A 57,671-nucleotide genomic window follows, 5' to 3' on the forward strand; every position below is an offset into this window, starting at 1 on the left:
TGATTGGTTTGTGTCCATGGCCTAAAGGCCATGCTACAGGCGGGCGGATTCCAATCTCTGTTGCATAGCGGGGGGATGTGTTTTACTCTGCTTTGCTTTAAACACTACCTCATTGACAATGGTTACTTCGGCTGTTTAGTTGGGTTAGCCTTTTGAGTTTAGCTACGGAGAATTACTGCGATGCACTTTGTGCACTATTGGAAAAATATATTACGGGATACCGCTAAGTTGTGGTTGGATGAAAATGCGTTTAGTTATGCCGGTGCTTTGGCTTTTTACACGTTATTTTCTTTAGCGCCAATCGTTATTATTGCGGTCACCGTTATCGGGGTAGTGTTAGGCGAAGATGCTGCTCAAGGCCAAATTGTGGCTCAATTTGCAGACATTATGGGCAAAGAGGCAGCTGAAGTGGTCGAACGTACCGTAAGCCAATCTCGAATTGAAGCATCTGGAATTTTACCAACTTTGCTTGGCGTTGGTGCGTTAATGCTCGGTGCAACTACCGTATTTGGACAAATGCAGTATTCGTTAAATTCGATTTGGGGGGTGACAGCAAGTCCTGATCGTAATGGTTTATTTTTACTCGCTAAAAAGCGTTTGTTCTCATTAATGGTAGTGCTGTCAATCGGTTTTGTTTTACTTACATCCCTTCTTTTAGGCGTTGCATTACGAGCTGTGCTTAATTTTACCGCTGAGTTTTTACCCTTCGTAGAACTGTTACTTGGTAGTGCTGAATTTATAGTTTCTTTAGGGATGATTGCATTGCTATTTGCCACCATTTTTAAAGTGTTACCGGACGTTAAGCTCAGTTGGAAAGACGTGATGGTTGGTGCCATGGTCACAGCCGTCTTGTTCTCTTTAGGACGGTATGGAATCGCTGCATACCTTGCATACACTGCTACGGCATCTGCGTATGGTGCTGCTGGTTCCGTGGTAATCATTTTACTGTGGGTTTATTACTCATCATTAATATTGTTGTACGGTGCCGCATTTACACGTGTTCATTTATTAGCAAGGGGCAAGGAAATTGTGCCACGTAATACAGCTGTGCGGGTAGATAAACGTATTTTGTCCTAAAAAATATATTCAGGTAATAGATCATTCATTAGCTTGCACTTAATTCGAGCAAAGATCCCATCACATTGACTTATTTTAACTAGCTTTACGGTTTATTTGATGGTGATATTATGGTTTACTTAATCGATTTAGATAATTGTTTATAGAATTATAATGTTAGATAAAATACTTGTTAGTTTCCGTTTGCTTATGGAACCTAACTGGGAACTTAAAAGGGGCTTAAAAGCAATAGCAAATAAATTTGGCCTGAACTTTGCTGGTTTTTATAGCTAAGTTAAACCTTGTGATAGTGATTATTATCTAATTAATTACTTGGTTTACAATCCACTTTTGAGATCACAGTGGTAATTTATCGATCATACAAGCAACGTACAGTAATTAACTATTTTCAAGATGCCCATTTTTTTAGCATCTATTATCCACAGTGGTAGGAACGATTATGCAAGACATTCATCTTAGGGCGAACCTAGATAAATATTATCAACAAATTAAAGCGGTCATAATAGACAAGCAACACCCAATATCTGGACTACTGCCAGCAAGTACCGCAATAACAAACCATGGCAATTATCAAGATGCCTGGGTGCGAGACAACGTTTATAGTATTTTAGCCGTTTGGGGTCTTGCTTTAGCCTATCGTCAGCTAGATGATGATGGTGGCCGAGGGTTTGAACTTCAGCAGCGCACAGTCAAATTAATGCGCGGTTTATTGCGTTCAATGATGAGTCAGTCATCGAAAGTTGAAGCTTTTAAGAAAAGTCGCAGTCCAAAAGATTCTTTACACGCAAAATACGATACTGCCACCGGTGATAACGTTGTTGCTGACCATGAGTGGGGGCATTTGCAAATTGATGCCACATCTGTCTTTTTATTAACCCTCACGCAAATGATAGCGTCGGGCTTAGAGCTCATTTGGAGCGATGAAGAAGTCGACTTTGTCCAAAACCTAGTCTTTTATATTGAACGAGCCTATCGGACTCCAGATTTTGGTATATGGGAGCGAGGAGCGAAATCCAATAGTGGGCATGTTGAGTTAAATGCCAGCTCGTTAGGAATGGCCAAAGCGGCGTTAGAAGCGCTGTCAGGTTTCAACCTGTACGGTGCTAAAGGTTCACAAAGCTCGGTCATTCACGTAGTGCCAGATAATATTGCCCAAGCCAACATTACCTTGAGTGAAATGTTACCCCGTGAGTCAATTACCAAAGAAATTGACGCCGCTTTGCTGAGCGTAGTTGGTTTTCCAGCTTTTGCAGCACCAAGTCAAACCCTCGGTGATAAAGTTCGAAGCAAAATTATTAATAAGCTTGAGGGCCGTTATGGCTTAAAACGTTTTTTACGTGATGGGCATCAAACGGTTTTAGAAGATGAAGAGCGTTTACATTACGAAGAGCAGGAATTAAAGCAGTTTGAAAATATAGAATCAGAATGGCCTTTGTTTTATGCGTATTTGTATTTAGACGCCATATTCCGCGACGATCGCGAACAAGTGGAACACTATCGAAATCGTTTAGACTCAGTAATGGTGGAGCAAGATGGTCATTTATTACTTCCTGAATTGTACTATGTTCCTTTAGAGTCAATTGAAAAAGAGCGCGAAAACCCACATTCACAAGACCGCTTACCAAATGAGAATGTCCCCCTCGTGTGGGCTCAGAGTCTGTTTTTGTTGGGAGCGATGTTAGAAGATGGTTTATTGCGTCCTGGAGATTTGGATCCTATCGGACGTCGTCATGTTAAACCCAGTAAAAAGCCAGTTGTCCAACTGGTGTTTTTAGCAGAAGACGAAGCGCTACAATCTGAATTAGCAGGTAGCGGTTTAATAACCGAAACAATCAGTGATATTTCTCCTGTTAAGGTGTGTCGACCTGAAGATATCGCCAATATGTATTCACAGGTGGGGGCAAATTCTTCATTGGGATTAACGGGGCGATCTTTTAGGATCCCTAAAAGTTTAACCACCAGTCGGGTTTATGCTTTAGGAAAATCACGATTTGTGTGTTTAACACCGTCGTTTATCCAGCAAGCTTTCTTTTTAAGTTATGACATCGACTTTTTAGTGCGACGATTTAAAAGTGAATTGAGTTATTTACATCGAAATTGGACAGAAAGTGGCAGACCGACGGTCACTGTTATGCTAACTCATCAAATGTTAGATGCCGATAGAACCTCGTTTTTTGAATTAATTAAAAATATAGACTCTGGTTATGTCAATGATATTCCAGTGAAGTTGGGTAAAATGGCGCAGCTCATCCCAACAGCGGCTATCGAGCGATTTGTAGATTTGAATGGTTATGAATTGCCGGAAGAAATTTCTGTTAGTACAACGCCATTTAGAACCACGTTAATCTCTAGTAATGCCAATGCGCCTCTAACCCAAGGCGAAGAACTAGAAATATCTTTTATCACCGACACTCAATTGTTAGCAGACCGATTAGCGGCCTCAGATAACTTGTTTGAACAAGTGGAGTTGCTATCGGTATTGGTTAAACTTCAGGGGGTAAATTCTACAATTACCTACAGTGACAGTTGTTACCGATTAACTGATGCCTTAGAAGAGGTATACAGTGAAGCAGGGCGTTTACGCTTATGGTCTGTGCTACGACATGCTGCTGGTTTATTAGAAAAAGTGGATGGCGATTTGGGTTTAGTCGTTAGCGCCATTTTGGTAGCTCAAAAGAATATTCAAGTGGGGCGTTCATATACTGATGAATCCCTAATATCTAGGCCACTAACTGATGAAGAGTTAATGAAAAAAATTCATCATTACTGCCGTGATGATGTGCGTGATCAGATTTTAACTCAAGAGGTTTTACTTTGTCTTGGGCTATTAATAAAAGCTCGACCTGAGTTATTCAGAGAATTGATGACCATTCGAGTCAGTTATCTAATTATTTTGCTTACCAGCCAAATAGCGCGGTCTGAAAATCTAGCGACTGATGAAGCCTATGAAAAGCTCATGGCAATGGCACCTTCGGTGATTCAAGAACGTTTGGAAGCGGTGCTAAAAGATTACCAATCTCTTTCTGATTTGCCTATGAAAATGGAAAAATTGCATGCCAAAGGTATCTCGGAAAAACTAAATTGGCAGCAAGATTTAGGCTTAGAGCAACTTTCTCCTCCTAAAGATGGCTGGCTGGTTTGGCGACAACATCAAGGAATTATTGACCGTCGTTCGGCATCATTTAATAAGCAAATTTGGCGCATACTGCATCACACCACAGGATTAGTGATTGGTAATAAGATGGATCGCAGAAACCGCATTGATAGTGGTGTAGTGCTCAGCGATATGACTCCAGGTGAGACTGCATTTGCGTTAATGACAGAACATATGTTGAATAATATTCATGCCGCTGAATATCGTCAATTAACTATCGAATCTTTAAATGCAATGGCCAGCTTTTTTGAACAAAACCCAAGTTTGAAAATTGATGAACCCATTATTGTTGATGCTGCAATCGGTCATGCCGTTAATTTAGCGTATCTTGATAAATTTCCGGAACGAGCAAACCGTTATTCCGACTATAAAAGTCAGGCGTGGGAGTATTTTTATACCATCTCACCACAACAAACCACGGCATTTATTGTATCTGCATTGAGTATGTTGCTAACCGTTCGCCCAAGTGCCAATACTGACTCAGGCCAAGATGATGATGTTGAAAAAGAACTTATTCATCACGATACGGAGCAAACTAACAGATGATGAATTCCCGATGTTAATTATTAATTAACTCTTGATAAACAATAGATTATTGCAGTTTTTCACGTTAATCTATTCTCTTAAAATAAGTTTTTAACGGAGTTAAGTATGTTTAGTCACATTATGTTAGGCGCAAATAGTATCGAAGAATCGAAAGCGTTTTATGATGCTACTTTCGCTGAGTTAGGTTGTAAACCTGGTGTCATTGACCCTAAAGGTCGCTGTTTTTATATAACTGATACCGGTATTTTTGCAATTACTAAACCAATTAATGGTGAGCCTGCTAGTCATGGTAATGGCAGTACTATTGGTTTTTCAGTAGATAGTCCAGAGCAAGGGGATGCGTGGCATGCTGCTGGTTTGGCAAATGGTGGCACTGACTGCGAAGATCCTCCTGGGATCCGCAAATCTCCTGCAGGTGACATGTATTTAGCTTATTTGAAAGATCCAGCTGGAAATAAACTCTGCGCTTTAAAGCGCATGGGTTAACTGCTAAAGCATTTTAGTTATGTCTGCCGAGTGTGGCAGACATAACTGTTCCACCTGATTAATTTTTTTATAGTAAATATCTCGTTTTAGACTTCATTCAAATCCCTTTTGTATTTCCCCTTTATGCTCCGAATTATTTCTATTTTGGTTAATTAGAATTAACCGTTATATTTGCTCTTCTTCAATTTACCCTTATAGAGCCCAATGGGCATAAACTAAGATCGCTGTTTCAGAGCAGTTTTAATTGTACGAGATCTGAAAGTGCGTGACTGCGAATGAGAGTTTTTGCATCTTCAATATCCGGTGAAAAATACCTATCTTTGTCATAAAAGGGCACTTTTGTACGCAGTAAGTGTTTTACTCGTTCCAGTTGCTTACTGGTGGTTAAAGGTGCTCTAAAGTCCACGCCTTGGCTTGCAGCAAGCCACTCAATGGCTAATATTCCCGCCACATTATCAAAGATGTCTCTTAATCGACGGGCAGCAAAAGTAGCCATGGAAACATGATCTTCTTGATTTGCCGAGGTGGGCAAAGAATCAATGGATGCTGGGTGAGCGTAGGTTTTGTTTTCACTGGCTAAGGCGGCGCAGGTAACCTGTGCAATCATAAAACCTGAGTTAACCCCACCATTTTCAACTAAAAATGGCGGTAAGCCACTAAGATTACTGTCGATAAGTAGCGCCATTCTGCGTTCGGCCAAAGAACCAATTTCACATAACGCAATGGCTAACATGTCAGCGGTCATGGCGACGGTCTCTGCATGAAAATTTCCGCCAGATAAAATATCTCCGCTATCTGCAAAAACCAGTGGGTTGTCTGATACGCCGTTGGCTTCAATTAGCAGGGTTTGGGCGGCAAATCGTATTTGCCCTAAACAGGCACCCATTACCTGAGGCTGACAGCGCAAAGAGTAGGGGTCTTGCACTTTGCTACACCCTTGATGGGAATCCCCTATGTTTGAGGAGGCTAATAGTTGTCTGTAGGCCTTTGCAACATCTATTTGTGCTTGATGGCCACGGATTACATGAATACGTTCATCAAAAGGTACTCTCGAGCCCAACGCGGCTTCCACGCTTAAACTGCCGATGGCAATGGCACTGTTTAATGCGTTTTCGGCATAAAACAAACCTTGCAAGGCAAAGGCCGTAGAGGCTTGAGTTCCGTTTAAAAGTGCTAATCCTTCTTTTGGCGCAAGTGCAATTTTAGAGAGTTTGGCAATTTTTAATGCTTCGGCTGCGGGATACTTTTGTCCTTGATAGAAGGCTTCCCCTTCACCTAATAACACCGCACTCATGTGCGCTAGGGGAGCTAAATCGCCAGAGGCACCAACGGATCCCTTTTCAGGAATCGCAGGATACACTTGCGCATTAAAGAGTGTGATCAGAGCTTCAATAACACGTAATCGAATACCAGAGTAGCCTCTTGCTAATGAGTTTATTTTCAAAAACATCATTAATCGAACAGTATTGTCTGGCATAAAATTACCCGTCCCTGCTGCATGGGATAAGACAATACTACGTTGTAAGGCCTCTAATTCATGTTGTGGGATTTTGGTGTTGGCAAGCAAGCCAAATCCGGTGTTGATACCATAGACGGTTTTACCGGTGGCAATCGTATCTAAGACGGTTTTTTCTGCTCTATTGATTTGTTCAATCGCAGATTCATCTAGTGCTAATTGCACCGGTTGGCGATGAATTTTAGCCAGTTGTTGAAGATTAACCTGGCCAGGTTTTAAGACGATCTTAGTCATGTTCAATGCCTTCTAACATAGGTAAGTCGAGTTGCTTTTGTTTCGCGCATTGGATGGCAATGTTATATCCTGCATCAGCATGACGCATTACGCCGGTGGCCGGATCATTGTGAAGTACCCTTGTTATACGCTCATCAGCTTCTGTTGTGCCATCACAGACAATAACCACCCCCGAATGTTGACTAAACCCCATACCAACCCCACCGCCGTGATGCAGGCTTACCCAAGTTGCGCCACTTGCGGTGTTTAACATTGCATTAAGTAGCGGCCAATCGGATACCGCATCAGAGCCATCTAACATGCTTTCTGTTTCGCGGTTAGGGGAAGCGACCGAGCCTGAGTCTAAATGATCTCGGCCAATAACAATGGGGGCAGATAGTGCGCCTGAACGCACCATTTGATTAAATGCTAATCCTAGCTTTTGTCTTTGTCCCAAACCTACCCAGCATATTCTTGCCGGTAACCCTTGAAACTGAATACGTTGTTTGGCCATATCTAGCCATTGATGTAGGTGGGGATCATCGTTGATCAGCTCTTTTACTTTGGCATCGGTTTTGTAAATATCTTCGGGATCACCAGAGAGTGCTACCCAGCGAAACGGCCCTATCCCTTGGCAAAATAATGGACGAATATAAGCGGGCACAAAACCGGGGAAATCGAAGGCATTTTTGACCCCGGTTTCCAATGCCATTTGCCGAATATTATTACCATAATCTAAGGTTGCAGCCCCTTTAGTTTGTAGTGCGAGCATTGCCTCTACTTGTACCGCCATGGACTTTTTAGCAGCTATCACCACGCGTTTTTCATCTTGTTTTCGCATTTCAGCAGCTTGTTCAAGGGTCCAGTTCTGCGGTAAATAACCATTAAGGGGATCATGGGCACTGGTTTGATCGGTGACCACATCAGGAATCATATTAGAATTAGCAATGTCACTAAATACATCGGCTGCATTGCCTAACAATCCGATTGAAATGGCTTTGCCATCCTGTTTTGCTTGTTGAAGCAGTGTTAGTGCATGGGCAAGATCCGTGGCTTTTTTATCCAAATAGCCGGTTTTTAGTCGAAAATCGATACGGCTTTCATCAACTTCTACCGCGAGCATTGAAAAACCCGCCATGGTTGCTGCCAGGGGTTGAGCGCCTCCCATTCCACCTAGACCACCTGTTAATATCCATTTACCCGCTGCTTGACCATTAAAGTGGGTTTTAGCAATACTCACAAAGGTTTCGTATGTACCTTGCACTATGCCTTGTGAACCAATGTAGATCCAAGAACCAGCGGTCATTTGCCCGTACATCATCAGCCCCTGTCTATCCAACTCATTGAAATGTTCCCAAGTTGCCCAACGAGGTACCAAATTCGAGTTTGCTATTAATACCCGAGGAGCATGTTTGTGGGTGGGGAATACCCCAACGGGTTTGCCACTTTGTACAAGCAGTGTTTCGTCATCGTTTAGGCGTTGCAGTACTTCAATTATTTTGTCAAAACATGGCCAGTTTCGTGCTGCGCGTCCAATACCACCGTAAACCACAAGTTCATGTGGATGTTCAGCAACCTCTGGATCTAGGTTGTTCATTAACATGCGCATGGGCGCTTCCGTTAACCAACTTTTAGCGCTGATTTGACTGCCCGTTGGGGCTTTTACAACTCGTTTTGAATATCTATTGTTCATAGTGAGAGTCTCTTATTTGAATGACGTCTATGTAGACGCAGGGAAATCTAAATGACCACCTAATCGGTAACGATTGCCCGGATGATAAAGGTTGGCAAAACTGACGATGCCTTTGGCTGAAAAAGTACGGCGAGAAATCAGTAAACAGGGCTGTTGTGTATTAACGGATAAGGCCAGGGCAATTTCTTCTGCAGGCAATAAAGCCTCTATGACATGTTCTGCTTCGGTTAAAGGTGCCACCTTATTGAGATAACGATTGGCTGTGATCTTATTAAAATCCTGAGCTATATATTCAGGGGCGTATTTGGGGTTAACTAAACGGTCTTCTAGTTGAATAGGGATATTATTTTCCAAGTGGATTATTTGCGTATGGTAAACGGGATCATCTATAGCTAAGCCTAAAGAATTGGCCTGATGTGCAGTGGCGGGTATTTGGTTTTGGCAAATGACCTTATTGGCGTAACTATGACCACGGGCTAAGACTTCATCATCAATACTGTTAATTTCTAACATGGAACTCATGGGACGCTGATCGCTCACAAAGGTACCTAATCCCTGTGAGCGTAATAAAATCCCTTCGTTGACTAAGTCGGTTAGCGCCCGTCTTGCCGTCATCCGGCTAACATTAAATTGTTCAGCCAGCTTATTTTCCGATGGAACTTTATCCCCATGCTGCATGCTTCCATCTTCAATTCGCGCTAATAAATGGGACTTGATTTTAATAAAATGTGCGGCCATACCGATGTTGTTCAATTGTAAATTTCTTGTATCTTACTTGTATATACAAGTGGCTGCAAGTACACTAACTATTCATTTAATGGCCCTAAAGTGATCTTATGCCGAAGCAATGCGATTACCTGATTTACAATGTTCAAATTGCCACTATGCTAGATGGTTCCGAGCCCTACGGGACCATAGAGAATGGCTGTGTAGCAATCGATAATGGCAGCATTATCTATGTTGGAGAGATGGACAATTGTGAGGTTACTCCATTAACTAAATTCGACGGTGGTGGAAACTGGTTATTACCTGGCTTTGTGGATTGCCATACCCATTTGGTTTACGCCGGTGATCGTGCCAATGAATTTGAAATGCGCCTCAATGGCCAGAGTTATCAACAAATTGCAGAGCAAGGCGGTGGCATAAAAAGTACCGTTAATGCCACACGAAAAGCCAGCCCCGAAGCTTTGCTAGCGTCGGCAATCGCCAGAGCCACAGCATTAATCCATGAAGGGGTAAGTACCTTAGAAGTGAAATCTGGATACGGCTTAGATTTAGATACCGAAATAAAAATGCTGCAAGTGGCGAATACCTTAGGTACTGAATTACCGCTGAATATTCGTACAACTTATTTAGGTGCCCATGCCTTACCGCTTGAATACGCTGGCGATCCCGAGGGTTATATTGACTTCGTTTGTCATCAGGTAATGCCTAAGGTCAGTGAACTAAGCTTAGCGGATAGTGTGGATGTATTTTGTGAAAGCATCGGTTTTTCACCCGCCCAATGTGAACGAGTCTTCAAGACAGCAAAGAACCTTGGCCTCAATGTGAAAGCCCATGTTGAACAACTTAGTGACTTAAAAGGCGCGAAATTAGCCTGTGACTATCACGCTTTGTCAGTTGATCATATTGAATATCTCACTTCTGAAGATGTTGTTTACCTTAAACAATCCAATACGGTGGCGGTATTACTTCCTGGTGCTTTCTATTTTTTAAAAGAAACCCAAAAGCCGCCCATTGAAGCGTTAAGGGCTCAGCAAGTACCCATGGCAGTGGCCACCGACTTGAATCCTGGCAGTTCACCCATTGCCTCCATACTTACCTGTGCCAACATGGCCTGTGTATTATTTGAGTTAACCCCAGAAGAAGCCTTAAAAGGCATAACAGTGCATGCTGCCAAAGCGTTAGGGTTAGATGATAGGGGGATAATCAAAGCTGGTTGTCGAGCAGACTTATGTTTATGGGATATCTCCCATCCAGCCCAACTTGTATATGGGATCAATCAATATAACCCCATCAAAAGATGGTTTGGAGGCCAACTTGTTTAGTCAAAACTCATGGTTTCATTGGATAGGAAGAGTTGACAGCGACGGTGGCAGTAAAAGCCTTCGTTGGCATCAGGTGATTGAACAAACCACAGCGCAAACCGATATCGCGCTATTGGGGTTCAACAGCGATCTTGGTGTGGCAGTGAATAAAGGTAGAGTGGGTTCCAAAGACGGGCCAAACGCCATTCGCAGCAGTCTTTGCAGTTTGGCATGGCATTTAGAGCAATCCATCAAAGATTTAGGCAATGTTGAGGCAAAAACCAACCTTGCAGCAGCGCAACATAAGTATGCCCAGCAAATTAATGGCGCATTGAATTCGTCTGGCTTTGTTATTGGCTTGGGCGGCGGGCATGAAATCGCTCTGGCCAGTTATACTGGCTTACGCAATTATCTTCAGGCGAAAAACAAACGAAAAATTGGCATTATAAATTTTGATGCGCACTTTGATCTGCGTATACCAGCACCAGATCCAAGCTCTGGCACGCCTTTTTACCAAATTGCAGATACTTGCCATCAGCATGCTGAAGCATTTCATTACATTTGTTTAGGAGTGGCTAAAGCGGCCAATACGCAAGTGTTGTTTGACTGCGCCAATAGTCTACAAGTGGAGTATTTATTGGATGAGGACTGTCAGCAACATGCCGATATAGCGCGGGCCAAAGAAATGATAATGCCTATGCTAAACGCGGTGGACGAAGTTTATCTGACTGTTTGTTTGGATGCTTTCCCTGCAGCATTAGCACCAGGTGTAAGTGCGCCCAGTGCTCTGGGGATCCCTGTTACTTTTGTCATTTCAATTATGCGTTGGTTAAGTGCCCAACAGGCTGATTTGAATTTTAACTGGCGCTTGATGGATATTGCAGAACTGAATCCAAAATTTGATATGGATTCTCGAACCGCTAAATTAGCGGCTCGTATCCTATTTGAATCCGTTCATGCAAAAGCCCAAGGTGACGACTTAACAAACGTTTAAAAGCATTGTTTAATTTAAGTTTTGTAAATACCAGTCTGCAACTAACTGGCGCTCTGCATCGGTCATTTTGGTTTTATTTAAAAATGGCATGTCACGTGTTACAAATACCCGTTGATAGATAACACTCAATTTGTTTTCAACATCTTTCCAATCATCCATCACCAATCCCAGGGGAGGTGAAGGGAACATCTCATCGGTGGGGTTGGTTGAATGACAAGATAAACAATGTTTATTTAATACCTCTTTTACTTGCTGCTGAGTCACCAGCGCAGTTTCTTGTTTTGCTTCGTCGGTGTTATTTACTTGGGTGGTCAGCATATTCGGTGCTGACACCCAAATCGCAATTGCCAACATAGCCACAGCACCGCTGATTAAGATTGACGGCTTAACCACACCTAGATGTTTTAAATTAAAAAAGTGTCTAATCCAAGCCGACACCACACAAAGCGCGATTAACACTAACCAGTTATGCTGATGCAAATAGGTCATGGGATAGTGGTTGCTGATCATGATAAACAGGATCGGTAGGGTGAGGTAATTGTTGTGTACTGAACGTAACTTAGCTTTTTCTCCCCAACTAGGATCAACCGCTTGTTTATTCTTCACGGCATCAACCATAGCTCTTTGTGAAGGCATAATTTGTAAAAATACATTGGCAACCATAATGGTCCCAATGAGCGCACCCACATGGATATAAGCCCCGCGGCCGCTAAACCATTGAGTGGCCAACCAAGCAGTAAGGGTTAATAGCAGTAGTAGAAAGACCGCAAAAACCAGCGGATTTTTTGCCAAAGGGCTACGACAAGCCACTTCGTAAATTAGCATGCCACCAAATATTAAACCTAGTCCCATTAATATGGCTTGGGTTTCAGTCAACTCCATCACATTGGGGTCGATTAAAAATGCTGAGGCACCAAAATAATAGACTAGGATGAGTAAACTGAAGCCACTTATCCAGGTGGTGTAGGCTTCCCATTTAAACCAGTGCAAGGTTTCAGGCATTTTCTCAGGGCCATATTGGTATTTGGCCACTTCGTAAAAACCACCACCATGTACGGCCCAAAGGTCGCCTTTAATACCTTTATCCTTTTTCCAATCTGGTGGCGCTTGTAAGTTATTATCCAGCCAAATAAAATAAAAGGAAGCGCCAATCCACGCAACGCCTGCGATAACGTGAAACCATCGTATAAACAGTGATACCCAGTCCATCCAAACCATTTAATTGCTCCTAGTGGGTTGTTTAAATACCGCTTTGCCGGCGATATAAGTGGCTTCAGTTGTGCGTTCATCTGCTAACATACTCAAAGCAAACAAAACATCAGAGGGCAGCTCGACAGTGCCTTCTGAAAGTAACGAATCTGTTCTTATTTCACTCAGTTGGCTAAATTTAGGATCTAACACCACAAAATCAGCGTGGCTACCTGGGTTTAAATTCCCAATACTATGCTCTAAATCTAGGGCAGCGGCGGTGCCTTGGGTCATCATGTAAAGGCCACTTAATGCCGAAAGTTTACAATGATTGAGCTGACAAACTTTATACGCATCCCCTAAGGTTCTTAGCATATTAAACGAAGTTCCAGCACCCACGTCGGTGGCTAACGCCACGTTCACCGATGATTGCCTAGCTTTGTCGAGGTTAAATAAACCACTGCCTAAAAATAAGTTTGAAGACGGACAAAAGGCAATGGTAGCTTCTGTTTGGGCAAGTAAATCCCATTCCGCTTGCTGCAAATGAATACAATGTCCAAATACGCTGCCTTTTCTGACTAAATGATGATGATCGTATACATCTAAATAGTGTTGATGTTGCGGATAAAGCTCTTTGACCCAAGCAATTTCATGGGTATTTTCAGACAAATGGGTTTGAATATATACATCGTCGTATTGTTGCGCTAATTCACCCAAGGCGGCCAACTGACCTTCAGTACTGGTAGGTGCAAATCTTGGGGTTAATGCATACTTAGTGCGATTTTTATTGTGCCATTTGTCAATTAATTCAGCGCTGTCTTGTTGTGCTGAAGTAGGACAGTCTTGCAAGTCTTCAGGACAATTTCGGTCCATACAGACTTTACCAGCAATTAACGCCATTGAATGAGCCGTTGCCGCACTAAAAAGTGCATCTGTGGCTTGTTTATGGACACTAGAATACACCATGGCTGTGGTGGTGCCGTTGCAAAATAACTGAGTTAAAAATAGTTCTGCCATGGCGTGGGCATAATCGTGGTTTTGAAACTTGGTTTCAGTGGGAAACGTGAAGTTTTGCAACCACTGCAGTAACTGTTCACCGTAACTGGCTATCATTTCGGTTTGTGGGAAATGTAAATGGCTATCAATGAAACCGGGTAACAACAACTTACCTTGATAGTCAGTAATAGGTAATGTCGAATATTCCTCAGGTAACGCTGAATAATTCCCAATGGCGGATATTTTATCGTTACGCGTAACCAAATATCCATCTTTAAAATACGTATAACTCTCGTCTGGAGAGTCCGTGGTTACTGGGAAGTGGAGAATACTACTGCGAAATACTTGTAGGTCTGAACTCATATGCGATTAACTGCCTCGGTAACTACTAAAACCGTATGGGGAGATCAGCAAAGGCACGTGATAGTGACCCCCATCTTCAGGCAAGGTAAAATTGACATCCACAAAAGGGTAGAAACTTTCGCCGTGTTTGGCGACTAAATAGGCTTCAACAGAAAAGCGCAGTTGATAGTTTCCGGCAACAAACTGCGTATTGGCCCATTGATTACAACGACCATCATTATCGGTTTGCGCGTGAACAATTGTGCCATCAGGGGTGGTCAGTTGTAATGCTAAGTTGGCCACTGGTTTTCCTGCTGCCGTGTCGAGTACGTGACTAGATAAGCTATTCATAAATTTATTCTCTGTTTAGGCGGTTAGGCCTTTGTCTATTCTTATTAAAGCGATTTTTAATTGTTGTTGTGCGGCTAATGCAATTTCAGTTTTAGTATCGTTATGAATGCGCTCTTTAATTGCTGCCAGCATGGCTTCGGCACTTTGCCCAGTGGCACAAATAATGAAAATAAAATGGTTTTTTTCAAGGTACAGGTGATTGAGACGGTGAAGCTCCTGTAAGACTTTAGGATCTGCGCCTATGGCACTGGCTTGTTCTTGTTCTGCTAAGCCAGATGTATTGGCATATTTAGCTTCTAAGGTTTTAATATCACCAATCATTGGGTGGGCTTTAAATGCTTCTAGATAATCTTCTTCGGTTAACGATGGCCATTTCTCGGTTGCGATTTTTTTTATCTGTTCAAGGGACGTGAAAGGACGGGATTGCGCCATGAACGTTGACCAAGTTGTAGATTCACAACAACTTTTAAACCATTGGTAAGCTTCGGTTTCTGATAATGCATTGAGTTCATCTAAGCTCATAATAATTTCGCAATTTCCTTGGTTTGTAACCATGCCGCTTGGCTATTTTGAGTTACGTTTGATTGGTGTTTATTGAGTAAATTAATAAGTTGTCCAGCAACGGACACCGCAACTTCAATGGGACGCTTTCCTGGAATGTCGGTCATGCCAATTGGGCAAACTAATTTTTCCAGCATGTGTTCGCTTATCCCATGGTTTGCTAAGCGTGTTTGAAAGCGTTTGGCTTTGGTTTGCGAACCGATTAAACCTAAATAATCAACATTCTCAATCTGTATTGCGGTATGAACCAAGTCATAATCCAGTTGATGATCATGGGTCATCACCAATACAAAATTGGCGGCGTATTCAGCAAACGCATCAGTGCAATCATCAGCAATTATGGTAGTTACATTTGCCGGCAACTGCATTTGTGATTTATCCACCTGATCAAACATTTCTTGTCGTGAATCTACCCAGATGATACTCAACGGAAGCTGAGAAATTATTGGTACTAATGCTTGTGCTACATGACCTGCACCAAAAATCATCAATTGATTGACGTGTTGGCAAAATACCTCAAACAAGACATGGGTTGCACCGCCACAACATTGGGCTAATTTAGCGCCTAGGGGGAAGTATTCTACGTGTTGGTTTTGAGTTTTACTGGCCAGTAACTCCCGAGCTTTTTGAATCGATAAATGTTCCAACTGCCCGCCGCCGATAGTGTCAAACATGCGGTCTTCTGTGACCACCATTTTGGTGCCTTGGGGGCGAGGGGTTGACCCCACAGAGCCCATTACCGTAAGCACTACATAGGCTTTGGCGGTATTTTCACAATGCATTACCCCATCAAACCACTGATTTTTTAGCATGATTTTGCATCCTGTGAAATGCTCATACTTTGACACGCTTTGAGAATTTTCTCAGGGGTAGCAGGGGTATCTAAATCGGGATCTAATGCATAGTCAGATAGGCTAGAAATGGCATCTTTAATTGCACACCAAACGGATATGGCTAACATTAACGGCGGTTCACCCACGGCTTTAGAGTTATAAATGGTATTTTCAGTATTGGCATGTGGGTATAGGTCAACATTGAACTCTCTAGGAGTATCACCTATGGCTGGGATCTTATAGGTTGCCGGATTATTACTGATCAATTTACCGCTTTTATCCCACAATAATTCTTCCGTGGTTAACCATCCCATACCTTGGATAAATCCACCTTCAATTTGACCAATATCGATTGCAGGGTTAAGACTGTTACCCACATCGTGGAGAATATCCACACGCTCAACTCGCATTTCACCGGTAAGGGTATCAATTAGCACTTCGCTGCATGATGCACCGTAGGCAAAGTAGAAAAACGGTCGCCCTTTACCGGTTTCACGATCATAGTGAATTTTCGGGGTTTGGTAGAAACCTGTGGTGGAAAGGGAAATACGCTCAAAATAAGCGGTTTGGATTAATTCCCCAAAGGGCAGCGTGAAATCATGCAAACAAACCTGCTGATCGATAAATTTCACCTCATCGACACTCACTGTTTGCGGGGTCTCAGTGGTGTTTTGTTGAGCTGATTGTTTATTGAAAAGGTCAACCATCAACTCAGCTAACCTTTGTTTAATTTCAATACAGGCATTTTGAGCCGCTTTACCATTCATATCGGTACCGCTCGATGCCGCAGTCGGGGAGGTATTAGGCACTTTGTCGGTGCGTGTGGCCGTCACTTCTATTTTATCAATCGGCAAACCAAATTCATTGGCCACAATTTGACCCACTTTGGTATGTAAACCTTGGCCCATTTCGGTGCCACCATGGTTTATTTGAATACTGCCGTCTGTGTATATGTGCAGCAGTGCGCCTGCTTGATTGAGGTGTTTAGCGGTAAACGAGATACCAAATTTTACCGGCGTTAAGGCCAGACCTTTTTTAATAATAGGGCTGGACTGATTAAATTCCTGAATCTGCTTTCTACGTTGCCAGTAATCACTACTTTTTTCCAATTTTTCAATTAAGTCTGGCAAGACGTTTTGTCCAATTGGCATTCCGTAATGGGTATGCTCAACCCCTACGTTCTGATAAAAGTTGCGTTTTCTGGCGGTCAGCGGATCTAGGTTTGTATGCCGAGCAATTTTATCCAGCATATCTTCTGCAACAATCATCCCTTGGGGGCCACCAAAACCTCTAAACGCTGTGTGTGAGACTTTATTGGTTCTACATCTATGTCCCACCACTTCTGTCTCACCTAGGTGATAGCCGTTGTCTACGTGGAACATGGCGCGATCCACTATGGCATCGGATAAATCGGGAGAGTGACCACAATCGCCATTTATTTCAAACTCACTGGATTGAATTAATCCATCTTGATTAAAGTTCACCTTGTATTTATTGGTAAAAGGGTGGCGCTTACCTGTTACTTGCATATCAAGCATTCGCGGTAAGCGGATTTTAACCGGTACCGATTGCCGTGATGCCAAAACGGCTGCAATACACGCCCATTGTGCAGCTTGGGTTTCTTTGCCGCCAAAACCACCGCCCATACGACGCATATCAACGGTTACTTTATTAATTGACACATCCAACACCTCGGCAACCAACTTCTGTACTTCACTTGGATGCTGGCTAGAGGTATAGATCATCATGCGATCTTCTTCTTGTGGCACTGCCACAGACACTTGACCTTCTAAGTACAAATGTTCTTGTCCGCCCACATCTAAACAGGAGGTGATCTGATGAAGATCTTGCGCTTCAAGTTTTGCAGACAATGTTTGTTGCATGGTATGGGCAGGGCGCACAAAGTCTTGCTGTTGGTGAGATTCATCAGTGTTTAAGGTTGCTGGCGATTGCTTATAGGTAATTTCAGCATTTAGTACCGCTTGTCTAGCTAAGCGGGTTGAGGTGGCTAATACAGCAAAAATCGCTTGCCCGTTAAAGCTAACTTTATCTTTGGTGAGTATGGGATCGCCTTTAAAAACTGGGCCTATGTCGGTATGACCGGGAATATCATCTACCGTAATAACATCGACCACACCGAGGCTCGACTTCACCTTTGATAAGTCGATTTTTTGGATAGTTCCACAAGCTACTTTGCTGGTTCCTATGGCCGCATATAAGGTATTCGCCGGCAGGTTTTTATCATCAACATAAATGGCACTGCCGGTAACATGGCGTTTAGCACTATCATGTTTACTTGAACTACCAATCTTTCCGCTGGGGCTATTATCTAATTCCAAATCAATGAGTTTACGCATGAGTTACCACCCGAGTTTCAATTAGCTTGCTTTGCTGGGTGTTTTCCAACCAAAAACGATGCCATAAATTTACCACTAAATCGGTGCGATACTCAGCCGAAGCGCGAACGTCATCCATAGGCTTGAAAGTATTCTGTAATAGTTGTTTTCCTAATTCTAAGGTGTCTGCCGAATCCCAAGCCACGCCAAGTAAGCCTTGTTCAAATTGATTGGCACTAACGGGGGTTGCAGCAACTCCACCAAAGCCAGTCGATACGCTCTCAATTTTGTTATCTTGGATGGTTAGATGGAATACCGCACAGACAGCAGAAATATCGTCTTCCATGCGTTTCGACACTTTGTATGCCTTTAATATGTTGTTTGTTTGCAATAAGGGGAGGTGAATCGAATCGATCCATTCGCCTTTTTGTAATGCGGTTTTACGATAATCTAGAAAAAATGATCGTGCTGGAATTTGTTTTGTTGCGCTGCCATTGTCTACTGTAATTGTTGCATTTAATGCCAATAATACAGGTGGCATATCCCCAATAGGAGAGGCATTTGCTACATTTCCACCTAAGGTAGCTTGGTTGCGAATAGGAACCGACGCAAATCGCCATAATAATTCGCTTAAGGATGGAAAGTGTTCCAATAAGACGGGTTCAATTTGGTTAAAGGGTAACGCAGCACCTATCTGCAAATGAGTATCTGTGACGGTTAATTGGTTTAATTCAGGCACAGATTTAAGATCGATCAAACCATCAAGGCTTTTCAGTTGTTGGGTTACTTCCAATGCGAGATCAGTGCTGCCAGCCACATATCGGGCTTGAGGATAAGTTGTCACTAGTTTGGTCAGTGCTTGACGTGAGGTCGGCACAAATAGACCGGCTAAACCAGCATTGTTATTTTTAATGGATTTTAAACTTTCTATGGTTTGAGATTTTGATTCATCGAACTTGTCTGCTGTTTTATTATCACAACTTGAAAGCGCGGCATCGATGATAGGGCGGTACCCAGTGCAACGACATAAATTGCCTGACAGGGCCATCTCTACATTGTGTCGAGTCGCAGATTTATTTTGATGATACATCGCGAAAAGCGACATCACAAAACCTGGGGTACAAAAACCACATTGGGAAGCATGTTGGTTTTCCATAGCAGATTGCACTGGATGTAAATTTTTTCCATCCGCCAAATGTTCCACGGTAATAAGTTGCTTGCCCTGCAATGCACTGGTGAAAGTCACACAGCTATTAATAGTCTTATATTCGATACCGTCTTGTTGCTCATTTAATTGTGCTAACACCACGGTACAAGCACCACAATCGCCCGATGCGCATCCCTCTTTTGTCCCACACAAATCTTGATGTTCACGAAGATAGTCTAAAACCGTCAGATCTGTTTCCACTGAATCAATATCAGTCTTCACATTGTTAAGTAAAAATTGAACCATAGCTTTTCCCGACTATCGTATTGGTTGATCATTATTTAAATATCAATGTTCTAGATTATTTGAACAAACTAATATTGCGAAATTTTGTTTTGATTGATTGTTACTATGCCTATAATATAAAACCTGACCAATTGGTCAACTTATATTAAAGTTAAATGATAAATTATATTTAAAATAGTTTGCATGGCGACTTAGAAATGCCAAGAACTAATGATACATTGTTAACAGGATGATAGACGTACGCCTTCACAGGCTTCAACCTTCAATTACAGAAATAATGGACCATGACAGATAATAAAACCAATAAAGAAGGCCGAATCGGCGCGGCAAATAAACAATTAATATTAAATGCAGCTGAACATGAGTTCGCAAAACATGGTTTTAAAGGTACTCGAATCCAGCAAGTCGCTGACAGGGCTCAATTACCCAAGACGAATGTATTATATTACTTTAAGAGTAAAGAAAATTTATATCTAGCAGTTTTACAACAAATTTTAGAATTATGGAACTCCGTATTTGATGAGGCCACTAAAGATGATGATCCTGCGGAAGTGTTAGCCCGTTATATAACAGATAAAATGGAGTTTTCTTTAGTAAGACCTGAAGCATCTCGCATATTCGCTTTAGAGATCATTAATGGCGCTCCTAACTTGTATGGCTTCTATAAAGAACAACACGCTGCTTGGATGAAGGGCAGGGTTGAGGTTATTCAACATTGGATAGATCAAGGTCAAATTCAATTTTCTAGTGCCCATTATTTGCTTTATAACATCTGGGCATGTTGTCAACATTATGCTGATTTTTCCGCTCAAATCACCCATTTACAAGGTAAAGAAATGGATCGGGCTGAATTTGAAGATGCGACTAAATCTATTATCAATTTAATTTTGAAAGGTTGTAGTTTAGACATACCTGAGCAATATCGATAAAAGGACAACCTCTATGCAGTCTTATCCTCGTGATCTAAAAGGTTATGGGCAATTTCCTCCTCACCCAAAGTGGCCCAATAAAGCAAAAATTGCTATTCAATTCGTTCTAAATTATGAAGAGGGTGGTGAAAACTGCGTATTGCATGGCGACGAGTTTTCGGAAATATTTCTGTCTGAAATCATAGGGGCTAAAGCTTATGCAGATCGACATCAAAGTATGGAAACCTTATACGAATATGGCAGCCGAGCGGGGTTTTGGCGTATTTACCGATTGCTTAATGAGCTAAAAGTTCCGGTAACTGTTTTTGGTGTAACCATGGCCTTGCAGCGTAACCCAGAAGCAGTAGAAGCAATGTTAGCGTCTAATTGGGAAATTGCCAGTCATGCCATGCGTTGGATAGATTACCAAGATATGCCCATTGAAAAAGAGCGTAAATTAATTGATGCATCCCTGCATTTGCATGAGAAGATTACCGGCACTGCTCCTAGCGGTTGGTATACCGGTAGAACCAGTCCCAATACCCTTAAATTAATTGCCGAACGTGATGACATAATGTATTGCGCAGACACTTATGCTGATGATTTACCCTATTACGACCATCACTACAGCAAACCTCTTTTGATGGTGCCCTATACTTTAGATACCAATGATATGCGCTTCGCTACGCCACAGGGGTTTAATAATGGCGAGATGTTTTATCAATATTTGAAAGACGCATTTGATACCTTATATTTAGAAGGGGAAGAAAGCCCTAAAATGTTGTCTATCGGTCTCCATTGCAGAATTATAGGTCGTCCAGCTCGATTAGCAGCGTTACGTCGTTTTATTGAATATGTACAAAGCGTTGACCATGTTTGGCTGTGTACAAGAGAGCAGATAGCGCAACATTGGTTGACAAATTTTCCACTCAAAAAATAACAAAGATAAAAAGAGTCACTATGAACAACTTAATTCAACAATTACCGAAAACGGAATTGCACCTTCACATTGAGGGCACCTTAGAGCCCGATTTATTACTTGAGTTAAGTAAAAAACACCATGTTGACTTACCCTATAAAAGTATTGACGAAATCCATGCCGCTTATAACTTTGAGGATCTGCAAAGCTTTTTAGACCTGTATTATTTAGGTGCGTCTGTTTTGGTTGATGAAGACGATTTTTATCAGTTAATGTGGCGTTACTTACTCAAGTGCAAAGAACAAAATATTGTGCATACGGAAATGATGTTCGATCCGCAAACCCATACGGACAGGGGAATTCCCTTCGCAACCTTTATGCCGGGTTTTGTTAGGGCGATGGACGATGCTGCCCAACAATGGGGGCAATCTAGTTTGTTAATTATGTCTTTTTTGCGTCATTTAACAGAACAAGAAGCCATCGATACGTTAGCGGCAGCTAAACCCTATTTGCAGCACATTGAAGCCGTGGGATTAGACAGCTCTGAGCTGGGTAATCCTCCTGAAAAATTTGTTAGGGTGTTTGAACAAGCCAAGTCTCTAGCGTTATCGTGTGTTGCTCATGCGGGAGAAGAAGGTCCAGCGGATTATATTTGGCAAGCCTTAAAATTGTTAAAGGTCGATAGAGTCGATCATGGGGTCAGATGTGTGGATGATCCTAAATTGTTACAAACACTGGCTGAAACACAAATGCCGTTAACTGTGTGTCCGTTGTCGAATACAAAACTATGCGTATTCGATGATATGAAAGAGCATAATATCCTCGACCTTTTGGCCAAGGATATTTTAGTTACAGTGAATTCAGATGATCCTAGCTATTTTGGCGGCTATCTAAATGAAAATTTTGAAGCCTTGCAGCAGGCCCTCAATTTGAATCAACAACAATTAATAAAGTTGGTCAAAAACGGCTTCACTGGCAGTTTTCTGAGTGAACAGCAAAAAGCCCACTGGTTAGGGAAAATAGATAAGCTAGTTTAGCTTGCTAAGCTTATCTATCTGAAGTCAGTTATTTATAACTTTCTATCATTATGCTCTGACTATCGTTTGCTGTGAACTGGTTAACCCTAATGTTCGCGAGTTAAACCTTGAATCAATTCCTGATGCTGAGGAAAGGCTTCCATTAATGCCTGCCTATTTGCCAACTCCATGTCGGTGTATTCAAAGCCTGGCGCTACCGCTTCACCAATCAGACCATAGCCATTTTTGCCTTCTTGGGAAATTGTAGAGGCTTTCCAAACTCCACCTTTTACAACAAATTGATATTCATGCCCGGCCAGTACATCTGGGCCTAACACTTTGGTTTCCAAAGTACCGTCAGGGTGAATGAGATAATAGGTTATTGGATCACCAGCATGGAAATAATGCATGATATCTGAGGTATTACGATGGAAGTGGCCTATGGGACTATCTGCGCTTAACAAATAGTATATTGAGGTCATTGTTACTCTAGAGCCCTTAGGCGTATTGACAGAAAGTTGACTGTCAGCTTTAAAGGTTTGTTTGAAGTAACCTCCCTCCACATGGGGCTCTAAGTTTAAGGTGTCCACCAATTGCTTAATTGTTGGGTTTTGCTCTGTCATATTGATTTCCTGATGACTTTGACTCGAACAAGCACTCAAGATTAAGACTAAAAAGCTTGCAGTGAGATGATATATTGATAACTTCATTGATATGCGGTTTAGTAGACTAATTAGGTAAGTCACTATATCAAGGAGTGCAAGAATGACGCAAATAGCGCAAACCCCTAAGCCACCATATTACGCTGTTATTTTTACTTCTGTTGCTAGCAAAATAGATGATAACTATGCTGAAACCGCAAACAGGATGCTTGAATTAGCTCAGCAAATAGATGGTTACTTAGGCATAGAGTCGGCACGACAGGATCTTGGTATTACGGTTTCCTACTGGCGAGACCTTGAATCAATTAAGGTGTGGAAAAATCAACAACAACATTTAGTTGCCCAGCAACTAGGTAAACAAAAGTGGTACCAAGCTTATTCAGTAAGAATAGCCAAAGTAGAGAGAGACTATGAATTCTAATCAACTCAAAACCCATAAAGCCCTTATTAACCCTAGGCAATTACAAGAGTTATTAACCCAAGGGGCAGTACAAGTTTTGTATACTGTTGTGGACTTTCCGGTGAATTACGTCAGTAAACAAACTGAAAGTTGTTATTTACCTAATTCACTATTTTTCGATTTCGACAATGTCTTTGTTGATAAAAATACGGGTCTTCCTCACTCACTGCCTTCACCAAGTCTCTTTGCTAAAGAAATGTCTAACTTGGGGATCAGCAATGATACTACGTTGGTTATTTATGATGACCAAGGCAGTTTTAGTGCACCAAGGGTTTGGTGGATGTTGAAAACCATGGGACACCAAAAAGTGTTGGTACTAGATGGTGGTCTGCAAGCTTGGATCGATAACGGATTTGCGGTTGAATCTGAGTTAGTTAAAAATACCGAAAAATCCCAATATAAGGTCAAGTATACCCCAGAGTTATTGGTGGATAAAAACCAGCTTTTAGAAAATTTGCATAACCCTAATTGTGTTGTAATAGATGCGCGAAGTGCAGCTAGGTTTCATGGCACTGAAGCTGAACCTAGAAAAGGGGTGAGAAGCGGGCATATACCGGGTTCACAAAATTTACATTATGCGCAGGTGCTAAATAACGGTAAATTCATCGATACCGCTGCTATCGAACAGCTTTTTAAACCGTTTGTGGCTAGCCACAATAGTGTAGCTCCCCAGCTCCAGTTCTCTTGTGGTTCTGGTGTAACCGCATGTATTTTGGCCTTGGCGGCTTATCAAATTGGGGTTGAAAACTGGGCTGTGTATGATGGCTCTTGGAGTGAGTGGGGGGCTGATGCCACATGTCCCATTGAATAATTTTGTGTAATTTGCGGTGAAATTAGTGCGCTCTAGGCCACAAGCTCGCTACTTTCACCATATTGCTTTGCTAATTGCTCCACATAAGATTTTAATACCAATAGGCTATCTCTAACGTCTTCGAAGTTAACGGACTCCGCAGGGTTATGACTAATTCCTTTAGCACATCTTACAAACAACATTCCTGTAGGACACAGATCAGCCATTGCCATTGCGTCATGCCCAGCACCTGAACTCAATACAAAAGGTTTGATGTTGTTTATTTCGCAAGCCGTTTCGAGTTGTGCCATGATCTCAGGGTGGCAAAGTGTCGCATCGGCTTCGTGAGTTAAATGTTCAGCCACTTTAAGCCCACGCATTTGTGCAATATGCGCCAGTTTTTGTTTGATCTGTTCGATGCACTGGTCACGTTTATCATTATCTAAGCTACGTACATCTAAACTAATAGTGACGTTACCACTTATGACGTTTACAGCATTTGTTTGCGATTGAATCTGGCCAACAGTGGCTACAACTTCATGCTCAATGGCAGCTTGTTCAATAGCTAAAATCATTTCAGCTGCCCCAGCTATAGCATCTTGACGTAATGCCATAGGGACAGTCCCGGCGTGTCCAGCGTGACCTTCAATATCAATTTTATAACGCTTGGCACCGGCTATTCCGCTAACAATTCCCACCGGTAAATGCTGACTTTCTAAAACAGGACCTTGTTCAATGTGAACTTCAACAAACCCCATTATGTTACTTTCTGCTCTACTGGCATTATGGATATTATTGATGTTTAGCCCAAACTCTCTGAGTGCGGCGGCAACGGTTACTTCATTTTTATCTAACAAACCTGCCCAACGGTCTAACCAAGTGCCTGCCACGGCTCTACTGCCTAATAAGGTGGTTCCGAAACGAGTGCCTTCTTCATCCGCAAAACCTACGATCTCAAGATTAAACGGTAAATCGATGGATTTATCTGCGAACCATTGCATTAACCCTAAGGGTAAAAGTACCCCTAAAATTCCATCGTATTTACCACTATTGGGAACGGTATCTAAATGACTACCAATTACTAAGGTTTCAGCATTTTCGTAAGGGCTTTGATAACATCCCCATTGATTACCAGCTTCATCTTGCCATGTGCGCATCTTGGCTTGTTCCATCCAAGACGCCACTAATTTATTCGCGAGTTTATGTTCATTTGTCAAATAGCGACGATCTATGTAATCGGGGTTTTGGCTGATCATCGCTAATTCATCACAGCGTTGGAGGACATTTTGAACATAGGAAGTAAACATTTTAGTTCTCCTGTTTTGCGTAAACATCAAAGGCCATATCAGTGGCTAAGCCAGACTGCAACTGGTGGCCAGCGCGTCTCAATGTGTTTTCAAGTGCTTGTAATGTGTGTAAAACCGTGTCTTTTCTGGCGTTATAGCCCATGGTTCCGATTCGCCATATTTTTCCGTGTAGGGGGCCAAATGAAGTGCCAATTTCGATATTGTATTGGTGTAACAATTGTTCTCTAATCTGTTCACCATTAACATTGTCAGGAATATAAACTCCCACAACATTATTCATTTTATGTTTTAAATCGCCAAAGGGTCTTAAGTTCAAGCCCTTAACACCGGCAAGCATGGCATCACCATGTAACTTGTGTCGCTGAATACTGTTTTCCACACCTTCGTCTAATAGTTGCCGGGCACATTCACGGGCTGCGTACAACATAGACGTTGCTTCAGTATGATGATTTAGACGTTCTTCACCCCAATAATCTAAAATCATTGGAATATCGAAATAATTTGAGCGTATACGCAAGCCTAAACCATCAGCGTGCTGTTCACTGCGAATACCCGCTTCAACATGCTGTCTTTGTCTTACCCGTTGAACGTATTTTTCACTCAACGTAATTGGTGCGCTGCCTGAGGGACCACCAAGACACTTTTGTAAACCCACTGAAACTGCATCTAATTTCCATTCATCGGTTTTAAACGGGTTACCGCCAATTGAAGCTGTGGCATCGCTGTAAAATAAAACATCGTATTTTTCGCAGATATCGCCAATACTTTCTAACGGCTGGAGCATGGTGGTAGACGTATCTCCTTGCACCAAAGCCAATACTTTCGGACGAACCTTTTTAATTGCATCTTCAATTTGCTCTGGCTGGAAGACTTCACCCCAGGGGGCTTCTATGGTGTGAACTTTAGCTCCAGCCCGTTCACTTATTTCCGCCAACAAGTGCCCGAACCGGCCAAATACAGGCACAAGTACGTCGTCACCTGGCTCAATACAGGAAACTAAAACTGCTTCAATGCCTGCTCTGGATGTGCCATCGATTAACAATGTTGCGTCATTTTCAGTGTTAAACACACCTCGATATAATGACATGACTTCATTCATGTAACCGGTCATAACGGGATCATATTGGCCAACTAACTGAGTTGACATAGCATTGAGAACCCGCGGATAACAATTTATTGGACCTGGCCCCATCAAAAGGCGAGGTGGAGGACTAAGTAAAGACATGATTCTCCTTAAAGTAGAACTTGAATAAGCATTCGGCCACCTGTTATTAACAGGGCAACAGCGAACACTCTTTTTAATAAATTACCATCAAGTTTAGCGCCAAGTGTGGCACCGACTGGGGCAAACAGTACGGTAAGAGGGACAATACAAATAAAGCCCACTAAGTTAACCAATCCATACGTGAAAATTGGAGCATCTATAGGTGTTTGACCTAAAATCAACATGGTAAGGGCACCTGGTAAAGAAATGATCAGACCAATGGCTGCAGCTGTTCCTACGGCTTTATGGGCCGGGTAGTTGAACGCGGTTAAAATAGGCACTGATAAAGTACCACCGCCAATGCCTACCATAGAACTAAGCATGCCGATGATACTGGCTATAATACTCTGACCTGGGCGTCTAGGTAGCTGATTAAAAATAGGCGGTTTAGACGCTCTAAACAGCATATTTAATGCCGCCAACGTGGCGATAATGGCAAACATTAAGGTTAACCAGTATCCATTAACGATAGTCACCAAGAAGCTGCCAATAAGTACGCCTAATAAAACAAAGATCCACCAAAATTTTAATAATTCGAAATCCACATTGCCTTTCTTGCGATGGGAGCGTATCGAACTAATGGATGTAGGGACAATGGTTGCCAATGACGTGGCAGTGGCAATTAACATAGCTGAACTTGGTTCTACACCAAAGTGTTGAAACAAAAAATACAATACGGGAACGATGACAATACCACCACCCACACCGAGTAAACCGGCTAAAATACCCGCAAACACACCTGTCGCCATTAGCGCCAATATGGTTGGGTAATTTTCGATAATTAAATCCATATACTATTACTTCTCTTTTTTAGTAAGGGAATGCTTTGCCGTCGCTACGTGGATCCGTAGCTGCCCTGACTTGGCCATCTGGTTTACGTACTATCATGCCTGCGTGGCCCATCATTTCATTATTAGGGGGAACAATGGCAATATCATGTCCTTTAGCCTGCAAGGACTCGAGGATCTGGCTATCAATGTCAGCTTCGATTTTTAAGTTGTGAGATTGATCACCCCAAGTGCGGCCTAACAACCAACGAGGAGATTTAATGGCTTCGTCCAGGGGGAGATTTTGGAAAACATGTCGACTAAAAATAGCCCCCTGAGTTTGTGGTTGCCCTTCGCCACCCATAGTGCCGTAACTTATGCGTCGCCCATCGTTGAGTTCTGCGAATGCTGGGTTCAAGGTATGAAAAGGTTTTAATCCTGGCTGTAAATATTGGTTTGAATCGGCATCTAAGCTAAATGATGTGCCGCGATTATTCCAAACAATACCCGTTGAATCTGAGACTACACCGCTACCAAATTCCCAGTATAAACTCTGAATATAGCTCACCATTCTGCCTGAGCTATCACAAGCTCCCATCCAAACCGTATCACCTAATTTTGCTTCGTTAGGCCAACCTAACGCTTTATCAGCGCTGATTTTTGCGGCAAGGGCATCGACGATAGAATCATCAAGCATGTCTTCTAAAGGGCGCTCTAATCGACTTTCATCGGAGACAAATTGATTACGTATTAAGAACGCTTGTTTGGTACATTCCACTAATAAATGAGGATATTCATGTTCACCAGAAGCTAAATGTTTTACTTTGTCGAACAATGCCAAGATCAATAAAGACGCAACACCTTGAGTGGGCGCACCAAGGTTATATAGTTTACCAGCGGAAATGTCGATACTCAGAGGCTTAACTATCTTTGCTTGATAGTCTGCAAAATCATTTTCACGTAGTGGTGAACCCGCTGCCGTTAAGTCAGCCGCTAAATTTTTACCGATTTCACCACGGTAAAAATCCTCTAAGCCTTTCTCAGCGAGTTGCGATAAGGTTTTTGCCAACTTCGGCAATTTAACAATTTTGCCTTTTTTAAGGGCTTTTCCTTTGATCAAAAACTGATCAAAAGGAGGGCTATCATGTAATTCATCGAAAGTTTTAAAACTGGCATCGGTTAAACTTTGGGTAACTTCTAATCCCCATTCGGCTTGACCAATAGCGGTAGATAATAATTCGTTTAACGGTTTATTTGCCTGCCACTGTTGGCTAATTTCTAACGCTTTTTGCCAGCCCGATACTGCTCCGGCCATGGTTAAGGCGGCTTTTCCTCCTCGAGAGGGGATTGCCGATAGATCCTGATAAAATTCTGATGTGGCAAGATTAGCAGCGCAACCGCTAGCATCAATCCCCACAGGCGCTTTACCTGGCTCACTAATAATCCAGAAGCCATCTCCCCCTAAACCATTCATATGGGGATAAACCACAGCGATAGAGGCTGCCGCAGCAACCATCGCCTCTATGGCAGTGCCACCAGTGTCTAATATATGCTGACCGGCTTGTGCTGCGGCGTAATGGGGAGCAGTAAAACCTGTAGTGGTAGAAGTATGTTCTATATTTTGTACTTTGTGTTTCATTAAGCAGTTCCCATAAGTTTTTGGCCTAAACGTAATAACGATAAATCGCTATTTTTAGGACCCAAAATCGATAAACCATAGGCTGTATTATGCTGTTTAAATAGCGGCATATGTAGTTGTGGACAACCTGTTAAACCGGCAATACAGGTAAATTGCATTAGTTTTTTTCTATATTCTGCAATTTCTGATGCGGAGGTATCAATTCTTGGCGCTGGACCAGGAGTTGTCGGTAAAAGTAAATATTGGTCTTGTGTTAAAAGTGCAGAAACCTTATTTTTCAATGCTTGCTGCTGTTCAATGGCGACTAATTCGTCATCTTTAGTCAGGGTTTCACACCATTCAAAGCGTTGTCGAATATCATCTGCAAACGTAGGTTGTGAATTTGTTATCCACTCACCATGAGTTTGCCAGATTTCTCGTCCTTGTAATACTCTAAATGCATTGGCTGCTTTTTCAACATCTTCTGCATTGATTGCATGGCTTTTCGACACGCCAACTGGAAAAGTTGTTTTTAGCCATTGCTCAATTTCAACCTTATGTTGAGCTGACTCAATGAGATCTGTTAGCGCTACAGGTGTATTAAAGGGTGTGTCTTCTGTTTGTTGATTGGCTATCAAACACTTAGCAACTTCGAGGGCATCTTCAATTGTTCTTGTGATCCAGCCTGGTGTATCAAATGAAGGGGCAAGGGGCACCACATTTTTTAATGAGATTAAACCATGGGTAGGTCTAAATCCGATCAAATTATTATAACTGGCTGGAACACGAATAGAACCACCGGTATCTGTACCCAGACCAATCCGTGCTAAATTGCGCCCGACTGCTACAACCGTTCCGCTTGAAGAGCCACCACTGATTCGATCTTTGTCCAAACAGTTTATTAAAGCAGGGTAATGAATGTTTTGACCATTTAGGCTGTAGGCTAATTCATCAGTAATGGTTTTGCCTACAAATTCAGCACCTGCATCAAGTAGGCGAGCGACCGTCTCCGATGTTTGTGTTGCAATCGGATGTGTTGCTGCCCAATCAGGGTTTCCAGCAGTTGTGACCATCCCGTCAATATCAAACAAATCTTTAACAGCCAGAGTCCAACCTTTTAAGGGCTGAGATTTCGCGTGGTTAGTTGTTTTGTTTATATCTAATTTAACGGGTAGTACGAATGGCGAGTGAAATGAGAAGTTCATGAAACCAATCTTAATTAAACATGACCCTATGAAACAACTGTTTCACCAATTAGTCAAGAGAAACAAATCGGTAAATGCGAGTTTTATTCTAATTCATCTAATTGATTGAACAATTTTGATATTGCATCGATACGATTCTGTTTAGCGTATATTTCAGAATTAAGGATTTGATTACAGATCACCGAAATCACACTCATAGGAGCAGAATAACTGTCTAAAGGTAGTTCTTGTCCAAGTTGACATATAAACAATTGGTTTACTTTTTCTTTGTATATTTGTGCCGAAGGGTCGGCCATTAATACAAGTTGTTCTTTAGGAATTAGCTCAATTAGTTTTTCTACAATTTTAGGGCGTCGACGAAAGGCAATAATAATCACCAATTCATCGTTGGATATATCCTCTATTTCTTCACCCAATGTTTGACCGGGTAGGGGGAGTAACCTGACTTTACCGCGAATTTGTAGAAGTTGCTGTCGAAAATGCATTGCCACGGGATAACTATTTCGAAAACCGATTAAGGTAATTCTAGAAGCCTGCGTGATTGACTCAACTAATTGGTTTATATCTTCCGACTTAACATTATCCCAAGTTTGTTTTATTCGGTCTAATTCCTGAGTAATATAATCATTGTTTTTATGGGCTGCGCCTAAAGGTACACCAGCATTGCGAGCATTACGCATTTGCTCCTTCACTTGCTGCAGGTTGTCATAGCCTAGTTGGCGAAAGAATCGGCTAACGGTTGCTTTTGACGTTAGGGTGATTTGGGCAATCTCAGCAACTGATAACGTTAAAACGTCGGTGGGATTTTGTTGCAGATAATTTGCAATTTTACGCCCATTGGGAGACAGCTGCTGGTAAGATTGAGAGATCAGTTTTACAAATTTAGATTTTGGCAAACCATTTTCCACGATAATGAGTAAATCCAGAGCTAGTGTAACTAAAAGCGCGTCATCTACAAAGTTTAAACGTTTCATAAATAAGGAATTAACGACAAATCATGATTGAAAGCTTCTCGAAATCTTGCAAAGTGGTGGTATTAACTGGTGCCGGAATTTCTGCGGAATCGGGTTTGAAAACCTTTAGAGATAACGATGGTTTATGGGAAAAGCACCGGGTAGAAGATGTGGCTACACCTGAAGCTTTTGCTCGTAATCCTGAATTAGTTTATCGTTTTTATAATCAACGTAGAGCGCAGCTACAGTCCCCAGAAATAGCCCCTAATAAAGGGCATTTAGCGTTAGCTAAATTAGAAGAATATTTGCAGGACAACTTTCTTTTGATCACACAAAATGTTGATGATTTACATGAGCGAGCTGGTTCAAAGCGACTTTTACATATGCATGGTGACTTGCTCAGTTACCGTTGTTTAGGTAGTCAAAAAGTGAACAAGACAACAGATTCCTATGATCAAAATAGCCAATGCGAATGTTGTCAAAAACCTAATATGGTCCGTCCAAATATCGTTTGGTTTGGTGAGATGCCGTTGTATATGGACGAAATTTCTCAAGCCTTAAGCAGTGCAGATCTATTTATTTCTGTAGGAACCTCAGGAAACGTATATCCTGCAGCCGGTTTTGTTGAGCAGGCCAGTTTTCATGGAGCCCATTGTGTAGAGCTAAATTTAGAACCCAGTAACGGTTTTAGCGCTTTTTCTGAAAGTTATTATGGGCCAGCCACAGAAGTGATTCCCAATTATATTGAGTCGTTAATAAAATAATGAATTTACCTGATTTTAGTCCTTATTGGTTAGAATTTGCCGCAATCGCTACATTACATTTTTTCGCAGTTGCCAGCCCTGGTCCCGATTTTGCAGTGGTTTTAAAACAAAGTATCAGCAGTGGTAGGCGTTCAGCTATGTTTACCAGTGTAGGCGTTGGAGTGGGGATTCTAATTCACGTGGCCTATTCATTGTTAGGCATCGGCATCTTAATTAAAACCAAACCTTGGTTATTTCAAGGTTTTGCTTATGTCGCTGCAGCGTACTTGTTATATTTGGGGTGGGGGGCGATCCGCAGTAAACCTATTTCTCTTGAAAATAGTGTATCATTAGAAGCTGAATCAGCAAAAAAGCAACTTACATCCGATAAAAAGTCATTTCTAATTGGTTTAATGACGAATGGATTGAATCCTAAAGCAACTTTGTTTTTTTTGACTGTATTTGCTGTAGCCGTATCTCCGCACACACCAATGCTAATTAAAGTTAGCTATGGTATTTATTTAGCCTTTGCCACTGGTGTTTGGTTTTGTTTTTTATCCTACCTAATGAGTGGAACGAAAATTCGATCATCGTTGCAGAAAAATGGTCATATATTTGATCGATTCATGGGAGTGATACTAATAGTGCTGGCCGTAAACCTAGTTTTTTCCACTTAAATTAATTAAAGAATTATTGATGTTTAAACCTAATGAAAAAAGCCATTCGGAGCTGATTAAGCAAAACCTTAATGGCGGATATAACTTTGATTTGAAAAGTATATTAGCCAAGGGCTTCGAAAATACTATGGGTAGTATTTTAGTCTTTCTACAAATGCTGTTGGTTGTGTTTGTACTAAGCATGGTGATTGCGCTTATATACATTAAATATAATGGAATTCAATCCATGGAGCAGTTTACTCAGGGCCATTTGATGACCTTGGACTTAATAATTCAACTGCTTTTAGCGCCAATGACTGCCGCTTTAATGTTGCAAGGAGCGAAGTCTCATTTGAAAGAATTAGCATCTGTTAGGTTTTTATTTTCCAAACTAGGCCAAGCACTTCCTATTTGTTTAGTGACCGCATTTATTTTAATTGTAACCAAAGCAGGTATGGCGCTTTTTATTTTGCCAGGCTTATATTTAATGATAGTAACCAGTTTTGCGGTCCTTTTGGTCGCGGATAAAAACCTCACGCCAATCGCCGCATTGATACTTTCCATTAAAATGGTTAATCGTTACTTATTTCCATTCACTGTTTTATACGCAGTATTTTTAGTGTTGTTAGTGCTTTCAATTCTTTCGTTTGGGATTGGTTTAATACTATTTTTACCCTTCTATTATAATATTAATGGTTTGCTGTATTGTGAACTTTTTGGATATGGCAGCAGTAGCAATAACTTTAACTACCAGAGCCAACAAAATGGGTCTGACGGAGACACTACATTTGATGCGTAACCTCGACTTCCCAACACCCAGACGTATTCTCTATCTATTGGTGATCTGGGTGTTTGGCGCAGTAGTATTAAGTTATCCTTTTCTGTTCCCACCAAAGAAGTTAGATCCTTTTGATGAGCAAAATATTGCACCATATACTGAACAGAAAATGCCTAATTTCTCTGAAATTTTTCCAGTGGTGGTTAGGAAAAAAGCATTTTTTAACTACTTACTGCCGGCAATACGCCATCACAATAGGGTTATTATTGAAAAACGAACATTTCTAAAAGAAATTAAAAGTGTGATTGAACAAAATCAGCCTTTAAATACTCTGCAACAAACAAGGTTAGATTCATTGATCACGGAATACCGTGTTGATCCTAAACAAGAGTTATCAGAAATAGTAAGTTGTTTATTGCGTAAAGTTGATGTGATACCCGCTGAATTAGTGCTTATGCAGGCCGCCAATGAGTCGGCTTGGGGGACCTCAAGATTTGCCAAGCAAGGTTTTAACTTCTTCGGTCTTTGGTGCTTTCGAGAGGGCTGTGGCTTCGTTCCTAAACGTCGTAATGAAGGGGCGGTTCATGAAGTGGCTAAATTTACCAGTTTAGAGTATGCTGTAAGTACATATTTTCGAAATATTAACCGTCACCAGGCTTACGCTCAGTTGCGCGACATACGAGCCAAATTACGTAACAGTAATCAACAAATTACCGCTGAAAAGTTAGCAAAAGGCTTGAAAAATTACTCCGAACGCGGTGACGAGTACATTAAAGAGCTCATACAAATGATACGTTTTAATAGGAAGTTTTTACCCGCATGAAATTTTTAAGCTTTATTTTTATTTTGGTTACTTTTTGTAGTTCTGCTTTGGCTGATACGCTGTCTGTTGAGTATTCTAGCTTTTATAGCCATCTTAAAAAAATCGATAATGAAGAGACGCCCGCATTACAATTCGCATTTGGTTTTAAAAATGTTAGAAACGGTGGCTTGTGCCAAATTCAAAGTGCGAATATCGTCACTCAAAAAGTAACCCTTCCGGTTACCATTACCCCAGAATATCGTTTTTTATTACCGACCGAAAAAGCCTTAAAACAAGCTAAAGCTGTAGTAGAACTTGAACTGGGTGAAAATAGTAATCAGTGTGACATGTCAGTGCAATTGGAAACAAAACCCAGTTATTTGCAAACCCAATACACTCATCAAGAATTACAAGATTTGTATCAACAGTACGCTATATTTTTCGACGATATGGGAAGTTTTCTTTCATTCCTAATGCCTCCAGTTAGCGGGTTACAGTTTTATTTCGATAACATTGATAGAGACTCGATACCGGATGCATTATACGTAGATGAACATCATGTTGTAGTCAGTGAGGATTGGTTAGAGCAGGGCGCTCAGGTGAGCTTTTCTGAGGCCCCGTACAGAATTACAGCAATAACAAAGTAAACTTAAAAACTTAGTCCAGACGTAATTGATATTTAATTTGCGCTGCGACTCGTTTCACACTCTGGCGTCCCTCTTCAATTAGCTCAGCGGCACGATGGAACTCCATGATGCCGAAGTCTCTTAGTTGAGGTTCGATGAGGATATCCGGTGGATCTCCGGCTAAACGAGAACGCGTTACTCTTGCTTGAAGAATATCAAGAGAGTTCGACATTACGCCTAACATGCTAGGGGTGTTGTCGGTTAATTTCATTTTGCTAGTTGTGAACTCTGTTTCTATATTTTCTGGTTTTTCCTTATCAATTTCTAACGAAGGGGAAACTTCTTCATTTTCCAATTCGTCATTTTCATGCAAAGACATATTCTCTAAATCTTCTAAGGACTCAAGATCCTCTTCATCAATTTCGCTGTCTTTTTTAAATCTACCACTAAAAATACGTTGCATAAACGAGTGACTTTTATTGAAAAAATCATTGGTTCGCTTCTGATTATTTTCATGTTCCAACTGATATTGAGCTTGAATTTCAGGTCTAAAATCGGCACTTAAATTGACCGCAAAAACGAAATCAGCTCCAAGTTGACGGCATAAGTTTACTGGTACAGGATTTACCACAGCACCATCCACTAACCATCTTCCTTTAAAAGCAATTGGCGGAAAAAGAGCGGGTATTGCACAGGATGCTCTCACCGCTTCGGCTAATGGGCCTTGGGTAAAAGAAACCTCTTTACCACTATAGAGATCGGTGGCTACTACACCTAATGGTTTGGATAATTGTTCAAACTCTCGTTCACAAAAATTCTCTTCAAGGGCTTTAAATACTTTTATACCACTGGCAAGTCCGCCTTTACGAAAGCCAACCCCCATAAGCCCAAGTACTTGCCACTCAGATAAAGAACTAGCCCATTGTGCAAGAGGTTCTAATTTATTACTCGCATAAGCGGCACCAACGTAAGCACCTATTGAACAACCTGCCACTACATCTACTTCAATACCAAGCTCTTCTAAGGCTTGAATAATTCCGATATGCGCCCAGCCTCGAGCGGCTCCGCTTCCTAACGCTAATCCAATTTTCATCTATTGAAGTGATCCTTAACTTATATTGATAATATTTACGGTGTCATCATTACTAATGGATGGCGACGAAAAGTCTTCTTGATCAAATCCAATATCACCGTTTTCAAACGGTGTTTGTTGTGTTTCTAAAGTTTTAAAGTCGAAAAATTGATTGTCAGCAAGATGGGAAGGAACCACATTTTGCATCGCTTTAAACATACTCTCTATTCTACCCGGAAAACGCTGATTCCAATCTGTTAGCATGTTTTTAATCACCTTACGTTGCAAGTTCTCTTGAGAGCCACACAAATTGCAGGGAATAATCGGAAATTCAAGTAGTTCGGAATACTGGGTTATTTCTTTTTCAGAGCAATAGGCTAATGGTCGTATAACCATTTGTTTACCATCATCGCTGACGAGTTTTGGAGGCATAGATTTTAAGCGTCCCCCATGAAACATGTTCAGAAATAAGGTTTCGAGCATGTCATCGCGGTGATGTCCCAAAGCGATTTTTGTCGCCCCCAAACGTATTGCCGTTTTATACAGTATTCCTCTACGTAACCTTGAACAAAGGGAACAAGTGGTTTTGCCCTCTGGAATTTTATCTTTGACGATGGAATAGGTATCTTCGGTGACAATTTCATAAGGTACTTGTAAATTTTCTAAGTATCTTGGAAGTACATCCGCGGGGAAGCCAGGTTGTTTTTGATCTAAATTAACCGCAATAATTTCAAACTTTATAGGGGCAATTCTTTTTAGAAACATCAAAATATCGAGCATAGTGTAACTGTCTTTACCGCCAGACAGGCAAACCATCACTTTATCGCCATCCTCGATCATGTTGAAATCGGCGATTGCTTTACCTACATTTCGTCTTAAGCGCTTTTGAAGTTTATTGAAACTGTATTTTTTACTCTCAGACAGAGACTCGATCTTACTCATTATATTCCTAGAAAACATTGCAATCAGCGCAGATTATACCTGTCCTCATAAAGGACATAAACACTCTAATTTCAAATGTTTTAGGTAAAGTTCTGCTCTGATATTGCTAATGTATTACTAGTGCTTGAGTGGACACTCAAAACCTTCAGGTTTTATGGCTAAAACATCACAATTGAGAGAGTCGATCGTGTGTTCAGCGGTATTACCAATAAGAGCTGCGGTAATCCCTGTTCGACCTACAGTTCCAATCACTACTAACTCTGCATCTATGGTTTTAGCAACTGATGGGATCACATCTTCAGGTAAACCTTCACTTAGATGCTGGTTTTCTTGAGGTATATTGAATTGTTGTGCATGTTCAAGCATACATTTAGCATGATGCTGCTTGACTGATTCCGTATAACCAACGGGATCAAACTCTGGAATTTCTATGGCAATATTCACCGGTGTCCCAGGGTAAGAGTTAACAAGGTTGACTTTGCCTTCTAATAAATCAGCCATCATCCCTGCAGTTTTCGTAATGGTTCTATTTAAACTATGGTGCTCATCATCTTCGCTACCCACATCTACAGCCGCTAAAATGTTGCCATTGCTTGGCCAGTCATGTTCTTTGACAAGCAATACAGGCACGGGTGATTTTCTTAATATATGCCAATCGGTAGGGGTGAAAATAACCGATTTCAAGGTGTCGTGCTCGTGAGTGCCTTTTACAATTAAGTCATAACTGTGGTCAATCACCTCAAATAAGACACTTTCATAAGGACGATTATGCCAAACTACTTTGATATCTACAGAGGTTGAAGAGTTAGCTGACAAGGGCTCAACGATATTGGCTAGCCAATCAGTTTTATCATCCACCACAGCTTGGCGCATTGTTTCTCGTTCATCTACGGTTAACATAGTGGTCATTTCATACGAGAAATCGTAAATGGAAAGAAAGGCAGTAACACTTGCCCCCGTTTTTTGTGCCAGTAAGAGAGCACGTTTAAACGCTTTCTGATCATCAGTGGTCGGGTCTACAACGGCTAGTATTTTGTTAAATATGGACATTAGTTAACTCCCTTGAAAGGTTTACACTTACAACTTAAGTGTATGGGTAATTTAGCTATTTTGCCAGTTAACCGACTATTTGTTTTGACCTAAATCAACTTAACAGGAAAGGCTTATCCGCAGGCTTTATTCTGCAAAACATGTTCACCGAGTTTAGTTCTAAGGGTGGATAAATCGAGGAGCTGGATAAATTTGCCATCTACTTTTATGATATTTTCTTTTTGAAAACGGGTTAATAAACGGCTCACGGTTTCTACGGTAAGACCTAAATGGTTACCTATTTCGTTGCGCGTCATGGTTAAGTTGAACTCTGTTTCCGAAAAACCACGAGAGTGAAAGCGGTCAGATAAATTAACCAAAAAATGTGCAAGACGTTCCTCTGCGGTACGTTTATTCAATAGCATCATCATACTATGGTCTTGGTTTATTTCCGTGCTCATGATCTTAAGCACTTCTTTACGTAAAGACGGAAGTTGCTCGCTCATAGTATCAAGCTTGTCATAGGGTAACTCACACACCATAGAGGTTTCCATGGCTTGGTTGTAACTTTGGTAACTGTCTGAAAAGAGTCCGTCGAAACCAACAATATCACCAGGAAAATGAAACCCGGTTATCTGTTGTTCTCCATCAGGGGAGGTAATATAGGATTTAAATGAACCTGTTCTTACCGCAAATAAGGAGGTGAATTTCTGCCCTGGAATAGTGAGCTGATCATTTTTATGCAAAGGACGTTTACGCTCGATTATCTCATCCAAACTTTCCATTTCTGTTTGGTTCAGGGCTACGGGGATGCAAAGGTGGTTAAAACTGCAATTTTGGCAGCGAATACTGAACTTGTTCGAATCAGACATTAGATAATTCCACTTAATTCATTCGTTACCAATTATGAATCCCTTGGTAACATAAAATCAAGCCAAATAAACATAATAAAACTGCGACGCTACGTTTTACTAAGGATTGTGTTAACCAACTTCTGATTTGAGTGGCGCTAGCTCCCATTGCTAACATAATAGGCAGTGTGCCTAAACCAAAACAAAACATGGTCAACGCACCTTGTACGGCGCTGCCAGTGGAAACACTCCAGGTTAATGTTGAATATACTAATCCGCAGGGCAGCCAACCCCAAATCACACCATAGGGTACGGCATACATAGGGTGTTTAAAGGGAATAAAACGTTTTGACAACGGACTGATTTTACGCCAAAAAATAGCACCAACTTTTTCGACCTTGGTGAGCAATTTAGACCATTGACCCACATAAAGCCCCAGTAATACCATAAATACCCCACCAAACAGGGTGAGTACTTGTGGGTTGATGAAAGATTGGGTTGTGACAACTTGCCCTAAAAGTCCGGCGATAGCGCCAGCAACACTGTAGGATAAAATACGTCCTGTATTATAAGCGATTAAAAATGGCCATTGTGACTGATTTTTTGGCAAGGCAAAGGTAAATGAGGTAACAATACCGCCGCACATCCCTGCACAATGTACACTACCTGCAAGACCAATTAAAATCGCTGAGAACCAGCTGATATCGTTCATTCTTTATCAGTTTTAGGGGTTTTTTGTGGTGCTTTTTTGTCTACGTCATCATCGAATAAAATGTTGTAACCTTGACGTTCTAAATCTTCAAATTGATTTGACTTAACTGCCCAAAAAAAGATCCCGATAGCTAACAAAACGAGCAGTATAGCGATGGGGATTAATACATAAATAATACTCAATTTAGTTTCCTATTAACGGAGCAGACGAATTGAATTTGCTACTACAATGATTGAACTTAAAGACATACCGATAACGGCCATCCATGGGCTTAAGTATCCAGCCACTGCAAGAGGAAGAATAAGTGCGTTGTAACCTATAGCCCAGACCATATTCTGTTTAATCTTATGGCGTACCTTGATTGCCATACTAACAGCAAATTTTACATTACTTAATTTCGAATTTAATAAAATGATATCGGCTGAACGTTTCGCCATGTCACTCGCGTCACCTACTGCAATAGATACATCGGCAGCCGCTAATACAGGCGCGTCATTAATACCATCTCCAATCATCAACACTTTATGTCCATCAGCTTGTAAACTTTGGATGTAATTGAGTTTTTGTTGAGGAGTTTGCCTAAAATACACATTGGGAATTCCCAAGGCGTTGGCAACCGAGGTAGCACTTGTTTCGGCGTCACCACTTAACATCACTAATTGTTTGCTACTCAGGTCATTGACGAGCTGTTTAGCGTCTTTTTTGACTACATCTTTTACCGTGAATGCGGCGATTAATTGTTTGCCTAATTGCAAATACACGCGAGAGTCATCAGGGTTTACTGGCAAATTTAATTTATCATCTAAAATGCTTAAATTACCAATCTTTACAATTTGTGATTGATAGGTACCTTGCAAGCCTTTGCCAGCAATGGTGTCTACGTGATTAACCTCTAGAGGCGTTTTGGATTGAAACGCTTGGGAGATTGGATGTTTAGAATACTGCTCGATGCCAGCCGCTAAGTTGAATACAAAATTTTCGTCTGAATGATTAAATAGCTCAACTTCACTTACACTAAAGTGACCATTAGTGAGGGTACCTGTTTTATCAAAAATTACCGTATCGACATCAGGCATGACGTCAATTATATTTGCTCTTTTTACCAATAAACCATATTGGTTTAACTTTGCTATGGCGCTAGTTAATGCCGTGGGGGTTGCTAAGCTTAATGCACAAGGGCAGGTGGCGACTAAAATCGATATGGCCACCCAAAATGCCCGATCTGGTTGATAAGCTAACCAACCGAAATAACTAATCAGAGTAATTCCTAGAACAATTACAATAAAATATTTTGAGGCTACATCAGCATACACTGCAGCCTTGGGTTTATCGGCAAGGGCTAATTCTTGCAAACGTAGTATTTTATTTACTAAGGATAATTTAAGTTCATTTTCAACTTCTATTTCAAATGAGCCTGACAGACTAATGGTGCCGCCATACACATGGTCACCAATATTCTTTTTGATTTTCTCAGACTCACCCGTCAACATGGACTCATCTACGTTTCCATCGCCAGATGTTATCACCCCATCGACTGGAAACGTTTCACCAGGGCGGACTAGTATTTTTTGTCCTGGTTTAAGGTGTTTTGCTAACACCGAGTTTTGCTTGTTATCACTATCTATCTGAATGGCCGTCAGTGGAATGTATTTAAACATATTGGCAGATATGAGACTGGCTTGGTGTCGTGAACGGTGTTCTAAAAAGCGGCTGATTAGTAATAAAAAGATGAACATACAAACTGATTCAAAATAAATTTCGCCGGTATGGGTAATTGTTGCCCAAGCACTAGCCACAAAAGTACCGATAATGGCTATTGAAACGGAAAAGTCCATATTTACAGATTTCATTCGTAATGAACTAAATGCACTTTTATAAAAAGTAAAGCCAGAATATAGCACCACAGGCGTGGTTAATAGAAAACTCACCCAGTGGAGAAATTCTTTGGTTGTATCTTCTATTGAGCCAAAAATACCAAAATACAGTCCGATGGCTAACATCATGACCTGCATACTCATAAGGCCTGCTAATCCAATACGTTTTAAATAGCTTTTGGTTTCTTTTTGGTAAGAAGCTTCGTGTTCGTCCGCTTGAAAGGGAAGGGCGTGATAGCCTACTGACTCAAGTTGTGAAATGATTTCACTTAGCTTTAATTGCGAATCGATCCAATTTATCGTTGCTCTTCGCGCAGAAACATTCACCGCGATGCGTTTAATACCAGGGGTTTTTAAAAGTTGTCTTTCAATTAACCAACCACAAGCAGCGCAACTTATGCCTTCAATGGTTAATTGTATTTGCTTTTGACTACCGTCATCAACCACAAATTCTTGTTGAATTTCCTCGTGATCGTATGCCTTCAATCTATCAAGGGTTTCTGTTAACTGTTCGTCGCCTTTATCGGCAAACTCTGTTCTGAAGCGGTAATAATCTTCTAATCCATTTTCAACAATTGCTTCAGCAACAGCTTGGCAACCTGGGCAACACATTTTGCGAGGTTTACCTAAAATATCTGCCCAGAAAACCTCTCCTTTGGGGATAGGAAGGCCACAATGGTAACAGCTATTTGGATTATTATTTTCCATTAAGGGTTAAAGTTGAAAGGGGCTTTCTGGGGTAAACCTTTATCCTGCATTATTTTCCATTGCTCATCTAAAGGCGAAAGAGTGAGTTTCCATTTACCTTTTATTGGTTCCTCAGCAGTCGCTTTGTAAATTCCATTAGCATCTTGCGTGAGTAATAATGAAAAATCTTTATCTTGCAGAGTCGCGTGGTAAAAATGAAGTTTTAACGCTTCTCCTGAATTTGGTTTACCAGACAAGAACTCGAGTTGTACCCGATTATCAGTGATGGTTAAGACAGTAGAGATTCCCTGAGCTTTTGCTTCTTGTATCTTGGTTAACTCTAAATTAATGCCTTTACCTTCTTTGTAATAATCGTCTATTACTAAACTATCTTCAGTGTTCAAGGCGAGGTTTAACATAGTGACACTTAGGCAAATAGATACAACAGGTATGGTGATTAAAAACCAAGGCCAAAATTGTTTATACCAAGGTGTTTTATCTGAGCGATTCATTAATATTTACTTCTTATTTAAGAAAATAAAGCCTCGATAAACGAGGCTTTATTAGGAACGAACTTAGTGTTTATTTGTTTTTAGATAAACTATAAACATAGGTCGCTACAAGGTGTATTTTCTTTTCTCCCAAAGTATTTTTGAAAGAAGGCATCACACCAGCACGACCATAATTAACGGTTTCTGTAACCACATCGGTGCTTCCACCATATAGCCAAATATTATCCGTTAAGTTTGGAGCACCAAGAGCTTGATTTCCTTTACCGTCAGGACCGTGACAAGCAGAACATACTGCAAAGCGTGCTTTACCAGCTTCTTTTAAATCAGGGTCAACTTGACGGCCACTTAAGCTAAGTGCATAAGCAACAACTTCTTCAACACCTTTTTCGCCAAATGAGGGTAACCATGCTGCCATGTTAGCTTGACGGCCAAGGGTTAAGGTTTCAACTATCTTCTCTGGTGTGCCACCGTATAACCAGTCATGGTCAGTCAGGTTAGGGAAGCCGCGTTGGCCTCGAGCATCAGAACCATGGCATTGGGAACAGTTTTGCATAAACAAACGCTGACCAATTTTTAATGCTTCTTCGTTGTTAACCAAAACTTCAATAGGCTGTTCAGCATATTGATTGAAAATAGGCGCAAATTTTTCTTCCGCTTTTTCAAGTTCTCGGTCGTATTCAACACCAACACCACCTAAACCGAATAGGGCAGTTTTAGCTTCTTCTCTAGAAGCCAATACGGCGTCTTTAGATTCTTGTAGTGTTTGTACGTTTTGGTTAGAGCTTTTCCAACCTAACAAACCTTTCCAATTCCCTAAACCCGGGTAAAGTAATAAATATAATATTCCCCAAATCATGGTCATATAGAACATGATTGTCCACCACTTAGGTAATGGGTTATTAATTTCGATAATACCATCAAATGAATGATGCATATCGTCACCTTCTGCAACGCCTGTTTTGTTTAACAGACACCAACGTAAAATCAGGTAACACCCTAGAATTGTTCCCAATGAGATTACTGAGACCCAAATACTCCAAAAGCTACTCATTTATCGAAGACTCCCGCTCTTTTTTTTCTGTTTGTTGGGTTGGCTCATCATCAAAAACCAAATTTTCTGCTTCATCGAATCTTTTTTTAGCGCGGCCACTAAAAGCCCAAACCACTATGCCAATAAAGCAAACAAAAACCACAACTGTAAATATGCTACCCGCTGCACCGTAATCCATACTATTTCAGCGCCGTTCCTAGAGATTGTAGATAGGCGATTAAGGCCTCCATCTCTGTTTTACCTTTTACTGCTTCTTTCGCACCTGCGATTTCTTCTTCGCTGTAAGGTACGCCGAAGTCTTTAAAGACGCGCAGTTTTTTCTCAATCAATTCGCCGTCAAGAGTATTTTCGGCTAACCAAGGGAACCCTGGCATATTTGATTCAGGAACAACGTCTCTAGGATTCAGTAGGTGAACGCGATGCCAATCATCACTGTAACGACCGCCAACTCGTGCAAGGTCAGGTCCAGTTCGTTTTGAACCCCATAAAAATGGGTGTTCCCAAACCGACTCACCTGCAACCGAGTAGTGACCGTAGCGTTCAGTTTCAGCTCTAAAAGGACGGATCATCTGGCTATGACAACCAACACAACCTTCGCGAATATAAATATCTCGGCCTTCCATCTCTAAGGCAGTATAAGGTTCAAGACCTTCTACTTTTTCCATTGTTTGTTGTTGGAACATTAATGGTGTGATTTCAACCATGGCACCGAAACTAATGGCGATTAGAATAAATATCGCCATCAATCCAATATTCTTCTCAACCAGCTCGTGAACGTTTTTCATCTCAAATCTCCTTATGCTGCTTGAGGTTGAGGTGAGTTTTCAGGATCTTTTGAAAACTCTTCATTAGGTGTACGTACAGTTTTGTAAACGTTGTAAGCCATCAATAACATACCAGCAACAACGAATGCACCACCAATAAAGCGAACAAAATAGAAAGGCTTAGACGCTTGTAATGATTCAACAAAACTATAAGTTAGTGTGCCGTCTGGGTTCACTGCGCGCCACATCAAACCTTGTAATACACCTGACATCCACATGGCTACAATGTAAAGAACTACACCAATAGTGGCCAACCAGAAATGTACGTTTACCCATTTAATGCTGTACATCGCAGGTTTATTAAACAGTACTGGGATAAGGTGATAAATAGAACCGATTGACACCATTGCCACCCAACCTAATGCACCTGAGTGTACGTGCCCAATTGTCCAATCCGTATAGTGAGAAAGGGCATTAACGGTTTTAATTGCCATCATTGGACCTTCGAAAGTCGACATGCCATAAAATGAAAGAGAAACAATTAAGAATCGTAAAATTGGGTCGGTACGCAATTTATGCCATGCACCAGATAAGGTCATAATACCGTTAATCATGCCACCCCAAGACGGAACAAATAGGATGATTGACATAACCATACCAAGGGACTGTGTCCAATCAGGTAAAGCGGTGTAATGCAAATGGTGAGGGCCTGCCCAAATGTAAAGAGAGGTAAGTGCCCAGAAATGGACAACTGACAGACGATAGGAATAGACCGGTCTGCCAGCTTGTTTAGGTACGAAATAATACATCATACCCAAGAAACCTGCTGTTAAGAAGAAACCTACAGCGTTATGGCCGTACCACCACTGCATCATTGCATCTACAGCACCGGCATAAATCGAATAGGATTTAAACAAGGAAACAGGGATTGCCATGCTGTTACCAATGTGCAATACAGCAACAGTAAGCATGAAGGCTCCAAAGAACCAGTTTGCCACATATATGTGCGACACTTTGCGTACTACAATTGTACCGAAGAAGTTAATAATGTAAGCCAACCAGACTAGGGTGATTAAGATATCAATTGGCCATTCTAGTTCAGCGTACTCTTTAGTAGTCGTTAACCCTAAAGGCAAGGTGATTGCAGCTGAAACAATAACAGCTTGCCATCCCCAAAATGTAAAAGACGCCAACTTGTCACTAAAAATCCTAACTTGCGATGTTCGTTGCACTACATAGTATGAAGTGGCAAACAGAGCACATCCACCAAATGCAAATATAACGGCATTGGTATGTAAAGGACGCAATCGTGAAAAGGTGAGGTAAGGAATGTCAAAATTTAAGGCTGGCCAGTAAAGTTGTGCTGCAATAAACACACCTACCGCCATTCCAATAATTCCCCATACGACAGTCATTATGGCAAATTGCCTAACGACCTTATAGTTGTATTCCGGATGTACTTGGCTGGCTACGCTCATATCAATGGATCTTCCACATCATTATTTATGACAAAAATAACGAATTATTTTTGATTTGTTATGTGTATGTGACACTATTGTCACGGTTTTTACATTTCATTAACCTAAGTCTATGAATTCGTTTTCAAAACTTAGATTTTGAAGACGCGATCATAAAGTTTTTGCCATAAAAAAGATAGCATAAACACCATAAGGTTGATCTTAATCAATAGATTTTCAGCATTTCTTGTTTTTATTCTGGTGATCATTCAAACTAACTTTCAAATAATCACCACACTCGCTCATTTCATAGGTACAACACTCTGATTAAACGTATCTTTCCTATTATAGTTGTAATTTTGATTCTTTCCGTAGTTTATTCACTGAATAATAAAAACGACTCAATTCTATCGAATAATCTATGTTATTTGGAATCGAAATCGTGCGTTATTCAAATGGAAGACTCTATTGTGCAGGTAGCCTTTTCTAGGTTTCCAATAGTGATTGAAGAAATGCTCAATATAGAAATAACTTACGACACTCAATATGTGGTTAGAAAAGGTTGGTTAGAAGGCACTAATATGTACATGGGGAAAACCCCACTGTTTTTAGAGTCGAGTCGAATAGATAAACAGAATAATCACGTTTTGCTCGATGCCCAATTGTTCATTGGTGCTTGCAGCGAACCTAATATGAGATGGAAATTAACCATTGAACTGGAAGATATACAAACGGGTAAAATACATACTATATTTGTATTCTTCCAAACCCAAATTTAGCTAAGTGGTCGTTACATTTGAGACTGTAAATAATTTGCTAGACCCAGTCGCTTGATCAAACCGATTTGTTGTTCCAACCAATGCGCATGATCCATTTCTGTGTCTTCCAAAAGAATCATAAGCATATCTCTGGTCACATAGTCTTTTTCTGACTCACACAACGCGATGGTTTTTTTCAACTCTTCAGTTACAGTATATTCGACACGTAAATCGCTTTCTAACATTTCTAGTACATCAGCACCGACTTTAAATCCTGAACGAACCGTCATATCAGGAGTGCCCTCTAAAAACAGCATACGTTCGATTAACTTAGTGGCATGACCTTTTTCATCGTCAAATTCATGGGCGATACGTTCATATAGTTTAGTTAATCCCCAGTCGTCATACATTTGAGAGTGAATGAAATACTGATCCATTGCTGCCAATTCATAAGCCAACAAACCGTTTAACGAATCTATTATTACTTGATTACCTTTCATATTCTAATCTCCCGAACCGACTTGCGTTTGCAAGTAATTTTCTAATCCCAATGCTGAAACTTGATACTCTTGAGTTTCCAACCAATCTAAATGTTCTTCTTCGTATTCCAAGATATCTTCTAATAAATCGCGCGATACGTAATCTTGTTCTGATTCACAAAGGGCAATGACATTTTTTAATTTGGGGATCTGTTCTAATTGGAACTTACTATCGCATGCCAGCATTTCCACGGTATCTTCGCCGATATATAGTTTTCCTAACATCTGTAAGTTAGGCAAACCTTCAAGAAACAGGATTCGTTCAATCAATTCATCGGCCTGTTTCATGTCTTTAATTGACTTTTTGTAACAAACTGAATTGAGCTTATCTAACCCCCAATTTTTATACATTCTTGCATGTAAAAAATATTGATTAATTGAGGTTAACTCTGTCGTTAACACTTCATTTAAAGCAGCAAGTATATTTGCTTGACCTTTCATCTTAAAAATCTCCCGAAAAACAATAAGGCGAGTATAGACCAATAATTGAGGGTTTGTAAGTTTTTCCTTTAAAAACAATTGGATAGTCAATAGTAATGGTTATCATTTTTGATTCTGTTATTACTCGCCAATAACAGCTACTTGTTTGAAAGAGATAACATTTGTAGGCTTTCCTCAGCAAAGCCGCTTCCTGCCTCTGTAAAAAAGTTGAAAACTTTGTCTGCGCCGGCTTTTTGCAGCAACTCGATTTCATCTTCATAACGAGCAATAGATGCAACAGTACCTTGGTAATTAGCATTTCTTAATTGTTGGGTAATATTACTGATATCTTCTACTGATGGGACTGCAAGCATGACAATATCTGTTTGACGTAAATCGAAATTCTCCCAAAAATCAACATCTTCACCGTCACCAACAAATACCTGCATATTTAATTTTTGCATTTTACGTATTCGATTCTGATCAGCATCCATTCCCCAAACCTGTTCTTTCATAACATTCTCTAATGCTTTGTATGCGCCTTTACCAACACGGCCCATACCGATTATTAGAACGCGAGCATTAGTCGGTAAGTTATAAATATCTTCCTTAAGACGTTGGGGATGTTCATAATTTTTTAGTTTATGTTTAATTCGATTATATTGTTGATGAGAAGAACGGTATCCGAAACCCGTGAATAGGAATGAAATAGACACAGCTAACGCTAAAACAACTAACCAGTGTTTTTCTACTAAATTTTCATTAACTAATAATGCAACAACAATAAGCCCAAATTCACTGTAATTTCCTAGTACTAAACTGGCTAAATATGAGGTTCTAGCGCGTAGACGTAAGCGTGTGAATATACTGAAAAATAAACCAAATTTAAGGGGGATAAGACAACATAATAAAAGTGCTGTCACTAGCATTTCAAGGGTGGGGAGTGCGGTAAAGCCGATGGATAGAAAAAAGCCAATAAGGAAAAGATCTTTGAAGCTCATAAGCGACTTAGATAGTTCTGATGCTTTGCTTTGATTAGCCAGTAACATACCAAGAACTAGGGCCCCTAAATCTCCTTTGAGACCTACTAACTCAAATAGCTCATAGCCTCCAATGGCAATAAGAAACCCCATCAGTGGGAGTAACTCGCCGTGTCCGGCTTTATCTAATAACAACGACCAAATGGGTTTGGCCAAAAACAACAGCAGTAACAATATAGCCCATACAGAGGGAACTTTTCCTGTGGCGATAACTAAAAATATTACCGCGAAAATATCTTGCATGACTAAAATACCAATGGCAACTTTCCCATGCCTAGTGCGGATCTCACCACTTTCTTCAAGTATTTTAACAATACATACGGTGCTGCTGAAGCTTAGGGAAAAAGCAATGAGAGCGCCGGTGACGATATTTATATCGGCAAAATAACCAACTCCTAATGCTGTTAGAAAAACGAAACAAGATGCAACAATAAGTACCCAAAGAAACATGTGTAAGGTGCTTCCAGCCCATACCTCAGATTTGATCAAGTCCCTAATATTGAGTTTAAGACCAATGGTGAACAGCATCAAAGTAATGCCAAGACTCGCAAGCGTATCTAAGGAAGCATTGGCTTCATAGCCCATGAAATTTAAACTAAACCCTGCAATTAAAAAGCCAATTAGCGGAGGTAATCCTATGATTTTCATGGTTAAACCGCACAAAAATGCTACTAGGATAAAAGCGAATTCCATAATACTCCAATGTTACATCTAAAAATTTGATTTGATTAAGTAATATACTTAGGGATAAAGCTGGGTTAAATAGATTTATTGTTCTAATTTTAGAATTGGCTAAATGATTTCTATATACACCTTCCAATTAAGATTATTAAAGCATAAATTTAATTAAGGTGAAATCGTCTGTTGAAATTGAAGTTTTATCAAAACTTCAATTACTTACATTTTTTTGAGTTAGTATTAAGTTAAACTAATGTGCTACTTCGATTAAGAATAAACTTAATGGATTACCAATCTAGGAAAATGAATGAGTGATAATGCAGCTTTTTTTAAAATCACTCCTGTTGATGATATTCTTTATATCGTTTTGAAAGGTGTATGGACGATTCAAGCAGACCTTGCCTACATCAGTGAATTGTCTGTAATTGCAAGTAAAAAAAGAAGCCGTGACTGGGGGGGTTGTGTTGACATGTCTCAGTGGACATTGCCCAAGGAAGTCTTTGAATCTCCGTTTAAAAGTAAACTGATGTTAAAACGTAAAAATCAAGTTGGTGAAAGTTGGATAACAAAATCGTCAAATCAAGGAGAGGAACTAATGTTCTTTTTCGACGATTGCTCTTTTAACCCAAAACGATTCGATAAGGCAGAAGATGGTTTAAATTATTTAGAAAGCTTAGGGTTAAAAGTTCCTGAATATGACCTAATAAAAAATTATCCATGATGATTATTTGGCCTATTTAGTGTTTGGCGTCATCGAGTTTTCGAATAAACTTACCATCGATACCGTTAATTTCTTAAATGAAATAACAACGTTGCATTTTAATTGTGGTAAAATAATTGCACGTAATATTGCTTTTAGGTGAATGCATACTTAGTAACATGCAATAAAGCGTCTTCTGTCCTATGAGTTGATGCGTTTAAAAACATTTTTTCCCTTATCTATTTTTCTGCGGACTAACTATTAAATGGAAAAAAAATTAGACATCAACAAATGGCGATTTAATTTCCCTCCCCAAATCGCTATTTTAATTTACTCCGTTGTCGCAGGTGTCATCACATCGATTCTTATCGCGCTGTTAGTTTTGTATATACAAACACAAGAGCGTAATTACATAGACAATGTCACCCAAAACACCTCTAACAAAATAAAAATATTGCTTGAGGACGATCTGCAAAAGCGAATGTTGACCTTGTCGGAGTTCGCACAACTTTCACATATTTCAAATAGGTTAACAGACCAAGATTGGAATTTGCTTGGTAAGGCTCTTTACGACTCCCATAGCGGGTATCAGGCCATCGGGTGGATTGATAGTTCATTTCATGTACGAAAAATTATACCGTTAATGGGCAATGAAACAGCTTTGAATATTGATTTAAATTCAATCCCTGATTCCTTTAATGCTGCAATGGAAGCTAAAAACAACGGCACCGCGATGGTCACAGTTCCGATTACTTCTGAAGATGGAAAAACCGGTTTCGGAATATTTGTACCTGTATTTAACAATGACAATAACCACAAAGAGTTAGAAGGTTTTATTGGCAGCGTGATTCTTTTTAACCACTATTTTGAAGAAGTACTGCCGTCTTATTTGCTATTTGATCATCAAATTTTGATATCTGTGAATGGCGAGAATATTTTTCCTGAAAAATTCGATGCCAATTTAATTGATACCACGTGGAGTAAAACCGCAAACTTCACACTACAAAACCAAGATTGGCAGGTTACCATTGCGCCAACTAATCAGTTTTTAGCCCTAAAGCATTATCGCATGATCAAAGTGTTATCGATGCCGGGGTTGTTACTAAGTTTATGTGTAGCTATAGCGTTTTATGCGGTTTTACTTTCTAGAAAAAGAGAAAAGTCGTTAGAGGATGATCGTAAGAAGAATGAGCACTTTTTAAAAATGCTGCCAGGCATGGCTTACCGTGCCCTAAATACAGATGGATGGCCTATTGTGCTAGTCAATGAGGAGTGTGAGGAGTTAACCGGATATCGCAAACAAGAGTTTGAGTCCGGAGATATTATTTGGGGGAAAATCATTCACCCTGAAGATTATCAACGAATTGAACAACTCGTAGACGAAGCGGTTAATCAAAAACAACGTTTTGAATTCGAATACAGAATAATTACTAAAAGCAATGATATTAAATACGTGTGGGAAAGAGGAGAGGCTTTACTCAATGATCTCTCTAATTCCGATGAAGCAATAGTATTTGAAGGGTTTATTACCGATATTACTTCTATTAAACAAGCCCAAGCAGATCTGCTACATAGTCACGCGTTTGCTCAGGCTATTGTTAATTCTGTTGTTGAAGCTGTAATAACAATAGATCAACAAGGAAGTATAAAAAGTTTCAATAGAGCCGCATTAAAAATGTTTGGCTACGCTTTACAAGAGGTTTTAGGTAAAAACGTTAAGATACTCATGCCGCCGCGACAAAGTGAACAACATGATCAATATCTTGCTAAATACATTGAAACAAATGAAACCCATATTATTGGAACGGGTCGAGTTTTAACAGCAAAGCGTAAAGATGGATCACTGTTTCCAATACATTTATCGGTCAGTGAAATAGTAAATCCTGAGGGCAGAGTATTTGTGGGGTTAATTAGAGACATTACTCAACAATTGGCATCGGAAGATAAAACTCGTCGTCTTACGGAGCAATTAGCCCACTTCGACAGGTTAAATGCCTTAGGTGAAATGGCGGTTGCAGTGGCACATGAAATTAATCAGCCGTTAACGGCTATAGCGTTGTTTTCAGCTACGGCTAAAAATATGTGTGAAAAACGTACTTTTGATAGGCTACCTGAATTACTCGATAAATTAACTCAGCAATCCCTGCGCGCTGGTAGCGTGCTGGAACGCGTTCAAAGAATGACTAAAAAGGGAGACAGCCAAAAGGAAGCGGTAGAGAGTAATATATTAATAGAGGAGGTGATTAAGTTAATAGAACCGATTTCACGCTTGAACGAAATTATCATTCAAGTGGAGATGGATGATGATAATGTCGAAGTCTTTGTTGATCGAGTACAAATTCAACAAGTTATCCTTAATTTATTGCGAAATGCCATGGAATCAATGCAAACGATAGAGTTTAAAAATGGCAACATTTTAACGATTAGAGCCATGCAAACTTCAAGTAGGGTGTTAAAGATAGCCATAGAAGATACCGGTTGTGGTTTATCTCAAGAGTTAAAAGACAAACTCTACACGCCTTTTAGTAGCACTAAAAAGAATGGAATGGGGATTGGTTTGTCAATTTCAAAATCAATTATTGAGGAACACGGTGGACAATTAAACTTCAAAGATAATAAACAATACGGGACCACTTTTTATTTTACGCTACCTATTTCGGGAGAGAAATTCCATGACTGATGAACAAACAGTATTTATTATCGATGATGACGAAGGGATTCGAGACGGTATGGAGATGTTATTAGCATCCATTGGTCTTAGAGCAAAAACCTTTGTCAATGGTTATGAATTTTTAGAGCATTTTAATAAAGAAATGAAGGGATGTATCGTTCTTGATATTAGAATGCCCAAAATGAGTGGTTTAGAATTACAGTTAAAGTTAAAAGAATTAAATAGCATGCTGCCTATTATTTTTATTACAGGTCACGGCGACATTCCAATGGCAGTAGAAGCAATGCGCAATGGTGCTATAGACTTTATCCGCAAACCCTTTAATGAACAAAACTTGATTGATCGTATAAATGAAGCTTTAGCATTAAATACGAAACAAAATGCGCGTATTTTTAACAAGCAAAATGAAGTGAAGAAAATAAGTCTTCTTTCAAACCGCGAAAGAGAAGTATTTAACTTAGTGACAGAAGGTGCAATGAATAAAATGATAGCTTCTGAGCTAAATATCAGTGAGCGCACAGTTGAGGTTCATAGGTCCCATGTGATGGAAAAGCTCGGAGCTAAAACCCTTGCACAATTAGTGCGTATTAAAATTCTGTCTGAACAATAGATAAAAAAAGGAGTTCATCAATGGTTGGATACGATGAACTCCAAAGAGGAACTGAAACTAATGTTTCAGGTAATTGCTGTGTAACTGGGTCTACACACATACATATTATCCAATAGATATTTTTAGGGTATTAGGGATTACCACAATATCCCCCAAGCTAGATTGTGATAAACCCAAATCATCTGCTACCAATTTGTCTCAACATTCAAATAACTTTCTAATTTTTACAAAATTTAGAGTTTTAATACCTTCTTAGAATAAAAACCAAGTTTTTAATCACTCTTTTTAAATGCAAAAAGAGCGGTAAAAATAACACTCGAAATGTATTGAAGCTTAACTATAAGTGTTTTCCACAATTAATTACGAGAAACCTCCAATAACCTAAATTTGATACCAATCGTAAACTAATTTGTATCGGCATGATGCGAGATTAATTGCCAATAAACGCCACTTTTAAAAGACCACAAACAGGTTATTAAATAGAACAATATAAGCGAAATAAACACATCTAAAAAATAGCGTTATAAAGCTAGCCACTTTTTATTGTGTAGCTTATTTTTTTAAGACCGTTGGGTTAATTAAATTATTAATTAATAGAGGAAAGCAGATGGTAATTTCAAATAGTCGGTATGTAAGTCATTTAACCCGCGATACCTTAGCTTTGGTTCTAGCTGGGGGAAAAGGGACTCGTTTGTGTGAATTGACTCAACACCAAGCAAAACCCGCAGTGCAATTTGGCGGTAAATTTAGAATTATAGACTTCCCTTTGTCGAATTGTATTAACTCGGGAATTAGAAAAATAGGCGTATTGACTCAATACAAGGCTTATAGTCTTCTGCGCCATCTTGCTAGTGGGTGGGGACATTTGAATCGAGAATTGGGAGAGTATGTAGAGCTACTTCCAGCCTCACAACAGTACTCCAATAGTTGGTATGCCGGCACGGCTGATGCGTTGTATCAAAATATCGGCTTTATTCGCGAAAACGCACCCAAATATATAGTGGTGTTATCGGGTGATCACATATACAAAATGGATTACGGTGATATGTTAGCGCAACATGCCAAAAGTGGAGCTGATATGACTATTTCATGTATTGAAATGCCCATAGAAGAAGCTGCTGGTAAATTTGGCGTTATGTCGGTTGGTGACAACAAAAGAATAAATGAATTTCAAGAAAAACCCCTGAATCCTTGGGTGATGAAAAATAAGCCAGGTTCAACATTAGCATCTATGGGAAATTATGTTTTTAGTACTGATTTTTTAATTGAAAAACTAATAGAGGATGCAAAAAATCCCCAATCTCAACACGATTTTGGTCATGATATTATTCCAAATGCGATTAAAAACGATCATGTCGAAGCGTTCTTATTTCGCTCTGAAAAGCCAAATGTAGCGCCTTATTGGAGAGATGTTGGGACACTAGATTCGTTTTGGAACGCCAACATGGATTTGGTCACTGCAACACCCGATATAGATTTATATGATAAAGACTGGCCGATTTGGACCTATCAAAAGCAGTCACCTCCCGCAAAGTTTATTTTTGACGAAAAAAACCAAAGTGGCTATGCAGTAGATTCAAACGTTTCTGGTGGATGCATAATATCTGGTGCAGTCGTAAAGCAGTCTTTATTGTTTTCTAATGTTCTTGTTGAAAGTAATAGCCTTGTTGAAAAATCGGTTATTCTTCCAAATGTTAATATTGGTAAAAACGTAAAAATACATTCTGCTGTTATTGATGAAAACTGCAAAATACCGGACAATTTTGAGATTGGTTTAGACCACCGTTTAGACAAAGCGCGAGGATTTAGAATTAGTCAGGGAGGAGTCGTTTTGGTCACTAGTGATATGTTAAACGAACTGCAAAAAGCAGAAATATATGCACAAAGTGTTGATCATAAAAAGATGAGTGCATAACAAGTTTAGTGCTTATGCAGCGCCTTGAGTATGAGTAAATGAATAAGAATATAGGTAAATCATCAGATATGAGATTTACCTAATTGCCCTTAATCTCTAGCCCTGTTCTAACGGGGTGTAATGCTATAAATAACCTGATTATCATCTTCAGGGTCAATTTCCATTTGCATCCCCACACTTTGAGCAAACCTATGCATTTTAGTATTACTTCGAAAATCAATAGAGTAAAGTTTGTTAATGCAATTTGCTCTAGCATGCACGTACAAATGGTTAAATAGCTCTTTGCCAATGCCCAATTTTTGATAATCATCTGCTACTGTAATAGCCATTTCTCGGGCATCGCTTTGTTCTGTTTTGACATACCGACAGACCCCAATTTGTTTCTCTTTGCCATCTTCTTCGATGGTTGCGATGTATGCCATATTGTTAACAAAATCAATGTCACACATTTTGTCTAACATCGCAGGGGATAATTCTCTTATACCTTCCATAAAACGGTTATGTTTACTTACGGGGGAGAGATTTTTAACAAACTCAGCCTCAATATTCTTATCTTCAGTTGATATTGGTCGAATGGTGACATTTAATTTGCCAATTTTTAAACAGGAATGATCCGTAGTTAGTTTAACTGTCATGGTGTGCTTTCTCTGTTTGATAAAACGGATGCCAAAAAAATAAGTATAGTAAAGATGCACGTTCAAGCAATAAGGGAAAGCATTGGCTATATTGTGGGTAATACTTAATCCAAGATTAAAAGTAAGCCGATTTTAAATTTCGTTAATTACCCAATAGCCAGTTTGGACAGTTAATTTAGATACTTTAGACATAGAATGATTGGAGTAGTCTCACTACGTAGTTTCCACATTTTAATAAGAGGAATTGCCAATTTATTGACTATGTACCAAGTATTAAAATTCAGATTATTATAGTAGAAGAACCAAAAATGACTGTTAAAACGCTTTCGGCTTCAATATTACGAAATTATCTCAAATTTCCTTCATCTACTTATATTGAATTTTGCTCAAAATATTTCGACCAGCACAATATTATTTTGGTTATTGACACATGTAGGCTTCCAAATTTATCCCAACTATAGTCGAACTTTACAAAAATTACCTGGTTTCAGTTTTAAGACTAAATTGCTGCGGATGTTAAATTAAATTTAGTTTAACGGCATAACAACTAACTCTGAAACAACACTTTAAATATTTAAACAAACATTAAAAATTAACGTTAAGGATACACAATGAAGCAAGGTAACAAATTACCTTTTATTGCGATATTAGTTGTCATTATTGCGATAGGATTTTGGCTGCTTTGGAGTTTTATCCAACAACCATCTTTACCCTCCGATTTTGCATCGGGTAATGGACGAATTGAGGCTGTTCAAGTTGATATTTCCACAAAAATCGCTGGTCGTGTGCAAGAGGTTATTGCTTCAGAGGGAGACTTAGTGCGGCCCCAACAAGCCTTAGCTCGAATTAATACAGATCAACTTGAAGCTCAATTATTGAGGGCAAAAGCTGACGTAGCTGCTGGCGAAAGTTTAATTGCATCGGCAAATGCTTCCATTGCACAGGCAAAAGCTCAACAACTATTAGCTAAACAAGAGTTAAACAGAGCTAGTGATTTGATTAAAAAATCTGCTGTTAGTAAAGAAACTTATGATACGCGAGTAAGTGCATTAGCGGTTGCTGATGCATCAGTTGAAGCCGCAGACGCTATGCTAATTTCTCGTCAGCGAAATGTCGATGCATTACAAGCCGTTGTTAATGAAATTGAAACCCAAATAGACGATGCCACTTTAGTATCACCGACTATCGGTCGGGTTCTATATCGCCTTGCAGAACCTGGTGAAGTGTTAGGAAGTGGTGGCAAAGTATTAACCATTATTAATTTAGCTGATGTGTATATGGAAGTGTTTTTACCCTCTAACCAAGCACATAGAGTAGCCATTGGCGCAGAAGCTCGGGTTAAACTCGATATTATCGATTACGCTATCCCAGCTTCAGTAAGTTTTGTTTCTCCAGAGTCGCAATTTACTCCAAAACAGGTAGAAACCCAGAACGAAAGAAACAAATTGATGTTTAGAGTGAAAGTAAAAATTCCTCAAGAGTTGGTGTTAAAACATATTGAACAAGTTAAAACA

Annotated in this window: 54 protein-coding genes (1 of these 54 running past the window's edge); 21 read left to right on the forward strand and 33 right to left on the reverse strand. The window is 40.3% G+C overall.

The annotated features are described in order from the left end of the window. Positions 1-180 precede the first annotated feature (180 nt). The 3 genes from AB6T38_RS03710 to AB6T38_RS03720 all read left to right on the forward strand — a co-directional run bounded on the left by AB6T38_RS03710 (position 181) and on the right by AB6T38_RS03720 (position 5,263). Positions 181-1,077, forward strand: coding sequence for a YihY/virulence factor BrkB family protein (locus tag AB6T38_RS03710; RefSeq protein ID WP_348490597.1), 897 nt, complete (start codon positions 181-183; stop codon positions 1,075-1,077). 439 nt (positions 1,078-1,516) lie between these two features. After that, a complete protein-coding gene (locus tag AB6T38_RS03715; protein ID WP_372546047.1) occupies positions 1,517-4,777 on the forward strand; it encodes a glycoside hydrolase family 15 protein in 3,261 nt (1,086 codons plus the stop codon). 105 nt (positions 4,778-4,882) lie between these two features. Further along, positions 4,883-5,263 carry a VOC family protein gene (locus AB6T38_RS03720; protein WP_372546048.1) on the forward strand — a complete coding sequence of 127 codons (381 nt, stop codon included), beginning with the start codon at positions 4,883-4,885 and terminating at the stop codon, positions 5,261-5,263. Between the two features lie 229 nt (positions 5,264-5,492). Here the strand turns inward: AB6T38_RS03720 and hutH are convergent, their stop codons facing one another. Genes hutH through hutC form a run of 3 tightly spaced genes read right to left on the reverse strand, consistent with a single transcriptional unit; the run spans position 5,493 to position 9,423 of the window. Next, positions 5,493-7,013 (reverse strand): histidine ammonia-lyase, encoded by a 1,521-nt coding sequence (gene hutH, locus AB6T38_RS03725; RefSeq protein ID WP_372546049.1) that lies wholly within the window; start codon positions 7,011-7,013, stop codon positions 5,493-5,495. Further along, entirely contained in the window at positions 7,006-8,685 is a 1,680-nt protein-coding gene (hutU, locus tag AB6T38_RS03730; RefSeq protein ID WP_372546050.1) for a urocanate hydratase, read from the reverse strand. The genes hutH and hutU overlap by 8 nt, the downstream gene beginning before the upstream one ends. A 27-nt stretch (positions 8,686-8,712) precedes the next feature. Next, entirely contained in the window at positions 8,713-9,423 is a 711-nt protein-coding gene (gene hutC / locus AB6T38_RS03735) for a histidine utilization repressor (RefSeq protein WP_372546326.1), read from the reverse strand. A 98-nt stretch (positions 9,424-9,521) separates the two neighbouring features. On the opposite strand from hutC, the gene hutI reads away from it, so the two are divergent. Both hutI and hutG read left to right on the forward strand, forming a co-directional pair. Next, the gene (gene hutI, locus AB6T38_RS03740) at positions 9,522-10,733 is read left to right on the forward strand and encodes an imidazolonepropionase (RefSeq protein WP_372546051.1); all 1,212 of its coding nucleotides are present in this window, start codon (positions 9,522-9,524) and stop codon (positions 10,731-10,733) included. Then, positions 10,726-11,706 (forward strand): formimidoylglutamase, encoded by a 981-nt coding sequence (hutG, locus tag AB6T38_RS03745; protein WP_372546052.1) that lies wholly within the window; start codon positions 10,726-10,728, stop codon positions 11,704-11,706. Before hutI ends, hutG begins: the two co-directional genes overlap by 8 nt. Before the next feature lie 9 nt (positions 11,707-11,715). On the opposite strand, the gene AB6T38_RS03750 is transcribed toward hutG, so the two are convergent. The 7 genes from AB6T38_RS03750 to xdhA are packed head-to-tail and all read right to left on the reverse strand — an operon-like array spanning position 11,716 to position 19,766. Then, entirely contained in the window at positions 11,716-12,924 is a 1,209-nt protein-coding gene (locus tag AB6T38_RS03750) for a urate hydroxylase PuuD (RefSeq protein ID WP_372546053.1), read from the reverse strand. Next, positions 12,925-14,253: a guanine deaminase gene (gene guaD / locus AB6T38_RS03755; protein ID WP_372546054.1), complete on the reverse strand. Its 1,329-nt coding sequence runs from the start codon at positions 14,251-14,253 to the stop codon at positions 12,925-12,927. Positions 14,254-14,259: 6 nt separating this feature from the next. Beyond that, positions 14,260-14,583, reverse strand: coding sequence for a hydroxyisourate hydrolase (gene uraH / locus AB6T38_RS03760; RefSeq protein WP_372546055.1), 324 nt, complete (start codon positions 14,581-14,583; stop codon positions 14,260-14,262). A gap of 15 nt (positions 14,584-14,598) precedes the next feature. Further along, entirely contained in the window at positions 14,599-15,105 is a 507-nt protein-coding gene (uraD, locus tag AB6T38_RS03765; protein WP_372546056.1) for a 2-oxo-4-hydroxy-4-carboxy-5-ureidoimidazoline decarboxylase, read from the reverse strand. After that, entirely contained in the window at positions 15,102-15,956 is an 855-nt protein-coding gene (xdhC, locus tag AB6T38_RS03770; protein WP_372546057.1) for a xanthine dehydrogenase accessory protein XdhC, read from the reverse strand. Before xdhC ends, uraD begins: the two co-directional genes overlap by 4 nt. Then, positions 15,950-18,334, reverse strand: coding sequence for a xanthine dehydrogenase molybdopterin binding subunit (gene xdhB / locus AB6T38_RS03775; RefSeq protein WP_372546058.1), 2,385 nt, complete (start codon positions 18,332-18,334; stop codon positions 15,950-15,952). Before xdhB ends, xdhC begins: the two co-directional genes overlap by 7 nt. Then, complete coding sequence (gene xdhA, locus AB6T38_RS03780; RefSeq protein WP_372546059.1) at positions 18,327-19,766, reverse strand: xanthine dehydrogenase small subunit; 1,440 nt, start codon at positions 19,764-19,766, stop codon at positions 18,327-18,329. The genes xdhB and xdhA overlap by 8 nt, the downstream gene beginning before the upstream one ends. A gap of 284 nt (positions 19,767-20,050) precedes the next feature. Here xdhA and AB6T38_RS03785 point away from each other — a divergent pair, with 284 nt between their 5' ends. Genes AB6T38_RS03785 through AB6T38_RS03795 form a run of 3 tightly spaced genes read left to right on the forward strand, consistent with a single transcriptional unit; the run spans position 20,051 to position 22,630 of the window. Further along, on the forward strand, positions 20,051-20,695 hold the full coding sequence (locus tag AB6T38_RS03785) for a TetR family transcriptional regulator C-terminal domain-containing protein (protein ID WP_348490623.1): 645 nt from the start codon (positions 20,051-20,053) through the stop codon (positions 20,693-20,695). Positions 20,696-20,708: 13 nt separating this feature from the next. Then, the gene (gene puuE / locus AB6T38_RS03790) at positions 20,709-21,614 is read left to right on the forward strand and encodes an allantoinase PuuE (RefSeq protein ID WP_372546060.1); all 906 of its coding nucleotides are present in this window, start codon (positions 20,709-20,711) and stop codon (positions 21,612-21,614) included. A 20-nt stretch (positions 21,615-21,634) separates the two neighbouring features. Next, positions 21,635-22,630 carry an adenosine deaminase gene (locus tag AB6T38_RS03795; RefSeq protein ID WP_372546061.1) on the forward strand — a complete coding sequence of 332 codons (996 nt, stop codon included), beginning with the start codon at positions 21,635-21,637 and terminating at the stop codon, positions 22,628-22,630. 86 nt (positions 22,631-22,716) lie between these two features. Here AB6T38_RS03795 and AB6T38_RS03800 read toward each other — a convergent pair whose 3' ends face one another. Beyond that, a complete protein-coding gene (locus AB6T38_RS03800; protein ID WP_372546062.1) occupies positions 22,717-23,232 on the reverse strand; it encodes a cupin domain-containing protein in 516 nt (171 codons plus the stop codon). A gap of 142 nt (positions 23,233-23,374) precedes the next feature. Here AB6T38_RS03800 and AB6T38_RS03805 point away from each other — a divergent pair, with 142 nt between their 5' ends. Both AB6T38_RS03805 and AB6T38_RS03810 read left to right on the forward strand, forming a co-directional pair. Then, entirely contained in the window at positions 23,375-23,692 is a 318-nt protein-coding gene (locus tag AB6T38_RS03805; RefSeq protein WP_372546063.1) for an antibiotic biosynthesis monooxygenase, read from the forward strand. After that, complete coding sequence (locus AB6T38_RS03810) at positions 23,682-24,542, forward strand: sulfurtransferase (protein WP_372546064.1); 861 nt, start codon at positions 23,682-23,684, stop codon at positions 24,540-24,542. Before AB6T38_RS03805 ends, AB6T38_RS03810 begins: the two co-directional genes overlap by 11 nt. 32 nt (positions 24,543-24,574) lie before the next feature. On the opposite strand, the gene AB6T38_RS03815 is transcribed toward AB6T38_RS03810, so the two are convergent. From AB6T38_RS03815 to AB6T38_RS03840, 6 genes are all read right to left on the reverse strand, one after another. Further along, a complete protein-coding gene (locus AB6T38_RS03815; RefSeq protein ID WP_372546065.1) occupies positions 24,575-25,828 on the reverse strand; it encodes an allantoate amidohydrolase in 1,254 nt (417 codons plus the stop codon). Position 25,829: 1 nt separating this feature from the next. Then, positions 25,830-27,053, reverse strand: a complete 1,224-nt coding sequence (locus tag AB6T38_RS03820) for an alanine--glyoxylate aminotransferase family protein (RefSeq protein WP_372546066.1) — start codon at positions 27,051-27,053, stop codon at positions 25,830-25,832. A gap of 8 nt (positions 27,054-27,061) precedes the next feature. Then, positions 27,062-27,883 (reverse strand): sulfite exporter TauE/SafE family protein, encoded by an 822-nt coding sequence (locus AB6T38_RS03825; protein ID WP_372546067.1) that lies wholly within the window; start codon positions 27,881-27,883, stop codon positions 27,062-27,064. Between the two features lie 19 nt (positions 27,884-27,902). Further along, positions 27,903-29,498, reverse strand: a complete 1,596-nt coding sequence (locus AB6T38_RS03830; RefSeq protein ID WP_372546068.1) for a gamma-glutamyltransferase family protein — start codon at positions 29,496-29,498, stop codon at positions 27,903-27,905. Next, positions 29,498-30,682, reverse strand: coding sequence for an amidase (locus AB6T38_RS03835; RefSeq protein WP_372546069.1), 1,185 nt, complete (start codon positions 30,680-30,682; stop codon positions 29,498-29,500). Before AB6T38_RS03835 ends, AB6T38_RS03830 begins: the two co-directional genes overlap by 1 nt. 83 nt (positions 30,683-30,765) lie before the next feature. Further along, entirely contained in the window at positions 30,766-31,656 is an 891-nt protein-coding gene (locus AB6T38_RS03840; protein WP_372546070.1) for a MurR/RpiR family transcriptional regulator, read from the reverse strand. 23 nt (positions 31,657-31,679) lie between these two features. Between AB6T38_RS03840 and cobB the strand changes: the two genes are divergently transcribed. From cobB to AB6T38_RS03865, 5 genes are read left to right on the forward strand one after another with little or no spacing between them, the layout of a single operon-like run. Beyond that, complete coding sequence (cobB, locus tag AB6T38_RS03845; RefSeq protein WP_372546071.1) at positions 31,680-32,399, forward strand: Sir2 family NAD+-dependent deacetylase; 720 nt, start codon at positions 31,680-31,682, stop codon at positions 32,397-32,399. Then, complete coding sequence (locus AB6T38_RS03850) at positions 32,399-33,055, forward strand: LysE family translocator (RefSeq protein WP_372546072.1); 657 nt, start codon at positions 32,399-32,401, stop codon at positions 33,053-33,055. Before cobB ends, AB6T38_RS03850 begins: the two co-directional genes overlap by 1 nt. 19 nt (positions 33,056-33,074) lie before the next feature. Then, complete coding sequence (locus tag AB6T38_RS03855) at positions 33,075-33,833, forward strand: hypothetical protein (RefSeq protein WP_372546073.1); 759 nt, start codon at positions 33,075-33,077, stop codon at positions 33,831-33,833. Further along, complete coding sequence (locus AB6T38_RS03860; protein WP_372546327.1) at positions 33,826-34,635, forward strand: glucosaminidase domain-containing protein; 810 nt, start codon at positions 33,826-33,828, stop codon at positions 34,633-34,635. Before AB6T38_RS03855 ends, AB6T38_RS03860 begins: the two co-directional genes overlap by 8 nt. Beyond that, positions 34,632-35,261: a DUF2987 domain-containing protein gene (locus tag AB6T38_RS03865; RefSeq protein ID WP_372546074.1), complete on the forward strand. Its 630-nt coding sequence runs from the start codon at positions 34,632-34,634 to the stop codon at positions 35,259-35,261. The genes AB6T38_RS03860 and AB6T38_RS03865 overlap by 4 nt, the downstream gene beginning before the upstream one ends. Before the next feature lie 10 nt (positions 35,262-35,271). Here AB6T38_RS03865 and AB6T38_RS03870 read toward each other — a convergent pair whose 3' ends face one another. The 12 genes from AB6T38_RS03870 to ccoN form a co-directional block, all read right to left on the reverse strand. Then, positions 35,272-36,333 (reverse strand): patatin-like phospholipase family protein, encoded by a 1,062-nt coding sequence (locus AB6T38_RS03870; RefSeq protein WP_372546075.1) that lies wholly within the window; start codon positions 36,331-36,333, stop codon positions 35,272-35,274. A gap of 15 nt (positions 36,334-36,348) precedes the next feature. Further along, positions 36,349-37,236: a tRNA 2-thiocytidine(32) synthetase TtcA gene (ttcA, locus tag AB6T38_RS03875; protein WP_372546328.1), complete on the reverse strand. Its 888-nt coding sequence runs from the start codon at positions 37,234-37,236 to the stop codon at positions 36,349-36,351. A 135-nt stretch (positions 37,237-37,371) separates the two neighbouring features. Then, positions 37,372-38,304, reverse strand: a complete 933-nt coding sequence (gene uspE, locus AB6T38_RS03880; protein ID WP_372546076.1) for a universal stress protein UspE — start codon at positions 38,302-38,304, stop codon at positions 37,372-37,374. A gap of 113 nt (positions 38,305-38,417) precedes the next feature. After that, entirely contained in the window at positions 38,418-39,155 is a 738-nt protein-coding gene (gene fnr, locus AB6T38_RS03885) for a fumarate/nitrate reduction transcriptional regulator Fnr (RefSeq protein ID WP_372546077.1), read from the reverse strand. Between the two features lie 25 nt (positions 39,156-39,180). Beyond that, positions 39,181-39,846, reverse strand: a complete 666-nt coding sequence (locus tag AB6T38_RS03890) for a sulfite exporter TauE/SafE family protein (protein ID WP_372546078.1) — start codon at positions 39,844-39,846, stop codon at positions 39,181-39,183. Next, the gene (gene ccoS / locus AB6T38_RS03895) at positions 39,843-40,028 is read right to left on the reverse strand and encodes a cbb3-type cytochrome oxidase assembly protein CcoS (protein ID WP_372546079.1); all 186 of its coding nucleotides are present in this window, start codon (positions 40,026-40,028) and stop codon (positions 39,843-39,845) included. Before ccoS ends, AB6T38_RS03890 begins: the two co-directional genes overlap by 4 nt. Before the next feature lie 12 nt (positions 40,029-40,040). After that, a complete protein-coding gene (locus AB6T38_RS03900; RefSeq protein WP_372546080.1) occupies positions 40,041-42,428 on the reverse strand; it encodes a heavy metal translocating P-type ATPase in 2,388 nt (795 codons plus the stop codon). Beyond that, positions 42,428-42,919, reverse strand: a complete 492-nt coding sequence (locus tag AB6T38_RS03905; RefSeq protein WP_348490661.1) for a FixH family protein — start codon at positions 42,917-42,919, stop codon at positions 42,428-42,430. Before AB6T38_RS03905 ends, AB6T38_RS03900 begins: the two co-directional genes overlap by 1 nt. Positions 42,920-42,989: 70 nt before the next feature. Continuing rightward, positions 42,990-43,970 (reverse strand): cytochrome-c oxidase, cbb3-type subunit III, encoded by a 981-nt coding sequence (ccoP, locus tag AB6T38_RS03910; protein WP_348490663.1) that lies wholly within the window; start codon positions 43,968-43,970, stop codon positions 42,990-42,992. Further along, the gene (locus AB6T38_RS03915) at positions 43,963-44,148 is read right to left on the reverse strand and encodes a CcoQ/FixQ family Cbb3-type cytochrome c oxidase assembly chaperone (RefSeq protein WP_348490664.1); all 186 of its coding nucleotides are present in this window, start codon (positions 44,146-44,148) and stop codon (positions 43,963-43,965) included. The genes ccoP and AB6T38_RS03915 overlap by 8 nt, the downstream gene beginning before the upstream one ends. A 1-nt stretch (position 44,149) precedes the next feature. Then, entirely contained in the window at positions 44,150-44,755 is a 606-nt protein-coding gene (gene ccoO, locus AB6T38_RS03920) for a cytochrome-c oxidase, cbb3-type subunit II (protein ID WP_372546081.1), read from the reverse strand. Positions 44,756-44,766: 11 nt separating this feature from the next. Next, on the reverse strand, positions 44,767-46,212 hold the full coding sequence (gene ccoN, locus AB6T38_RS03925) for a cytochrome-c oxidase, cbb3-type subunit I (RefSeq protein ID WP_372546082.1): 1,446 nt from the start codon (positions 46,210-46,212) through the stop codon (positions 44,767-44,769). 434 nt (positions 46,213-46,646) lie between these two features. Between ccoN and AB6T38_RS03930 the strand changes: the two genes are divergently transcribed. After that, complete coding sequence (locus tag AB6T38_RS03930) at positions 46,647-46,970, forward strand: hypothetical protein (RefSeq protein ID WP_372546083.1); 324 nt, start codon at positions 46,647-46,649, stop codon at positions 46,968-46,970. 11 nt (positions 46,971-46,981) lie between these two features. Here the strand turns inward: AB6T38_RS03930 and bfr (AB6T38_RS03935) are convergent, their stop codons facing one another. The 3 genes from bfr (AB6T38_RS03935) to AB6T38_RS03945 form a co-directional block, all read right to left on the reverse strand. Beyond that, complete coding sequence (gene bfr, locus AB6T38_RS03935) at positions 46,982-47,449, reverse strand: bacterioferritin (RefSeq protein ID WP_348490671.1); 468 nt, start codon at positions 47,447-47,449, stop codon at positions 46,982-46,984. Positions 47,450-47,452: 3 nt separating this feature from the next. Continuing rightward, positions 47,453-47,929, reverse strand: a complete 477-nt coding sequence (gene bfr / locus AB6T38_RS03940) for a bacterioferritin (protein ID WP_372546084.1) — start codon at positions 47,927-47,929, stop codon at positions 47,453-47,455. 137 nt (positions 47,930-48,066) lie between these two features. Beyond that, positions 48,067-49,641: a cation:proton antiporter gene (locus tag AB6T38_RS03945; protein ID WP_372546085.1), complete on the reverse strand. Its 1,575-nt coding sequence runs from the start codon at positions 49,639-49,641 to the stop codon at positions 48,067-48,069. Positions 49,642-49,933: 292 nt separating this feature from the next. On the opposite strand from AB6T38_RS03945, the gene AB6T38_RS03950 reads away from it, so the two are divergent. The 4 genes from AB6T38_RS03950 (at position 49,934) to glgC (ending at position 55,522) form a co-directional block, all read left to right on the forward strand. Beyond that, positions 49,934-50,347, forward strand: a complete 414-nt coding sequence (locus AB6T38_RS03950) for a hypothetical protein (protein ID WP_372546086.1) — start codon at positions 49,934-49,936, stop codon at positions 50,345-50,347. A gap of 244 nt (positions 50,348-50,591) precedes the next feature. Beyond that, positions 50,592-53,006 carry a PAS domain S-box protein gene (locus AB6T38_RS03955; protein ID WP_372546087.1) on the forward strand — a complete coding sequence of 805 codons (2,415 nt, stop codon included), beginning with the start codon at positions 50,592-50,594 and terminating at the stop codon, positions 53,004-53,006. Then, a complete protein-coding gene (locus AB6T38_RS03960) occupies positions 52,999-53,607 on the forward strand; it encodes a response regulator transcription factor (protein WP_372546088.1) in 609 nt (202 codons plus the stop codon). The genes AB6T38_RS03955 and AB6T38_RS03960 overlap by 8 nt, the downstream gene beginning before the upstream one ends. 607 nt (positions 53,608-54,214) lie before the next feature. Continuing rightward, complete coding sequence (gene glgC / locus AB6T38_RS03965; protein ID WP_372546089.1) at positions 54,215-55,522, forward strand: glucose-1-phosphate adenylyltransferase; 1,308 nt, start codon at positions 54,215-54,217, stop codon at positions 55,520-55,522. 107 nt (positions 55,523-55,629) lie between these two features. Here the strand turns inward: glgC and AB6T38_RS03970 are convergent, their stop codons facing one another. Further along, complete coding sequence (locus AB6T38_RS03970; RefSeq protein WP_372546090.1) at positions 55,630-56,157, reverse strand: N-acetyltransferase family protein; 528 nt, start codon at positions 56,155-56,157, stop codon at positions 55,630-55,632. A 611-nt stretch (positions 56,158-56,768) separates the two neighbouring features. On the opposite strand from AB6T38_RS03970, the gene AB6T38_RS03975 reads away from it, so the two are divergent. Then, positions 56,769-57,671, forward strand: the 5' portion of a protein-coding gene (locus AB6T38_RS03975; RefSeq protein WP_372546091.1) for an HlyD family secretion protein. It continues 123 nt past the right edge of the window; 903 of the gene's 1,026 nt are visible here — the first part of the coding sequence; its start codon is at positions 56,769-56,771; its stop codon lies off the right edge, out of view.

It is taken from the genome of Aliiglaciecola sp. SL4 (assembly GCF_041538045.1).
In the GTDB taxonomy this organism is placed as follows: Bacteria; Pseudomonadota; Gammaproteobacteria; order Enterobacterales; family Alteromonadaceae; genus Aliiglaciecola.

Bases quoted from the DNA above. Each gene is read 5' to 3' on its own strand.
- AB6T38_RS03710 (WP_348490597.1), top strand. From the start codon at position 181: ATGCACTTTGTGCACTATTGGAAAAATATATTACGGGATACCGCTAAG.
- AB6T38_RS03715 (WP_372546047.1), top strand. From the start codon at position 1,517: ATGCAAGACATTCATCTTAGGGCGAACCTAGATAAATATTATCAACAA.
- AB6T38_RS03720 (WP_372546048.1), top strand. From the start codon at position 4,883: ATGTTTAGTCACATTATGTTAGGCGCAAATAGTATCGAAGAATCGAAA.
- hutH (WP_372546049.1), bottom strand. From the start codon at position 7,013: ATGACTAAGATCGTCTTAAAACCTGGCCAGGTTAATCTTCAACAACTG.
- hutU (WP_372546050.1), bottom strand. From the start codon at position 8,685: ATGAACAATAGATATTCAAAACGAGTTGTAAAAGCCCCAACGGGCAGT.
- hutC (WP_372546326.1), bottom strand. From the start codon at position 9,423: ATGGCCGCACATTTTATTAAAATCAAGTCCCATTTATTAGCGCGAATT.
- hutI (WP_372546051.1), top strand. From the start codon at position 9,522: ATGCCGAAGCAATGCGATTACCTGATTTACAATGTTCAAATTGCCACT.
- AB6T38_RS03750 (WP_372546053.1), bottom strand. From the start codon at position 12,924: ATGGTTTGGATGGACTGGGTATCACTGTTTATACGATGGTTTCACGTT.
- guaD (WP_372546054.1), bottom strand. From the start codon at position 14,253: ATGAGTTCAGACCTACAAGTATTTCGCAGTAGTATTCTCCACTTCCCA.
- uraH (WP_372546055.1), bottom strand. From the start codon at position 14,583: ATGAATAGCTTATCTAGTCACGTACTCGACACGGCAGCAGGAAAACCA.
- uraD (WP_372546056.1), bottom strand. From the start codon at position 15,105: ATGAGCTTAGATGAACTCAATGCATTATCAGAAACCGAAGCTTACCAA.
- xdhC (WP_372546057.1), bottom strand. From the start codon at position 15,956: ATGCTAAAAAATCAGTGGTTTGATGGGGTAATGCATTGTGAAAATACC.
- xdhB (WP_372546058.1), bottom strand. From the start codon at position 18,334: ATGCGTAAACTCATTGATTTGGAATTAGATAATAGCCCCAGCGGAAAG.
- xdhA (WP_372546059.1), bottom strand. From the start codon at position 19,766: ATGGTTCAATTTTTACTTAACAATGTGAAGACTGATATTGATTCAGTG.
- AB6T38_RS03785 (WP_348490623.1), top strand. From the start codon at position 20,051: ATGACAGATAATAAAACCAATAAAGAAGGCCGAATCGGCGCGGCAAAT.
- puuE (WP_372546060.1), top strand. From the start codon at position 20,709: ATGCAGTCTTATCCTCGTGATCTAAAAGGTTATGGGCAATTTCCTCCT.
- AB6T38_RS03795 (WP_372546061.1), top strand. From the start codon at position 21,635: ATGAACAACTTAATTCAACAATTACCGAAAACGGAATTGCACCTTCAC.
- AB6T38_RS03800 (WP_372546062.1), bottom strand. From the start codon at position 23,232: ATGACAGAGCAAAACCCAACAATTAAGCAATTGGTGGACACCTTAAAC.
- AB6T38_RS03805 (WP_372546063.1), top strand. From the start codon at position 23,375: ATGACGCAAATAGCGCAAACCCCTAAGCCACCATATTACGCTGTTATT.
- AB6T38_RS03810 (WP_372546064.1), top strand. From the start codon at position 23,682: ATGAATTCTAATCAACTCAAAACCCATAAAGCCCTTATTAACCCTAGG.
- AB6T38_RS03815 (WP_372546065.1), bottom strand. From the start codon at position 25,828: ATGTTTACTTCCTATGTTCAAAATGTCCTCCAACGCTGTGATGAATTA.
- AB6T38_RS03820 (WP_372546066.1), bottom strand. From the start codon at position 27,053: ATGTCTTTACTTAGTCCTCCACCTCGCCTTTTGATGGGGCCAGGTCCA.
- AB6T38_RS03825 (WP_372546067.1), bottom strand. From the start codon at position 27,883: ATGGATTTAATTATCGAAAATTACCCAACCATATTGGCGCTAATGGCG.
- AB6T38_RS03830 (WP_372546068.1), bottom strand. From the start codon at position 29,498: ATGAAACACAAAGTACAAAATATAGAACATACTTCTACCACTACAGGT.
- AB6T38_RS03835 (WP_372546069.1), bottom strand. From the start codon at position 30,682: ATGAACTTCTCATTTCACTCGCCATTCGTACTACCCGTTAAATTAGAT.
- AB6T38_RS03840 (WP_372546070.1), bottom strand. From the start codon at position 31,656: ATGAAACGTTTAAACTTTGTAGATGACGCGCTTTTAGTTACACTAGCT.
- cobB (WP_372546071.1), top strand. From the start codon at position 31,680: ATGATTGAAAGCTTCTCGAAATCTTGCAAAGTGGTGGTATTAACTGGT.
- AB6T38_RS03850 (WP_372546072.1), top strand. From the start codon at position 32,399: ATGAATTTACCTGATTTTAGTCCTTATTGGTTAGAATTTGCCGCAATC.
- AB6T38_RS03855 (WP_372546073.1), top strand. From the start codon at position 33,075: ATGTTTAAACCTAATGAAAAAAGCCATTCGGAGCTGATTAAGCAAAAC.
- AB6T38_RS03860 (WP_372546327.1), top strand. From the start codon at position 33,826: ATGCGTAACCTCGACTTCCCAACACCCAGACGTATTCTCTATCTATTG.
- AB6T38_RS03865 (WP_372546074.1), top strand. From the start codon at position 34,632: ATGAAATTTTTAAGCTTTATTTTTATTTTGGTTACTTTTTGTAGTTCT.
- AB6T38_RS03870 (WP_372546075.1), bottom strand. From the start codon at position 36,333: ATGAAAATTGGATTAGCGTTAGGAAGCGGAGCCGCTCGAGGCTGGGCG.
- uspE (WP_372546076.1), bottom strand. From the start codon at position 38,304: ATGTCCATATTTAACAAAATACTAGCCGTTGTAGACCCGACCACTGAT.
- fnr (WP_372546077.1), bottom strand. From the start codon at position 39,155: ATGTCTGATTCGAACAAGTTCAGTATTCGCTGCCAAAATTGCAGTTTT.
- AB6T38_RS03890 (WP_372546078.1), bottom strand. From the start codon at position 39,846: ATGAACGATATCAGCTGGTTCTCAGCGATTTTAATTGGTCTTGCAGGT.
- AB6T38_RS03900 (WP_372546080.1), bottom strand. From the start codon at position 42,428: ATGGAAAATAATAATCCAAATAGCTGTTACCATTGTGGCCTTCCTATC.
- AB6T38_RS03905 (WP_348490661.1), bottom strand. From the start codon at position 42,919: ATGAATCGCTCAGATAAAACACCTTGGTATAAACAATTTTGGCCTTGG.
- ccoP (WP_348490663.1), bottom strand. From the start codon at position 43,970: ATGAGTAGCTTTTGGAGTATTTGGGTCTCAGTAATCTCATTGGGAACA.
- AB6T38_RS03915 (WP_348490664.1), bottom strand. From the start codon at position 44,148: ATGGATTACGGTGCAGCGGGTAGCATATTTACAGTTGTGGTTTTTGTT.
- ccoO (WP_372546081.1), bottom strand. From the start codon at position 44,755: ATGAAAAACGTTCACGAGCTGGTTGAGAAGAATATTGGATTGATGGCG.
- ccoN (WP_372546082.1), bottom strand. From the start codon at position 46,212: ATGAGCGTAGCCAGCCAAGTACATCCGGAATACAACTATAAGGTCGTT.
- AB6T38_RS03930 (WP_372546083.1), top strand. From the start codon at position 46,647: ATGGAAGACTCTATTGTGCAGGTAGCCTTTTCTAGGTTTCCAATAGTG.
- bfr (WP_348490671.1), bottom strand. From the start codon at position 47,449: ATGAAAGGTAATCAAGTAATAATAGATTCGTTAAACGGTTTGTTGGCT.
- bfr (WP_372546084.1), bottom strand. From the start codon at position 47,929: ATGAAAGGTCAAGCAAATATACTTGCTGCTTTAAATGAAGTGTTAACG.
- AB6T38_RS03945 (WP_372546085.1), bottom strand. From the start codon at position 49,641: ATGGAATTCGCTTTTATCCTAGTAGCATTTTTGTGCGGTTTAACCATG.
- AB6T38_RS03950 (WP_372546086.1), top strand. From the start codon at position 49,934: ATGAGTGATAATGCAGCTTTTTTTAAAATCACTCCTGTTGATGATATT.
- AB6T38_RS03955 (WP_372546087.1), top strand. From the start codon at position 50,592: ATGGAAAAAAAATTAGACATCAACAAATGGCGATTTAATTTCCCTCCC.
- AB6T38_RS03960 (WP_372546088.1), top strand. From the start codon at position 52,999: ATGACTGATGAACAAACAGTATTTATTATCGATGATGACGAAGGGATT.
- glgC (WP_372546089.1), top strand. From the start codon at position 54,215: ATGGTAATTTCAAATAGTCGGTATGTAAGTCATTTAACCCGCGATACC.
- AB6T38_RS03970 (WP_372546090.1), bottom strand. From the start codon at position 56,157: ATGACAGTTAAACTAACTACGGATCATTCCTGTTTAAAAATTGGCAAA.